This window comes from Methylobacterium sp. A49B (genome assembly GCF_053346215.1).
In genome coordinates this window covers 1-56,026 of the sequence record NZ_JBKFBO010000142.1, presented here as the reverse complement: position 1 = coordinate 56,026, position 56,026 = coordinate 1, and the positions used below count along the sequence as shown (strand labels likewise).

General features: G+C 68.7%; 48 protein-coding genes and 1 pseudogene (1 of these 49 cut by a window edge). 12 read left to right on the top strand and 37 right to left on the bottom strand.

Going from position 1 to position 56,026, the window contains the following annotated elements; translation table 11 throughout:
* The 26 genes from ACLBX9_RS29625 to ACLBX9_RS29500 all read right to left on the bottom strand — a co-directional run.
* Window positions 1–30, bottom strand: partial view of a cytochrome C oxidase subunit IV family protein gene (locus tag ACLBX9_RS29625; RefSeq protein WP_447721424.1) — the 5' portion only. The gene continues 267 nt to the left of window position 1, outside the view; only the first 30 of its 297 coding nucleotides appear in the window; its start codon is at window positions 28–30; its stop codon lies off the left edge, out of view.
* A complete protein-coding gene (locus tag ACLBX9_RS29620; RefSeq protein ID WP_447721423.1) occupies window positions 27–704 on the bottom strand; it encodes a cytochrome c oxidase subunit 3 in 678 nt (225 codons plus the stop codon). Before ACLBX9_RS29620 ends, ACLBX9_RS29625 begins: the two co-directional genes overlap by 4 nt.
* The gene (gene ctaD, locus ACLBX9_RS29615) at window positions 701–2,398 is read right to left on the bottom strand and encodes a cytochrome c oxidase subunit I (protein WP_447721422.1); all 1,698 of its coding nucleotides are present in this window, start codon (window positions 2,396–2,398) and stop codon (window positions 701–703) included. The genes ACLBX9_RS29620 and ctaD overlap by 4 nt, the downstream gene beginning before the upstream one ends.
* A 34-nt stretch (window positions 2,399–2,432) precedes the next feature.
* Window positions 2,433–3,512, bottom strand: coding sequence for a cytochrome c oxidase subunit II (coxB, locus tag ACLBX9_RS29610; RefSeq protein WP_447721421.1), 1,080 nt, complete (start codon window positions 3,510–3,512; stop codon window positions 2,433–2,435).
* A complete protein-coding gene (locus ACLBX9_RS29605) occupies window positions 3,512–4,024 on the bottom strand; it encodes a hypothetical protein (RefSeq protein WP_447721420.1) in 513 nt (170 codons plus the stop codon). The genes coxB and ACLBX9_RS29605 overlap by 1 nt, the downstream gene beginning before the upstream one ends.
* A complete protein-coding gene (locus tag ACLBX9_RS29600; protein ID WP_447721419.1) occupies window positions 4,017–4,982 on the bottom strand; it encodes a hypothetical protein in 966 nt (321 codons plus the stop codon). Before ACLBX9_RS29600 ends, ACLBX9_RS29605 begins: the two co-directional genes overlap by 8 nt.
* Window positions 4,979–5,506, bottom strand: coding sequence for a c-type cytochrome (locus tag ACLBX9_RS29595; RefSeq protein ID WP_010683901.1), 528 nt, complete (start codon window positions 5,504–5,506; stop codon window positions 4,979–4,981). Before ACLBX9_RS29595 ends, ACLBX9_RS29600 begins: the two co-directional genes overlap by 4 nt.
* Window positions 5,503–6,030, bottom strand: coding sequence for a DUF3341 domain-containing protein (locus tag ACLBX9_RS29590; protein ID WP_010683902.1), 528 nt, complete (start codon window positions 6,028–6,030; stop codon window positions 5,503–5,505). Before ACLBX9_RS29590 ends, ACLBX9_RS29595 begins: the two co-directional genes overlap by 4 nt.
* Complete coding sequence (gene nrfD / locus ACLBX9_RS29585) at window positions 6,027–7,385, bottom strand: NrfD/PsrC family molybdoenzyme membrane anchor subunit (protein ID WP_010683903.1); 1,359 nt, start codon at window positions 7,383–7,385, stop codon at window positions 6,027–6,029. Before nrfD (ACLBX9_RS29585) ends, ACLBX9_RS29590 begins: the two co-directional genes overlap by 4 nt.
* The gene (locus ACLBX9_RS29580; RefSeq protein ID WP_447721418.1) at window positions 7,382–10,189 is read right to left on the bottom strand and encodes a 4Fe-4S dicluster domain-containing protein; all 2,808 of its coding nucleotides are present in this window, start codon (window positions 10,187–10,189) and stop codon (window positions 7,382–7,384) included. The genes nrfD (ACLBX9_RS29585) and ACLBX9_RS29580 overlap by 4 nt, the downstream gene beginning before the upstream one ends.
* Entirely contained in the window at window positions 10,177–10,836 is a 660-nt protein-coding gene (locus tag ACLBX9_RS29575) for a cytochrome c3 family protein (protein WP_447721417.1), read from the bottom strand. The genes ACLBX9_RS29580 and ACLBX9_RS29575 overlap by 13 nt, the downstream gene beginning before the upstream one ends.
* Before the next feature lie 109 nt (window positions 10,837–10,945).
* Entirely contained in the window at window positions 10,946–11,851 is a 906-nt protein-coding gene (locus ACLBX9_RS29570; protein ID WP_447721416.1) for a beta-xylosidase, read from the bottom strand.
* Window positions 11,848–12,636 (bottom strand): TIGR04290 family methyltransferase, encoded by a 789-nt coding sequence (locus ACLBX9_RS29565; protein WP_447721415.1) that lies wholly within the window; start codon window positions 12,634–12,636, stop codon window positions 11,848–11,850. Before ACLBX9_RS29565 ends, ACLBX9_RS29570 begins: the two co-directional genes overlap by 4 nt.
* Entirely contained in the window at window positions 12,633–13,223 is a 591-nt protein-coding gene (locus ACLBX9_RS29560) for a histidine phosphatase family protein (RefSeq protein WP_447721414.1), read from the bottom strand. Before ACLBX9_RS29560 ends, ACLBX9_RS29565 begins: the two co-directional genes overlap by 4 nt.
* A gap of 257 nt (window positions 13,224–13,480) precedes the next feature.
* Window positions 13,481–14,563, bottom strand: coding sequence for an inositol-3-phosphate synthase (locus ACLBX9_RS29555; RefSeq protein WP_447721413.1), 1,083 nt, complete (start codon window positions 14,561–14,563; stop codon window positions 13,481–13,483).
* 27 nt (window positions 14,564–14,590) lie between these two features.
* On the bottom strand, window positions 14,591–15,598 hold the full coding sequence (locus ACLBX9_RS29550; protein WP_447721412.1) for a UDP-glucuronic acid decarboxylase family protein: 1,008 nt from the start codon (window positions 15,596–15,598) through the stop codon (window positions 14,591–14,593).
* Window positions 15,599–15,613: 15 nt separating this feature from the next.
* Window positions 15,614–16,723, bottom strand: a complete 1,110-nt coding sequence (locus tag ACLBX9_RS29545) for a CgeB family protein (protein WP_447721447.1) — start codon at window positions 16,721–16,723, stop codon at window positions 15,614–15,616.
* 11 nt (window positions 16,724–16,734) lie between these two features.
* Window positions 16,735–17,838: a CgeB family protein gene (locus tag ACLBX9_RS29540; protein ID WP_447721411.1), complete on the bottom strand. Its 1,104-nt coding sequence runs from the start codon at window positions 17,836–17,838 to the stop codon at window positions 16,735–16,737.
* Window positions 17,835–18,947, bottom strand: coding sequence for a CgeB family protein (locus tag ACLBX9_RS29535; RefSeq protein ID WP_447721410.1), 1,113 nt, complete (start codon window positions 18,945–18,947; stop codon window positions 17,835–17,837). Before ACLBX9_RS29535 ends, ACLBX9_RS29540 begins: the two co-directional genes overlap by 4 nt.
* Window positions 18,944–20,077, bottom strand: coding sequence for a glycosyltransferase family 4 protein (locus ACLBX9_RS29530; RefSeq protein WP_447721409.1), 1,134 nt, complete (start codon window positions 20,075–20,077; stop codon window positions 18,944–18,946). Before ACLBX9_RS29530 ends, ACLBX9_RS29535 begins: the two co-directional genes overlap by 4 nt.
* A complete protein-coding gene (locus tag ACLBX9_RS29525) occupies window positions 20,062–21,369 on the bottom strand; it encodes a TIGR04295 family B12-binding domain-containing radical SAM protein (RefSeq protein ID WP_447721408.1) in 1,308 nt (435 codons plus the stop codon). Before ACLBX9_RS29525 ends, ACLBX9_RS29530 begins: the two co-directional genes overlap by 16 nt.
* Window positions 21,366–22,427, bottom strand: coding sequence for an SDR family NAD(P)-dependent oxidoreductase (locus ACLBX9_RS29520; RefSeq protein ID WP_447721407.1), 1,062 nt, complete (start codon window positions 22,425–22,427; stop codon window positions 21,366–21,368). The genes ACLBX9_RS29525 and ACLBX9_RS29520 overlap by 4 nt, the downstream gene beginning before the upstream one ends.
* The gene (locus ACLBX9_RS29515; RefSeq protein ID WP_010686540.1) at window positions 22,424–23,539 is read right to left on the bottom strand and encodes an NAD-dependent epimerase/dehydratase family protein; all 1,116 of its coding nucleotides are present in this window, start codon (window positions 23,537–23,539) and stop codon (window positions 22,424–22,426) included. Before ACLBX9_RS29515 ends, ACLBX9_RS29520 begins: the two co-directional genes overlap by 4 nt.
* A 453-nt stretch (window positions 23,540–23,992) precedes the next feature.
* A complete protein-coding gene (gene nrfD, locus ACLBX9_RS29510) occupies window positions 23,993–25,054 on the bottom strand; it encodes an NrfD/PsrC family molybdoenzyme membrane anchor subunit (RefSeq protein ID WP_447721406.1) in 1,062 nt (353 codons plus the stop codon).
* Window positions 25,051–25,959 carry a 4Fe-4S dicluster domain-containing protein gene (locus tag ACLBX9_RS29505; protein WP_010686538.1) on the bottom strand — a complete coding sequence of 303 codons (909 nt, stop codon included), beginning with the start codon at window positions 25,957–25,959 and terminating at the stop codon, window positions 25,051–25,053. Before ACLBX9_RS29505 ends, nrfD (ACLBX9_RS29510) begins: the two co-directional genes overlap by 4 nt.
* Before the next feature lie 14 nt (window positions 25,960–25,973).
* Window positions 25,974–26,213: a hypothetical protein gene (locus ACLBX9_RS29500; protein WP_010686537.1), complete on the bottom strand. Its 240-nt coding sequence runs from the start codon at window positions 26,211–26,213 to the stop codon at window positions 25,974–25,976.
* 206 nt (window positions 26,214–26,419) lie between these two features.
* Here ACLBX9_RS29500 and fdh point away from each other — a divergent pair, with 206 nt between their 5' ends.
* From fdh to ACLBX9_RS29475, 5 genes are all read left to right on the top strand, one after another.
* Window positions 26,420–29,635 carry a formate dehydrogenase gene (gene fdh / locus ACLBX9_RS29495; RefSeq protein ID WP_447721405.1) on the top strand — a complete coding sequence of 1,072 codons (3,216 nt, stop codon included), beginning with the start codon at window positions 26,420–26,422 and terminating at the stop codon, window positions 29,633–29,635.
* A gap of 53 nt (window positions 29,636–29,688) precedes the next feature.
* On the top strand, window positions 29,689–29,943 hold the full coding sequence (locus tag ACLBX9_RS29490) for a hypothetical protein (RefSeq protein ID WP_447721404.1): 255 nt from the start codon (window positions 29,689–29,691) through the stop codon (window positions 29,941–29,943).
* Window positions 29,944–30,363: 420 nt separating this feature from the next.
* Window positions 30,364–32,316 (top strand): AI-2E family transporter, encoded by a 1,953-nt coding sequence (locus ACLBX9_RS29485; RefSeq protein ID WP_447721403.1) that lies wholly within the window; start codon window positions 30,364–30,366, stop codon window positions 32,314–32,316.
* Window positions 32,317–33,252: 936 nt separating this feature from the next.
* Window positions 33,253–35,211 (top strand): GAF domain-containing protein, encoded by a 1,959-nt coding sequence (locus ACLBX9_RS29480; RefSeq protein ID WP_447721402.1) that lies wholly within the window; start codon window positions 33,253–33,255, stop codon window positions 35,209–35,211.
* Window positions 35,208–35,606, top strand: a complete 399-nt coding sequence (locus tag ACLBX9_RS29475; protein WP_447721401.1) for a response regulator — start codon at window positions 35,208–35,210, stop codon at window positions 35,604–35,606. Before ACLBX9_RS29480 ends, ACLBX9_RS29475 begins: the two co-directional genes overlap by 4 nt.
* Before the next feature lie 386 nt (window positions 35,607–35,992).
* Here the strand turns inward: ACLBX9_RS29475 and ACLBX9_RS29470 are convergent.
* Window positions 35,993–36,175, bottom strand: a pseudogene (locus ACLBX9_RS29470) (integrase core domain-containing protein); the annotation flags it as partial.
* Between the two features lie 267 nt (window positions 36,176–36,442).
* Window positions 36,443–37,150, bottom strand: a complete 708-nt coding sequence (locus ACLBX9_RS29465; RefSeq protein WP_447721400.1) for a helix-turn-helix transcriptional regulator — start codon at window positions 37,148–37,150, stop codon at window positions 36,443–36,445.
* An 87-nt stretch (window positions 37,151–37,237) separates the two neighbouring features.
* On the opposite strand from ACLBX9_RS29465, the gene ACLBX9_RS29460 reads away from it, so the two are divergent.
* A complete protein-coding gene (locus ACLBX9_RS29460) occupies window positions 37,238–37,651 on the top strand; it encodes a VOC family protein (protein ID WP_447721399.1) in 414 nt (137 codons plus the stop codon).
* Between the two features lie 24 nt (window positions 37,652–37,675).
* Here the strand turns inward: ACLBX9_RS29460 and ACLBX9_RS29455 are convergent, their stop codons facing one another.
* Window positions 37,676–38,476, bottom strand: a complete 801-nt coding sequence (locus ACLBX9_RS29455) for a pentapeptide repeat-containing protein (RefSeq protein WP_447721398.1) — start codon at window positions 38,474–38,476, stop codon at window positions 37,676–37,678.
* Between the two features lie 187 nt (window positions 38,477–38,663).
* On the opposite strand from ACLBX9_RS29455, the gene ACLBX9_RS29450 reads away from it, so the two are divergent.
* The 3 genes from ACLBX9_RS29450 to ACLBX9_RS29440 all read left to right on the top strand — a co-directional run bounded on the left by ACLBX9_RS29450 (window position 38,664) and on the right by ACLBX9_RS29440 (window position 42,184).
* Window positions 38,664–39,338 (top strand): Crp/Fnr family transcriptional regulator, encoded by a 675-nt coding sequence (locus ACLBX9_RS29450; RefSeq protein WP_447721397.1) that lies wholly within the window; start codon window positions 38,664–38,666, stop codon window positions 39,336–39,338.
* A gap of 548 nt (window positions 39,339–39,886) precedes the next feature.
* A complete protein-coding gene (locus ACLBX9_RS29445) occupies window positions 39,887–41,416 on the top strand; it encodes a Dyp-type peroxidase (RefSeq protein ID WP_447721396.1) in 1,530 nt (509 codons plus the stop codon).
* A 294-nt stretch (window positions 41,417–41,710) separates the two neighbouring features.
* Complete coding sequence (locus tag ACLBX9_RS29440) at window positions 41,711–42,184, top strand: VOC family protein (protein WP_447721395.1); 474 nt, start codon at window positions 41,711–41,713, stop codon at window positions 42,182–42,184.
* Between the two features lie 228 nt (window positions 42,185–42,412).
* On the opposite strand, the gene ACLBX9_RS29435 is transcribed toward ACLBX9_RS29440, so the two are convergent.
* From ACLBX9_RS29435 to ACLBX9_RS29420, 4 genes are all read right to left on the bottom strand, one after another.
* A complete protein-coding gene (locus tag ACLBX9_RS29435; RefSeq protein ID WP_447721394.1) occupies window positions 42,413–43,531 on the bottom strand; it encodes a M20/M25/M40 family metallo-hydrolase in 1,119 nt (372 codons plus the stop codon).
* Between the two features lie 91 nt (window positions 43,532–43,622).
* Window positions 43,623–44,801 carry a serine hydrolase domain-containing protein gene (locus ACLBX9_RS29430; protein WP_447721393.1) on the bottom strand — a complete coding sequence of 393 codons (1,179 nt, stop codon included), beginning with the start codon at window positions 44,799–44,801 and terminating at the stop codon, window positions 43,623–43,625.
* A gap of 33 nt (window positions 44,802–44,834) precedes the next feature.
* Window positions 44,835–46,334 (bottom strand): M81 family metallopeptidase, encoded by a 1,500-nt coding sequence (locus tag ACLBX9_RS29425; protein ID WP_447721392.1) that lies wholly within the window; start codon window positions 46,332–46,334, stop codon window positions 44,835–44,837.
* 13 nt (window positions 46,335–46,347) lie between these two features.
* Window positions 46,348–47,919, bottom strand: coding sequence for an ABC transporter substrate-binding protein (locus ACLBX9_RS29420; protein ID WP_447721391.1), 1,572 nt, complete (start codon window positions 47,917–47,919; stop codon window positions 46,348–46,350).
* A gap of 382 nt (window positions 47,920–48,301) precedes the next feature.
* On the opposite strand from ACLBX9_RS29420, the gene ACLBX9_RS29415 reads away from it, so the two are divergent.
* Window positions 48,302–48,709 carry a group III truncated hemoglobin gene (locus ACLBX9_RS29415; protein ID WP_447721390.1) on the top strand — a complete coding sequence of 136 codons (408 nt, stop codon included), beginning with the start codon at window positions 48,302–48,304 and terminating at the stop codon, window positions 48,707–48,709.
* 17 nt (window positions 48,710–48,726) lie between these two features.
* Here ACLBX9_RS29415 and ACLBX9_RS29410 read toward each other — a convergent pair whose 3' ends face one another.
* Window positions 48,727–49,929, bottom strand: coding sequence for an MFS transporter (locus tag ACLBX9_RS29410; RefSeq protein WP_447721389.1), 1,203 nt, complete (start codon window positions 49,927–49,929; stop codon window positions 48,727–48,729).
* A 304-nt stretch (window positions 49,930–50,233) separates the two neighbouring features.
* Here ACLBX9_RS29410 and ACLBX9_RS29405 point away from each other — a divergent pair, with 304 nt between their 5' ends.
* Window positions 50,234–51,850, top strand: a complete 1,617-nt coding sequence (locus ACLBX9_RS29405) for an FAD-dependent oxidoreductase (RefSeq protein ID WP_447721388.1) — start codon at window positions 50,234–50,236, stop codon at window positions 51,848–51,850.
* Between the two features lie 243 nt (window positions 51,851–52,093).
* Here ACLBX9_RS29405 and ACLBX9_RS29400 read toward each other — a convergent pair whose 3' ends face one another.
* Both ACLBX9_RS29400 and ACLBX9_RS29395 read right to left on the bottom strand, forming a co-directional pair.
* Window positions 52,094–52,813: an SDR family oxidoreductase gene (locus tag ACLBX9_RS29400; protein ID WP_010686514.1), complete on the bottom strand. Its 720-nt coding sequence runs from the start codon at window positions 52,811–52,813 to the stop codon at window positions 52,094–52,096.
* A 55-nt stretch (window positions 52,814–52,868) separates the two neighbouring features.
* Window positions 52,869–53,525 carry an SDR family NAD(P)-dependent oxidoreductase gene (locus ACLBX9_RS29395; RefSeq protein WP_447721387.1) on the bottom strand — a complete coding sequence of 219 codons (657 nt, stop codon included), beginning with the start codon at window positions 53,523–53,525 and terminating at the stop codon, window positions 52,869–52,871.
* A gap of 93 nt (window positions 53,526–53,618) precedes the next feature.
* Here ACLBX9_RS29395 and ACLBX9_RS29390 point away from each other — a divergent pair, with 93 nt between their 5' ends.
* The gene (locus tag ACLBX9_RS29390; protein WP_447721386.1) at window positions 53,619–54,542 is read left to right on the top strand and encodes a LysR family transcriptional regulator; all 924 of its coding nucleotides are present in this window, start codon (window positions 53,619–53,621) and stop codon (window positions 54,540–54,542) included.
* 315 nt (window positions 54,543–54,857) lie between these two features.
* On the opposite strand, the gene ACLBX9_RS29385 is transcribed toward ACLBX9_RS29390, so the two are convergent.
* Window positions 54,858–55,940: a catalase family protein gene (locus ACLBX9_RS29385; RefSeq protein WP_447721385.1), complete on the bottom strand. Its 1,083-nt coding sequence runs from the start codon at window positions 55,938–55,940 to the stop codon at window positions 54,858–54,860.
* Window positions 55,941–56,026 lie beyond the last annotated feature (86 nt).

Here is a 56,026-nt window from a genome sequence, read left to right as displayed (position 1 = left end):
CACGGCGCCCGCGGAGACGGGGGCGCTCATCCGGCGCCCCCCACGAGGTAAAGGGCCGGATAGAGGAACAGCCAGACCATGTCGACGAACCCCCAGTAGAGCATCGTCACCTCGATCTGCGGGTTCCCGGGAACGCGATCCGGATGGCGCCAGCCGATCACGATCAGCCGCGCCACGAGGCCGATGCCGATGGCGAGGTGGATCCCGTGGATGCCGGTCGAGAGCCAGTAGAAGCCGAAGAACAGCTGGGCGGACGGCTCCGGCAGCTTGAAGCCCGCCCCCGGCACGAGGTGCCCGGCGATGTCCTCGCGGTACTCCAGGCCCTTCACCGCCAGGAAGGCGAGGCCGAGCAGCGCCGTCGCCACGAGGCACCAGAGGGTCATCCGGCTCAAGGCGGCGTGCTCGGAGGCCCGGGAGGCGGCCGCCGCGGTCAGGCCGCTCGTGAGCAGGAGCGCGGTGTTCACCGTGCCGTAGACGATGTTGGTCTCGCGGGCGGCCGCCGCGAAGGCCTCCGCATGCTCGGCCCGAACGGCTGCGTAGAACAGGAACAACGCCCCGAAGAACAGCACCTCGCTGGCGATGAAGATCCAGATGCCGAAGGTCGCGCCGAAGCGCTGGTCGGACAGCGCCTCCGCCTCAGGGAGTCTCAGGCCATCCCAGGGCTCCCGCAGCAGCACCTTGGGGGCGACGGAAGGGTCGCTCATGTAAGCGAGCCTTGCGAGGGGATGCGCGGCTGGTCGTGCAGCGGCTCCGCGCCCTCCGGGTGGTAGTTGTAGGGCTTGCCGAGCACGGCGGGATGGCCGAAGAAATTGTCCCGCGGCGGCGGCGAGGTCGTGCGCCATTCGAGGCCCGAGGCGTTCCAGGGGTCGTTCACCGCCCGCTCCCCGAAGACCAGCGACCACGTGAGATAGCCGAGCGGCATCAGGTAGGCCGCCGCCAGAACCGCCGCGCCCGAGGAGGAGAGCACGTTCCAGACCTGGAACTCCGGCGGATAGACGTGGTAGCGCCGCGGCATGCCGAGATAGCCCGCGATGAATTGCGGGAAGAAGGTCAGGTTGAAGCCGAAGAACATCAGCACCGCGGCGAACTTGGCCCAGGTCTCCGGGTACATGCGGCCGGTGAATTTCGGCCACCAGAAGTGCAGGCCGGCGAAGTAGGCCGATACGGTCGCGCCGACCATGATGTAGTGGAAATGCGCGACGACGAAGTAGGTGTCCTGCACGTGGACGTCGATCGGGATCGAAGCGAGGAACAGCCCGGTCAGGCCGCCCACGGTGAACAGGCCGATATAGCCCAGCACGTAGAGCATCGGCGATTCGAACCCGACCTGCCCGCGGTAGAGCGTGGCGGTCCAGTTGAACACCTTGATGGCCGAGGGCACGGCGACCACGAAGGACAGGAACGAGAAGATCAGGGCCGCGTAGGGCGACATCCCCGAGGTGAACATGTGGTGGCCCCAGGTGAAGAAGCCGATCACCGCGATCGCCACCAGGGCGTAGACCATGAAGTCGTAGCCGAAGATCCGCCGCCGCGCGAAGCAGGTGATCACCTCCGAGACGATGCCCATGCCGGGCAGGAGCATGATGTAGACGGCCGGGTGCGAGTAGAACCAGAACAGGTGCTGGAACAGGATCGGGTCGCCGCCCTTCGCCGGATCGAAGATCGGCAGACCGAGGGATCGCTCGGCCACAACGAGGAGGATCGTCAGCGCCAGGACGGGCGTCGCGAGCACGAAGATGATGCTCGTCGTGTACATGGCCCAGACGAAGAGCGGCAGGCGGAACCAAGTCATCCCGGGCGCCCGCAGCAGATGCGTGGTAGCGATGAAGTTCACCCCCGTGGCGATGGTCGAGAAGCCGGAGACGAAGACCCCGAGCACGCCGATGGTGACGGCGGTGTTGGAGAAGGTGGTGGAGTAGGGGACGTAGAAGGTCCAGCCGGTGTCGATGCCGCCGGCCAGCACCGCGGCCGTGGTGATCAGGCCGCCGAGGACGTTGAGGTACCAGCTTGCGAGGTTGAGCTTGGGGAAGGCGAGGTCCCGGGCGCCGATCATCAGCGGCAATAAAAAATTGCCGAAGGTGGTGGGGATCGACGGGATCAGGAAGAACCACACCATGATCACGCCGTGGAGCGTGAACAGCTTGTTGTAGGTGTCTGCGCCGACGAGGTCGGCCTGCGGGGTGAACAGCTCCAGCCGCACCAGGGTGGCGGCCGCGCCGCCGATGAAGAAGAAGGCCGTCACCGACAGGGCGTAGAGGATCGCGATGCGCTTGTGGTCGGTGGAGGTCAGCCACGATCCGAGCGTGCTGCCGGCCGCGAGGTAGCTCTCGGGCAGGCCGAGGGCGAGTTCGTCCGGGTCGGCGAGGCTCGCCGGGCTTTCGGCGACGCGCGTGCTCATGCGGGCACTCCGGGTCTGAGGGGCTCGGCGGGGATCACGGCTTCACCGCCGGTCCGGCGGGCGCCGGCGTGTCGGAGACGGGGGCGCCCGGCACCATGGCGGGGCTGCGCTCGGGCTGGGCGCCGGGCACCCGCGAGGACAGCGGCGGCAGGCCGGGCGTGCGGATCTCCCGCGGGCCCGCGCCGAGCGAGCGGATATAGGCGGTGAGCGCCTGGATCTCGCCGTCCGAGAGCAGGCCCTGGTAGCTCGGCATGACCGGCGCGTAGCCCGCCACGACGTCCCGCTTCGGCTGGAGGATCGAGTCGCGCACGTAGGCGGCGTCGACCGTGGCGAGCCTGCCGCCGTCGAGCTGCACCGCCTGCCCCCAGATCCCCGCGAGGCTCGGCGCATGCACGGAGGAGCCTGGCGCGTGGCAGCCGGAACAGCCCTTATCGGAGAAGAGCCGCTCACCCTGATGGGCGAGGTCGTCGCCCTCGGGCTGGGCCGAGAGCCAAGCCGCGTAATCCTGCGGCTCCATGACGATCACCCGGCCGAGCATGCGGGCGTGGTCGGTGCCGCAATACTCGGTGCACATCAGCTGGAACGTGCCGGTCTTGGTGGCCTGGAACCACGCCTCGGTGGTCTGATCGGGCACCGCGTCGCGCTTCAGACGGAAGGCCGGGATGTAGAAGGAATGGATCACGTCCTGCGAGGTCAGGACCAGGCGCACCGGCACGCCCACCGGCACGTGCAATTCGTTGATCTCCCGGGCGCCGTTGGAACTCTGCGTCTTCCACATCCACTGCTTGCCGACGACGTGGACTTCGAGCGCGTCCTTCGGCGGCGAGAAGGCCCCGATCTCGGCCGAGGCCGCCCACCAGAATATGAACACGAAGATGAACAGGGTGGCGGCGGTCCAGCCGATCTCGAACTCGCGGGAGACGACTTCGGGGAGCGGCCCCCGGTCAGCCTTCGACCCGCGGCGGAAGCGGATCGCGAAGGTGACCACGAGGCCGACCACGAGGAGCACGATGGCCGCCGAGACCAGGGTCAGGCCGATGAAGATCCGGTCGACCTTGGCGGCCTGGGTGGAGGCGGCGACCGGCATGAGCCAGGCGGGCATGAGCGAGCCCATCAGCGCGCTCCCTCGGAGGCGGCGCGCTGCTGTGTGCCGGGCTGCCCGTCCGGCGAGGGCAGGGCGCTCGACGCGCCGCCGCGACTTCCGAAGGGCGGCACCTGCTCGGGCTGGACGGGGGCGGCGAAGCCGGTATCCCCCTCGGCCGCGAGGCGGGCCATCGCGGCGTCAATCGGCATGCGGGCGATGCCCTTGTCGCGGTCGACCCAGGCGTAGCCGGTGAGCCGCCCCTTCTGGTCCCGGAGGAGGGCGTCGAGGTCGCTCGCCGGCGCCCGCTGCAGCTGCGGCTGCGCGAAGGTCCGGGGCGGGCGCATCAGCGGCAGGGTCACGGTCGCCGTGTAGTAGAAGCGCAGGCCCGCCAGCGTCGCGGCGACGAACACCACGATGAACAGGCCGGTGAGCAGCACCGGGCGCAGCGCCAGGGCGGGGGCCTCCGTGCCGGGCCGGGCATGGCCCACGGCGTCGTCGTGAACGCCGGTATGCAGCTGGCCGTCGGCCGCCTGTTCAGGCATGGCGCGGCCTCCCGGCGGCCCGGATCCGGGCGAGGCGGCGACCGAACGGCACCGACAGCCCGGCCAGCAGCGTGAGGCCCAGCGCCGCGCATGCGGCGGCCGGCCCCGCGCCGTCGTCGTAGGCCGGCAGGACGTACCACGCGAGGTGCAGGGCGAGCCCGATCAGCACGAGGAGGCCGATCACCCTCAACGAGGCGGCGCTCTGCCGGATCCGGGCGAACAGCAGGGCCGCGAAGGGCAGGAGCCCGCCGGCCGTGAGCGATGCCAGCAGCACCGCGATCCAGGTTCCCGTGCCGCGCTTCAGGTACCAGGCCGCCTTCTCGGGCAGGTCGCCGTACCACGCGACGATGTAGGACATCAGGCTCAGGTAGAGGACACCCAGGAGAGTCGCGAGGATCAGCCCGGCGAGGTCGGAGGCGCGCGCGTCGTCGAGGCCCGGCGGGCTCGCCATCGCGGCCCAGGCGAGCGCCGCCAGGATCTGGTGCAGGGCGATGTTGGCCGCGAAGGCGGAGGAGGTGAAGTGCGGCTCCACCGAGAGGATCCAGTCCACCGCCACGAGGCTGATGGTGAGCCCGTAGAAGCTGAGGCCGAGCGCCGCCGCCAGCGGACCGCAGCGGCCGGCGAGGCAGAGCAGGGCGAGGACCGACCAGCCGAGGAGGGTCAACGCTGCCCGTAGGTCGAACAGGGCCGGGTCGAGGTAAAGTTCGGCGATCCCGGGCTTCACCAAGCCGGGATCGGCCGCCCAGGGGTAGAGGGCCGGCAGGGCGAGCGCCACGCCCAGGAAGGCCAAGGCGGCGAGCGGCACCAGGGCGGCGGCCGGCCGCAGGGCCGGCGCCAGAGCCTCGCCCCAGCGGCCGCCGGTGACCCTGTGAATCAGCATCAGGATGAGGCTGCCCACCGGCACCGTGCTCCAGACGAGCCAGGCGACCAGCCAGCCGCGGGCGAGTGCCTCGATCATGGCAGGTGCTCCGCGAGGCCCGGCACCGCCGCGACGCGTGCGCCTTGCGAGAGCTGCAGCGCCCGGATGTAGGCGGCGATGGCCCATCGGTCCCGGGGCGTGACCCGGTTGGCATAGGGATACATGACGCCGTAACCCTCGGTGATTACGTCGACGAAGTACCGGGCCGGCGCCGCCCGCAGGCGGTCCTCGTGGTAGGAGGGCGGGGCTGGGAAACCGCGCTGCACGACCATGCCGTCGCCGTGGCCGGTATAGCCGTGGCAGGGGGTGCAGATCGCTTCGTAGCGCTCCTTGCCGCGGGCGAGCAGGGCCGCGTCGAGGCGGGGCGGCGTGGCGAGGCCCGCCGCGTAGGCGGCATCCCCCTGGGCGACGGTCCCGGCCGGGGGCGTCTGGGTCTCGGCGTTACCAGGGAAGAGCGGCGCCTTGCCGTAGACCTCGTAGCGGTTCTGCACCCGCATCGACTGATCGTCGCAGGCCGCGAGGCACAGGGCCGGAACGACCGCGAGGAGGAGCGCACGCCTCATCCGTGCATCTCCGACACCAGCAGCGCGCCAGCCTCCTCGAGCCGACGGCGCAGGGGTCCAGGCTCCGCCTTCGGGGCGACGAGGAGCAGGAAGCGGTCCTGGCTCGCCCGCTCGAACTGCGGCATATCGTGGACCGGGTGGTTGAGCCGCGGCAGGCCGCAGGCCCAGAGCAGCGCGGCGAAGCCCGCCACCGCCGCCGCCAGCACGCCGAACTCGAACGGCACCAGGGTGAAGACCGGCCAGGAATGGAGCGGCCGCCCGCCGGAATTCAGCGGGTAGGCGTAGACCGCGCTGTACCATTGCAATCCGTACATCGCGGCCGCGGCCCCGAAGCCCGCCAGCGCCATCACGAGTCGCACAGGGTTGCGCGGCGGCGGAAAGTCCTCCGACAGCTCCTCCAGCGGGAAGGGCGTGAAGGCGTCGAGCAGGCAGTGACCGTCAGCCCGGGCGAGCCGCAGCGCCCGCACCAGGGCGTCCGGGGTCTCGAACTCGGCGAGCAGGGGCGCACTGGTGGTGGCACTCATGCCGCCGCCTCCTCGTTGTGGCTGACCTGCCGGACCTCGTGCATCGACACGACGGGGAAGATCCGCACCAGCACCAGGAAGCCGAGCACGAACAGGCCGAGGGGCCCGAACAGGATCGCGAGGTCGTAGAGGCTCGTATGGTACGTCCGCCACAGGCTCATCGCGTGGCCGTGCGAGAGCGTGTTCCAGACGATCAGGATGCGCTCGAACCACATCCCGATGTTGATCACCACCGAAATCCCCGCGAGCATCCAGAGGTTGCGGCGCGCGAACGGGAACCACAGGGCCTGCGGCACGACGCAGTTGCAGGCGATCAGGGCGTAGTACAGGAAGCGATAGTCGCCTTCGAAGAAGTAGCGGACCACGTCCCGGTCGGCGCGCTCGCCGCCGTACCAGGCCATGAACCACTCGGTGGCGTACGACAGGGTCATGATCACGCTGGCGAACAGCATGACCTTGCCCATGACGTCGAAATGGGCCGGCGTGATCACCGCCTGGAGGTTCAGCCCCCAGCGGATGAAGATCGCGATCATCACCACCATGGCGAAGCCGGAATACATCGCGCCGACGACGAAGTAGGGCGGGAAGATGCTCTCCTGCCAGCCGGGCATCAGGCTCGCGGCGAAGTCGAGGCCGACGATCGAGTGGACCGAGCAGACCAGCGGCACGGCGAGCGCCGCCATGGTCTTGTGGTAGGTCTCGTAGACCTGCCAGTGCCGGGCGGAGTTGCGCCAGCCCAGCGCCAGGGCGCCGTAGATGATCTGGCCGGCCCGGGTGGTGGCCCGGTCGCGCATCGTGGCGAGATCGGGCAGGAGGCCGGTGAACCAGAACAGCGCCGAGAACAGGATGTAGCTGAGGATCGCCCAGAAATCCCACACCAGGGCCGAGCGCCATTGCGGCCAGAGGTCCATGGTGTTGGGGTAGGGCGCCAGCCAGTAGGCGTAGAGCGGCCGCCCGAGATGGATGATCGGGAAGATCCCCGCGATGCCGGCGGCGAACAGGGTCATCGCCTCGGCGAAGCGGTTGATCGAGGCGCGCCAGCGCTGGCGCGTGAGCAGCAGCATCGACGAGATCAGCGTGCCGGCATTGCCGATGCCGATCCACCAGACGTAGTTGGCGATCGAGAAGCCCCAGACCACGGTGGTGTTCACCCCCGACAGGCCGATCCCCACGGTAAGCACCGCGCCGATCGCCCCGAGCGTCACCAGCACGAAGGGAAGGGTGGCCAGCAGCGCGTAGAACCAGAGCCTGCCGGGGCCGCGCTTCTGGATCGGGTCGGCGATCGCCGCCGAGATCGCGCCGTGGCTGAGCTGCGCCGGGGCGATCCAGCGATGTCCTCGCGCGCCGCCGCTCACGTCCGCCCTCCGAGATCCGGGTTCGGGGCGTGGAGGTCGGCGAGGTAGGTGGTGCGGGGCCGCGTGTTCAGCTCCTCCATCAGGGCGTAGTGGCGGGGGTCCTGGCGCAGGCGGCGGATCGGGCTGTCGGGTTTCGCCAAGTCGCCGAAGGTAATTGCCCGGGTCGGGCAGGCGGACTGGCAGGCGGTGGCGACCGGGCCCATCGGACGGCCGTCGCGCTCAGAATCCTGCCGTTCGTTTGCGATCCGCTGGATGCAGTAGGTGCACTTCTCCATCACGCCGCGGGCCCGGACCGTGACGTTCGGGTTGTGCTGCGCCTTGATGCTCTCGGCGCCCATTGTCGCGTAGGGTTGGCCGTCCGCGTAACCGAAGAAGTTGAAGCGCCGGACCTTGTAGGGGCAGTTCGCCTCGCAGAAGCGCGTCCCGACGCAGCGGTTGTAGACTTGGAGGTTCAGCCCCTCGCCGTCATGGACCGACGCTGCCACCGGACAGACCGGCTCGCAGGGCGCGTGCTCGCAATGCATGCACGGCACCGGCTGGAACCCCGCATGAACCGCCTCGGGCGTGCCGGAATCGTAGAGATCGACCCGCAGCCAGTGCATCATCCGGCCCCGGGCGATCTCCTCAGGCCCGACGATAGGGACGTTGTTCTCGGACTGGCAGGCGACCACGCAGGCGTTGCAGCCGATGCAGGCATGGGTGTCGATCACCATCGCCCAGGCATGGCCGTCGGCGTCGCCTGTCCAGGGTTCGAGGAGGGTCGGCTGGTCGGCGCCGATGCCCTTGGGCTTTGCCTGCGGAAGGTCGGCCAGGGCGATCTGGCGGAAGAGTTTCCTGGTCTCGCCTTCGATCTGCGTGAAATTCTGGGTGCGCAGCACCTCGCCCGTCCGATCGAGCCTCTCGACGTCGACGCCCGCCAACAGGCGCGGCGCCGCCGCCGTGGCGAGGCGGTAGCCGTCCGCGCCGATCCCGCTGCCGATCGCCCCGGCACGGAGACGTCCGTAACCGAGGGTCAGAACGCCCGCCCCGTCTGCCACGCCGGATTCCACCGAAACCAGCGCCTCGATGGCGCGGCCATCCATCCCGAGCCGCACCACGTCCCCGGCCGCGAGGCTGCGCCGGGCGGCCTCACGTGCCGAGAGCGCCAGGGCGTTACCCCAGACCTGCTTCGAGACCGGCTTCGGGCATTCCTGCAGCCACGCATTGTTGGCGTAGCGGCCGTCATAGAGACAGGGATCCGGGCGCATTTCCACGGCGAGGCCGGTGACGGGCGGCCGCAACGGCAGGGCCGGCAGCCGCGCCTCGCCCGGATCCACCGGGGCGGCGGCGCTGTCGGGGATCACCCCGTCATGGAGTGCCTTGCGCCACCAGCCCTCGAAATCATCGCCGCCCCGGTCGTGCCACGTCGCCCGGACAATGTCGTAGCCGGCGGTGGCGGGCGCGCTCGCGAGGAGCGACAGGATCTCGTGAGCCGAGCGGCCGCCGTAGAGGGGCCGGACCAGAGGCTGGACGAGGCTCGCAGTGCCGTCCAGAGCCCGCAGATCCGACCAGCACTCCAACTCGTGCGCCAGCGGCAGGTGCCAGTGCGTGGCCCCCGCGGTCTCGTCGCCGTGGAGCCCGGCATGGACCGAGAAGCCGGCGCGGCCGATCTTGTCCGCGAAGGCGAGGTCGGCCGGCGCGGTCTGGACCGGGTTGCAGCCGAGGATCGCGAGGCAGGAGACCGCGCCGCGATCGAGATCCGCCGCCAGGGTCGCGAGATCGGCGAGCGCATGGTCGCCCGCGACGTCGTGGGGGGCGACATACGTGACCGGGGCCTTCAGCCGGCCGTTGATCCAGTGGCCGAGGGCGTGCAGCTCCGGCGGCAGGGCGTCGCCCACGAGGACCAGGGCGCGGCCCTCGGCACCGCGCAGGTCCGCCGCGGCGGCCGTGGCGAACCGGGCGGCCTCCGGCGGCAGGTCGGGGACGGGGAGGTTCGCGCCGAGGCTGCTCGCTAGGGTGGCCAGCAGGCCGGCGGCGTCGGCCGGGTGGAGGGCGCAGCGGGCATCGGCCTTGATGCCGGTCTGGGTCAGCGCGGTCTCGGCGACGTAGAGCCGGCCGAACCGTACCGGGTCCTGGCGCCGGTCGATGAACGCGCGGCCGAACCGGATCTGGTCCGGCCCGGGCCCGAGCGGGTCGGCGCCGACGCAGCAGATTATCTCGGCGCGGCCCGGATCCGGCAACGCCCGCAAGAGGCGGCCGAAGGCGAGGTCCGCGCCGCGGAGCGCGGCGGCATCGTCCAGGGGCTCGTGGACGTGCCAGACCGCCTCGGGCATCGCCTGAAGCAGGGCGGCGATCTGGCGGGCGAGCGTCGGCGAGGTGACCCGCCCGGTGAGCAGGCGCAGGCCCCGTCCCTTCTCCCGGCGCGCCTGCGCCAGGGGCGCGGCCAGCGCCCGCTCGACCATGTCCCAGGAGGCGATGCCGCTCACCCGCTCGGTCACCGTCCGCGAGCGGTCTGGATCGTAGAGGTCAAGGATCGCGGCCTCGGCGAAGACGTCGGTGGCCCCGAGGCTCGCCGGGTGCTGGAGATTGCCCTCGATCTTGATCGGGCGCCCGTCCACCGCGATGGCGTGGACGCCCCGCGCCCAGCCGCCCAGCGACAACGCGGTGGCGTAACGCGCCGGCACGCCGGGCAGCAGTTGCTCCGGCTGCACCACGAAGGGCACCAGCTCCTCGGAGGGTTTCGAGCAGGCGCCGAGGCCCGCGGCGATGCCCGCGGAGAGCAGGCCCAGCGCCTCGCGACGGGAGGGGGTGCTCAGCGGTGGCATATGGAGCACTCGCTGAGCCGCTGGGGGCTCTTGATGTGGTAGGCCTTCACGAGTTGCGCGCCGACCGTCTTCTGATCGGGCGGCGGGGTCCAGTGCGTGTCGAACACCGCCTCGCGGGGGCGCAGGTTCGGGGCCGGATCGCGGTGGCAGTCGAGGCACCAGCCCATGGTGAGCGGCGCCACCTGCCGGACCAGCTTCATGGTCTGGACTTCGCCGTGGCAGGTGGTGCAGCCGACGCCCTTGGCCACGTGCACCGAATGGTTGAAGTAGACGTAGTGGGGCAGGGCGTGGACCTTGCGCCATTCCAGCGGCCGCCCCTCCGCAAGGCTGGTGCGCACCGGCGCCAGCATCGGCGCGTTGGTCCAGACCTGCGAGTGGCAGCTCATGCAGGTCTCGGTGGGCGGGATGCCCGGGAAGGCGGCCTTCTCCACCGACGTGTGGCAGTAGCGGCAATCGATCCCGAGGCCGCCGACATGGTGCTCGTGGCTGAATGGGACCGGCTGCTCGCGGGTCACATCCTGCTGGGTGGCGTAGGGCGAGCGCCAGTACGCGTAGGCGAGGCCCATCGACAGGACCGGCACCACGGCCACCGAGGCCAGGACGACCCGGGCGACCGTGTCGGCGCCCGGACGAAAGATCTGCACCATGCCGTGCGTCCACCTCCGGGCGACGTCACCGGGGTCGGACACGCGGGCCCGGACTCCCAGACAGGCTTAGACGGCACGGGAAGGCCGGGCGCCTACCTATGTTGGCCGTTCAGCCCGCGGGGTACTGCCCGGGCGCGTAGCGCCGGACCATGGCGGTGCAGAACGCCGCGTATTCTCCCCGGACCAGCGGCGCGCTGGTGTGATGAGGCGAGATCCCCCGATGCTCCGGCGTGAAGCAGAAGGTGACAGTGACGTCGAAGTCCTTCAGCGCCTCCATCTGCCGGTCGAACCAGTCCAGCGCCCCGGGGCGGAAGCTGTCGGCCCAGGAGAGGCCGGTGCGTAGATGGCGCACGCCCAGCCGCTTCATCCACGAGACCGCCTCGTCGAGCCGGTGGTCCTCGAAGTGGAACCACTGGCACAGGCCAATCTCGGGGGTGTGGCGGGCAAAACTCTCCAGGGCGATCTTCGGCGTGCCGTCCTGGCGGAGCAGGCCCATGTGGAAGTGCCGGTAGTAGGAGGAGCCCTCGGCCTCCTTGTGGCGGGTGGTGGCCTCCCATTCCCGCGGCAGGTCGTAGAGGCTGTACCAGTGGATCCGCGGCGCCCGCCCCGAGAGCAGCTCCAGGGTCCGGCGCAGGCCCCAATCCTGGACCTCCTCGGCGCCGAAGGTCGAGACGCCGACCTCCGAGACCCAGACCGGCAGGTCGGTGACCGCGCGGATCTCGTCGACCTTGGCCGGCCAGTCATGGATCGACCACAGGTTCCAGTCGAGGGGGAAGCCGTGCACCGCGACAGCATCGACGGCGTCGAGGACGCCGCGGGCCTCCATGTTGCGAATGAAGAGCGGGTCGATCGGCGAGATTCCGCCGAGCACGCGGATGAGGTTCGGGTTCACGTCCCGGATCGCGTGGCCCGCCTCCTTGACCATCTCGGCGAAGAGCAGCCAGTCGGGATCGATCTCCGGGTCCCAGTGCGACTTGTTGTTGGGCTCGTTCCAGAGCATCACCGAGTCGATCATCGCGTTCCCCCGCGTCCTACGGAATCCGCCCGCGCAGGATATGCGGCCCCCACCCCGTAGGGTACCGGCGCGGTGCGGCAGAGGTAGACCTCCGCCTCGGGCTGGGCCTCGATCGAGAAGCCGCTCGCCCGCAGCATCGCCTCCATGCCGGCGCAGTTGGGGATCCACCAGTTGGTCCAGTCGTGCGCGTAAGAGCGCTCGACGAAGTGCATCCGCGGGTAACCGGGCCGCTCGAACTGGTCCATGTCCCAGAAATCGTAATCCGCGGCGACCGGCTCGACCGCCCGGCTGCCACGCAGCATCGACTGGAACACCAGGAGGTCGCCGGCCACGTGCTCGCGGATCAGGTCGAGGGCGAGCAGCGGGTGGCGCAGGTGGTAGAGCACGCCCATGAACAGCACGACGTCGAACCGCTCGCCCAGGGCGCCGACGTCGTAGACGGAGAGGTTGCGGAACTCGATGTCGTGGCCGAGGCTGGCGGCGGCGAAGCGGGCCTGAGCGAGGTAGCGGTCGTCGGAATCGAGGCCGAGCACCCGGGCGGCGCCGCGCTGCTTCATCGCGATGGCGTAGAAGCCGCCGTTACAGCCGATATCGAGGACGCTCTTACCGGTGAGGTCGGCGGGGATCGCCTCGGCGAAGCGCCGCCACTTCACGCCCGGGTAGTCGCCGAGGAAATGGTCCGGGGCGGTCCAGACCCCGTCGCCGAGGTCGATGTTGTGGAACCAGGGGCCGAGGGCGTCGGCCTGCCGGCGCAGATCTTCGGCCGTCACGGCGGTGGCCGTCATGGTGCGGTCCGTTCGTTGAGGGAGACGACGCGGCCGCCGCCCGGCCAGAGGGCGAGCTCGCTGCAGGAGGCGGGATCGACCACGATCCGGTCGTAGGCGTCGAGGCCGAGCCCCAGGACCGTCAGGAGCGCGGCGCGGATCACGTCGCCGTGGCTCACCAGGATCACGGGCGCGCCGTCCGCGGCGAGGCGGTCGAGGATCCGTCCGACGCGGCCCTGCGCCTCCGCCATGCCCTCGCCGCCCGGCGGACGGGCGGTAGTGCGCTGCGCGTTCCAGGTGGCCCAGTCGGGATCGGCCGCGAGTTCGGCGAAGCTGCGGCCGGTCCAGGCGCCGAAGTCGATCTCGTCGAGGCCGGGCTCCGTCCCGACATCCAGGCCGAGGGCGGCGGCGATCGGGGCCGCGGTCTCGGCGGTCCGTTCGCGCGGGCTCGCCAGCAGGGTGCCGGCGCCGCAGCCGGCGAGGCGGCGGGCGAGGGCCTGCGCCTCGGCGCGGCCAGCCTCGCTCAGGCAGACGCCCGGCATGCGCCCGCACAGGATCCGGCCCAGCCGATCGTGGCTGCCGTGGCGCACGAGGAAGACCTGCCTCATGCGAAGACGCGGCTCGGCGTGGGGACGGATCTCCCCCACGCATCCGCGCGTCTCCCTCCCCCCCTCTGCGGGGGAGGGTGGCCCGGCCGTAAGGCGGGGTCGGGAGAGGGGAACCCGGCTTCCGGATTTGGGGCGACCTTCATGAAGGCCTCCGCCTCTTTCTGCACCGTCGCTCCCCTCTCCCGACCCCCTTCGGGGGCCACCCTCCCCCGCAGAGGGGGGAGGGAGGGCGCATGCCGGATCTGAATCGCTCCTCATCACGCCGCCTCGCCCGCCACGAAGCGGCGGGTGCGCTCCCGCGCCTCCGCGTCGGTGAACTGCCGGGGCGGCGACTTCATGAAGTAGCTCGACGGGCCCTCCAGGGCGCCGCCGATACCCCGGTCGAGGGCGAGGCGGGCGCAGCGCACCGCGTCGATGACGATGCCGGCGGAGTTCGGCGAGTCCCAGACCTCCAGCTTCAGCTCGATGTTGAGCGGCACGCCGCCGAAGGCGGTGCCCTCCAGCCGGATATGCGCCCATTTCCGGTCGGTCAGCCAGGGCACGTGGTCGCTCGGGCCGACATGGACGTCGTCCGGCGCCAGCGGCGCATCGAGCTGGCTCGTCACCGCCCGGGTCTTGGACAGCTTTTTCGATTCCAGCCGCTCGCGTTCGAGCATGTTCAGGAAGTCGGCGTTGCCGCCGAAATTGAGCTGGTAGGTCCGGTCGAGCCGCACCCCGCGCTCGCGCATCAGGTTCGCCAGCACCCGGTGCACGATGGTGGCGCCGACCTGGCTCTTGATGTCGTCGCCCACGATCGGCAGCCCCTTCGCGGCGAAGCGCTCCGCCCATTCCGGATTCGACGCGATGAAGACCGGGATGCAGTTCACGAAGGCGCAGCCGGCCTGGAGCGCGGATTCGGCGTAGAACTCGGTGGCCGCCTGCGCGCCCACCGGCAGGTAGGAGACCAGCACCTGCGTGCCGCTGCGCCGCAATGCCTCCGCGACATCGGCCACCGGCTCGGGCGATTCCGCCACCACACCCTCCAGGTAGCGGCCGATCCCGTCGAGCGTCGGCCCCCGCCGGACCGTAACGCCGGTCGCCGGCACCGCGGCGAAGACCTGGGTGTTGTTGGGCGCCGCCAGGATCGCGTCGGCGAGGTCCCGCCCGACCTTGGCGGCGCTCACGTCGAAGGCCGAGACCACGGCGACGTCGCGCACCCGGTAGCCGCCGAGATCCGGCGACATCAGGCCCGGCACCGCGTCCCCGGGGGCGGCGTCGCGGTAATGGTGCAGCCCCTGCACGAAGGACGAGGCGCAGTTGCCGATCCCGACAAGGCCGACGCGGATGGGGGCGGCGGCCATCAGCGCCTCGGACGCCCGGAGCTTCGATCAGCCGGCGACAACGGCGCGCTCCTCGATGGACGGACGCGCCCGGAGCGGGGCGATCTCGCGGGAGAACCACGCGATCGTCGCCTCCAGCCCCTCCTCCAGGGGCACCCGCGGCGACCAGCCGAGCAGGGTCTCGGCGCGGGTGATGTCCGGCCGGCGGCGCTGGGGATCGTCCACCGGCAGCGGCCGGCGCACGATCCGGGACGGGGTCTCGGTCATCCGCACCACGAGGTCGACCAGCGCGCCGACCGTCAGCTCGCGGGGGTTGCCGAGGTTGACCGGGCCGGCGAGGGGCGTCTCCGCCGCCATCAGCCGGAGGAGCCCGTCCACCAGGTCGCTGACGTAGCAGAAGGAGCGGGTCTGCTCGCCGTTGCCGTAGACCGTGATGTCGTCGCCGGCCAGCGCTTGGCAGATCACGTTGGAGACGACCCGGCCGTCGTCGGCGCGCATCCGCGGGCCGTAGGTGTTGAAGATCCGCGCGACGCGGATGTCGAGGCCGTGCTGGCGCTCGAAATCGAAGGTCAGGGTCTCGGCGGAGCGCTTGCCCTCGTCGTAGCAGGCCCGCGGCCCGGTCGGGTTGACGTTGCCCCAATAGGATTCCTGCTGCGGGTGCCGCTCCGGATCGCCGTAGACTTCGCTGGTGGAGGCCTGGAGGAAGCGCGCCCCGGCGTCCCGGGCAATCTCGAGCAGCCGGCCGGTGCCCAGCACGCTGGTCATCATCGTGTGGACCGGGTCGGCCTGGTAGTGCGGCGGCGAGGCCGCGCAGGCGAGGTTGAACACCCAGTCGAACCGCGGCAGCGCCGGCAGCGGCTCCGTCACGTCCGCCTCGACGAAGTCGAACCGCGCCTCGTTGGCGAGATGGGCGAGATTCGCCCGCCGCCCGGTCAGCAGGCTGTCGACACAGGTGACGCGCGCCCCGTCGGCGAGGAGCGCGTCGATCAGATGCGAGCCGATGAACCCGGCGCCGCCGGCGACGAGGACTCGGATGCCGCTTCTGGTTCCCACCATCATTCTCCCGAGTGCCTAGTGACCAATGATCGCGAGATCGGGCGCGCCGGAGCGCGCGGATCCGGGCCGCGCGCCCGCTTCGCCGAGGAAGCGTTCGAGTTCCTCGGCGCGGGCGGCGGCGGTGTGCCGCGCGAGGATCGCCGCGCGGGCGGCCGCGCCGAGGGTCCGCCGATCCGCCTCGGCGCGCCCGCCCAGGATGGCCAGGACGCCGTCCGGGCCGTCGGGCAGCAGGATCTCGCGCTCCGGGACGAGCAGAGTGTCGAGACCGTCCCACCGGTCGGAGACCACCGGCGTGCCGCAGGCGCCCGCCTCGAACAGGCGCACGCTCGGGCTCCAGCCGGCCCGGACCATGTCGGCGCGGGTGACGTTCAGGGTGTAGCGGCTCGCCGCGTAGAAATCCGGGTGCCGGTCCGGCGGCAGGTGCTCGATCCGCTCGACGTTGGCGGGCCAGTCGATTCCGGCCGGGTACTGGGGACCCGCCACCGCGAAGCGGAGATCGGGCGCGCGGCGGGCGGGCTCGATCAGCAGGCGCTCCAGCGTGGGCTGCCGGTCCGGACTGTAGGTCCCGAGATACGAGAGGTCGTAGCGCGCCGGGCGGTCGAGGGCCGGGTAGGAATCCGGGTCGACCGAGCAGTAGAGGGCTCTCGCGACGAGCGCCCCGTAATCCCGCTCCAGGCGCCGCAGGGTCGGGCCGCCCGTGAAGGACAGGTAGAGGTCGTAATCCCGGATCTGCCCGGCCGCGAGGTAGTCGCAGGTGCCGGCCTCCAGGGCCGCCAGCGTCACCGGCGTGTCGATGTCGTAGAAGGCGGTGACGCCCCGCGCCCAGTCGAGCACGCGGTCGCCCGCGGCGATCCCCTCCGGCACGTAGGAGCCGACGATCACGGCATCGGCCCCGGCGATGGCGGCGCGGTGCGCGTCGAGCCCGTCGAGGTCGGCGTAGAGGGCGAGGTCGCAGAAACCGGGCTCGGGCAGGTCGCGGTGGGCGGCGTACCAGGGCACGTCGCGCTCCAGGAACTGGACGTCGTGGCCGCGATCCGCGAAGGCCTTGAGCAGCGCCCGATAGGTGGTCGCGTGGCCGTTCCCCCAGGAGGAGGTCAGGCTGAGCCCCAGGACGACGAGGCGCATCGGGGCCGCGCTCACGCGACGCTCCGCCGGGTCGCGTCCGCCTTGCGGGCCGCCGCGGCCCGCAGGATCGCGTCGACCTCGACCGCCCGGCGCGCGTAGGTGTGCTCGGCAGTGATGCGCCGGCGGGCGGCCTCGCCGATGGCGCGGGCCCGCTCCGGGGTCAGGGCGGCGACGTGGTCGGCGACGTCGCGCCCGTCCCGGGCGACCAGCACCTCAGTGCCTTCGTCGAGGAACAGGCCGAGGCCCTCCCAGGCGTCGGTGATCAGGCAGGCGCCGGCACCCGCCGCCTCGAACACCCGGGTGGCGGGGGAGAACCCGACCGCCGCCATGCTGTCGCGGGCGATGTTCAGGACGGCGAGGGGCGTCGTGTTGAAGGCGTTGTGCTCGCGCGTGTAGACGTGGCCGAGATGCCGGACGTTCAGCGGCAGGCCGCGGCTCTCCCAGCCGTTGCCGCCGATGAGGAAAGACCGCTCCGGCAGGCGCGCCGCCGCCGCGAGGAAAAACTTCTCGACGCGGGCCTCGCGGTCGGGCAGGCGGTTGCCCAGGAAGGCGAGATCCGCCGCGAAGCGCGGCTCCGGAGGCACCGGGAAATGGGTCTCCGGGTCGAGCGCGTTGTAGATCGGGATGCAGGCCCGGGCGCCGAAGCCCTCGTAGGCCGCGACCACCGGCGGGCCGCCGCCGTAGGTGAGCACGAGGTCGAGGTCCGGCAGGGCGCGGCGGAGCGCGTGGTCGGGATCGGCGCGCATCTCGGCGAGCGTCGCCGGGGCGTCGACGTCCCAGAAGATCCGCACCGCCTCCGGGCGGGAGGCCGCGATCACGCTCCGGAGCAGCTCGTCGTCGAACACCCCGACGCCGCTCGCCTTGACGACCACGTCGGCCTGCGCGGCCTCGGCGACGACCGCCCGGGCGGCCTCGATGGTCGCCGGGTAGACGTTCACCGCCGCGTAGGGCGGGGGCTCGATGTCCCGGTGCTGCTGCCGGTCGAAGGCGTCCGGCTCGTAGAAGGTGATCGTGTGGCCGTGCCGCGCCAGGGCGGCGAGCATCCCCCGGTAATAGGTGGCGGCGCCGTTCCAGTAGGACGACAGCAGGGAGGAGCCGTAGAAGGCGATCTTCATGCGGTAGCCTCCAGGGTGGCGGGCGCCCGCAGGCTCGCGGCGATGGACAGCAGTTCCTCGGCGCGGTGCGCGCAGGTGTGGCGCGCCCGAATCGTCGCGAGGCCGGCGGTGGCGAGCGCCTGCCGGTGGCTGGGATCCGACCGCAGGGCGCGCAGGTGGCTCTCCATCTCGGCGCCGGTGCGGGCGACGAGATAGTCCAGGCCCGGCCGGAACAGGCCCTCCGCGTCGTCCCAGGGCGCGCAGACCAGGGGGATGCCGCAGGCGAGTGCCTCGAACACCCGGATCGTCGGGATGCCGGGCAGGCGCTCCACGTAGAATCGCCGGGGCACGTGGACCGTGGCGAGGTGGCGGGCGAACAGGCCCGGCGCCGCGGCGTTCGCCGCCCAGCCATGGTAGTGGGCGCCGTAATGCCTCAGGGTCGCGAGCGCCGCCTCGGGGTAGCGCACGCCGTAGACGTCCAGCGGCAGGCCGGCTTCCGCGGCGGGGCGGAACAGGTAGGTCTCCAGTTCCGCGCTGCGCTCGTCGTCGCCCCAGTTGCCGATCCAGATCAGGCCGGCGCGGGCGCCCTCCCGAGCGGGCGGGTGAAACAGCCGCGTGTCGGCGGCCTCGTGCCAGACGAAGGCGCGGCGGCCCCAGCCCTTGGCCCGGTAGACCGCGGCCAGCGTCTCGCCGAAGGCCAGCACGCCGTCGTAGCCGGAGAGATCGAATCGCCCCATGTCCTCCGGGGCGCTCACTGCCCGGTGGTGGGTGTCGTGGAACAGGAGCGTGTAGCGCGCCCCGCGGCGCCGGGCGGCGCCGAGGGCCGCCACCAGGGCCGGCTCGTTCCACTCGTGGACCAGCACGAGGTCGCTGTCCGCCGCGCGCTCGATCACCGCGTCGACATCTGCGTAGCGCGTGGAGGCAAGCTCCGGATAGGCCGCCCGGTAGGCGTCGAGGCCGGCCTCGCCGTGGTCGCGCAGGAGGTTTTCGAGGCTCCAGGCGTTCTCGGGCTCGTAGGCGGTCACGGCGTGGCCGCGGGCCATCAAGTCCCGCAGCACCCCGCGCAGGAAATGCGCGTTGCCGTGGTTCCAGCACGAGGCCAGCGAGTGGGTGAAGTAGGCGATCCTCATGCGGCGGCTCCCCCGAGCCGGGCCGGCACCCCGGCGCCGAGGCCAAGCAGGACGCCGAGCACCCCCTCGATCATCGGCGCGACGCCGTAGCGGGCGGCGCGCACGGCGGCGGCTTGGCCGGCAGCCGCGCGCCGGACGGGATCGTCGAGGAGGCCCTGTACGGCACCGGCCGCCGCTTCGTCGTCGTCCGCGTCCACGAAGGCGGCGGCACCGTCCCACAATTCGCAAAAGCTCGGGAGGTCCGACAGCACCAGGGCGCAACCTGCCGCGGCGGCCTCCAGAACGGCGAGGCCGAAGGGCTCGTAGCGGGCGAGCGACACGAAGACCGGCCGGCCGGCGAGTTCCGCGGCGATGCCCGCATCGTCGAGCCGTCCGAGGAGCCGCAGGTGACGCGTCTCGACCCGGCCGCCGTTCGGCCCGTCGATGGAGCCGGCGGCGCGCAGCGGCACGGACAGGCGGGCCGCGAGGCGGTCGAGGGCGACGGCGTTCTTCGCCCGGTCCCAGAGACGGCCGGCCGTGAAGGCGACGGGGGCGGCAGCCCGGGGCGGCAGGCCGCTCGGGTCGCGCCCGTTGCGGACAACGACGGGCGGAGCTGCGAGGCCGCAGATCCGGGCGGTGGCGAGGGCGTGCGCCCGGGTGGGGGCGAGGAGGGCATCCGCGGCGCGGCAGCCCCGCACGGTGAGGTCGTGGCGCCACGCAAGGTCGGCCGGCAATGGCCCGGTCTCGACGGCGTCCCACCACGTCGCCACACAGGAATGGCACACGGCGGCCACCGGCACGGGAAACGACGCCAGCGCCAGGGCGGGGCTGTGAAGATGCACGCAGTCGGCCCCGCAGGTGCGGGCGAGGTCCGCCAGCGCCCGCGCGGCGTCGAGCACGGCGTCCGGCGTCCCGGCGGTCCAGTCGAGGGGCAGGCCGGTGGCGACGATGCGGGCGCCGGTGTCCCTCTCGGCCGCGGCGATCCGCCCGTCGGCGGGCGCGGGTCCCAGGACCGCTACGGTCACGGCTGAGCCCCGCCGCACGAGTCCGGCGGCGAGGTCGAGGCTGTACTGCCAGACGCCGCCCACCGCATCCGCGCTCATCAGGACGTGCGGCGCCGTCGCCGGGGAGGGACTCAGCAGCACCCGCATGCGGCCTCCAGCTCGGACAACGGGAGGGGACGCTCGTCCTGGATGTCGCTGAACTGCGTGAACTGCCCGAGGTAATGGGCGTGCGCCCGCTCCCAGGCCAGGTCGTCGGGCGCGCCCCAGAGGCGCCGGTAATCGGGGGAACTCGGATAGGGGTAGAGCGGCACCGGGTCGTTCGCCCAGACGCCGTGGCCGCGCAGCCGGTCGCGCCACGTCGCCACGAGGTCGGGGTCGTCGCCGGCCACGGCGATGAGGTTCGCCTGCACGAACGGCACCGAGCGACGGGCATGGATCAGGCGCTCGCCAAGGTCGTCGGTCGAGGCGTGGCAGTTTTTGTCGAGGGCGGTGCGGCCTTCCTCCGTCAGGCTCTCGATCCCGGCCTCGATGGAGACGCACCCGGCCGCCCCGAGGAGGTCGAGCATGTCGGGCTTCCAGAGATCGATCCGGGTCTGGATCCCGAAGCGCAGATCGCGGGCGACCAGCGCCTCCAGGAGCGGCTTCTGCGGCAGGAAGATCTCGTCGACGAAGTAGACGTAGGTGACGCCCTGCGCGATCAGCCCGTCGATTTCGTCTAGGACGATGGTGAGGTCCCGGCGCCGGTAGGCATCGCGGAAATCGATCTTGGCGCAGAACGAGCAGGTGTAGGGACAGCCTCGCGAGGCTTCGACCTCGGCGCCCGGGCCGTCGGGCGCGGCGTCGAAGCGGTGGTGGTGGTGCCGGTGCCGGGCGATCCAGCCCTCCGGCCAGCGCAGGGCCGGCAGGTCGGTGAAGCGGCCGGCATGGGGCGGGCCGGTCACGGCGACCGTTTCGCCATCGCGGAACGCGAGGGCCGGCACGGCCCGCAGGGTGTCCGGCCCCAGGCCGCCGAGGCCGGCGAGGCGGGCGACGACCTCCTCGCACTCGCCGCGCACGACGATATCGCAGCCGAGTTTGTCCAGGACCGGCCGCGGCGTCGCCGAGCCGTGGGGGCCGACCGCGACCGTTGTCCCGCCCCTTCCCGCCAGGGTGTCGAGGAAGGCGCGGGGGCTGCGCAGCTCCGGCGGGGCGCAGCGCCAGAACAGATAGGTGGGGGCGGTCGCCACAACGGTCATGGCGGGGGCGAAGGCCGCGACCCGGTCGGCGGCAGCCTCGGCGGTGAGACCCTCCAGGTGGGCGTCGACCACCAGCGTCTCATGGCCGGTGGCCGCGAGCAGGGCGGCGGAATAGCCGAGTTCCAGCGGCAGGTGCGGCTCGCGGCAGCCGAAATAGATGCTGTTGCGGTAATCCCAGGATGGGTTGACGAGCGCGACTCTCATGCGGCCGCTCCCGCAATCGGCGCCGGGCCCGGCTGCGCGCGCGCGGCGGTGAGCCAGCCGGCGAGGTCGGAGACCCCTTCGCGCCAGCCCGTGAAGGGCGCGAGCCCCAGCCGCGCGACAGCCCGGCGCGTGTCGGAGACGTAGTAGCGCTGGTCGCCCGGGCGCCAGTCCTGGAAGCTCCGCGCCACGGGACGCCCCAGCAGGGCGCCGGCATGGTCGAGGAGCTGCAGCAGGCTCACGGCGTTGCCGGGGCCGCCGCCGATGTTGAAGGCGTGGCCGGACGCGTCACCGATGCGGGCGAGCGCCGCCCGGTAGACCGCCACCACGTCGCGCACGTGCAGGATGTCGCGCACCTGCCGGCCGTCGCCGTAGAGCGTCACGGATTCCCCCGCGAGCGCACGGATCAGGAAATGGGCGACCCAGCCCTGATCCTCGTTGCCCATCTGGCGCGGCCCGTAGATGCAGCTCATCCGCATCACCGCCGCCGGGAGGCCGAAGCTGCGGGCGTAGTCGAGCACGTACTGGTCCGCCGCGCCCTTGGAGCAGCCGTAGGGCGTGTGGAAGTCGAGGGGCCGGGTCTCGCCGATGCCGCGGGCCCGCAAGGCGAGGTCGGCCGGCAGATGGGCGTCGCCGACTGCCTCGAGGGCAAGGTCCGGCAGGTTTCCGTAGACCTTGTTGGTCGAGGCGTAGAGCAGGGGGACCGGCCGCTTCAGGGCGCGCAGGGCCTCCAGCAGGTTCACGGTGCCGAGGAGGTTGATTTCCATGTCGGCCCGGGGGGCGACGAGGCTCGTCGTCACGGCGACCTGGGCGGCGAAGTGGAACACCGCCCCGGCCTCCGCCACCGCGCGGGCGAGTTCCTGCGCGTCGCGGATGTCGGCGACGACCGGGCTGATCCGGCCGCCGTGGCGCTGCCGCAGCCAATCCAGGTTGGCCGCCACGCCCGGGCGCGACAGGGCGTCGAAGACGATCACGGCGTGGCCGTCGGCCGCGAGGCTGTCGGACAAGTTGGCGCCGATGAAGCCGGCGCCGCCGGTGACGAGGATCGGCCGCCCGCTCACGCGACGAGACCGCGCGCTTCGAGCTCGCGCCGCGCCTCCGCGACGCGGTCAACGGCCTGCTGCTCGGCCACCCAGGTGGCCAGCTCGGCGAGCCCCTCGACGAAGTCGCGGCGCGGCGCGTAGCCGAGCTCCCGCTGGATCCGGCCGATGTCGGCGATGCAGTGGCGGATGTCACCGAGCCGCGCCTGGCCGGTCACCTCCGGCTCGATCCCCTCCCGGCCCATGGCGCGGGCGAGCAGCCGGGCGACCTCGCTGACCGTCCGGTCCTCGCCGCTGCCGACGTTGTAGACCTGACCGGCGGCTGCCGGATGTTCCAGGGCCAGCGCGAAGGCCCGGGCGACGTCCTCCACGTGGACGAAGTCGCGCCGCTGCGCCCCGTCCTCGAAGATCATCGGCGGCTGGCCGTTGTGCAGGCGGGCCGCGAAGATCGCCAGGACGCCGGTATAGGGGTTCGAGAGCGCCTGGCCGGGCCCGTAGGCGTTCCACAGGCGCAGCGCCACGCCCTCCATCCCGTAGGCGGGGGCCAGCGTCAGCGTCAGGCGCTCCTGCATGTACTTGGTCAGCGCGTACACGGAGGCGAGCGCCGGACGCTTGGTCTCCGGGGTCGGGATCGGCCGCATCGGCTCTCCCCGCGCGTCCAAGGGATCCCAGGGCTCGCCGGGCCGGCGCGGGCGGCGCACGACCTCTTCCGCGGTGGCGCCATCCGAGGTTCGGTACAGCCCTTCGCCGTAGACGCTCATCGAGGAGGCCACGACCACGCGCTTCACCGGCGCCTCGATCAGCTGCTGGAACAGCACCGCCGTGCCGCAATCGTTGACCGAGACGTAGCGCTCGACCGCGTACATGCTCTGCCCGACGCCGACCTCGGCGGCGAGGTGGACGACCCGGTCGATCCCGTGGAGCGCCCGGCTCATCGCCGCACCGTCGCGAACGTCGCCGGGCTGGAATTCGACGTCCGGCGGCAGCGCGGCAGCGTCACTCCTGTCGCCGCCATGGACCTGCTCGATCAGGCTGTCGAGCACCCGCACGTGGTAGCCGCGGCGCAGCAATTCCATGGAAAGATGGCGGCCAATAAAGCCAGCGCCACCAGTGATAAGCACGGATTCCGGCACGAGGTGTGATATTCCCCTGCGAGGACTTAAAGCTATGTAGATCAGGAATTGGATCCGTAAGAAACAACTCAGGTTAAATTCGGCTTCTGATTGGCAAAAACGTCTACTTTAATGCTAAGTTTACGGAAAGTATGGGCAAATCCTTTTCGCGGATAGCCAGTCCTCGCGAGACAATCCGCCTCATCTGGTCGGGTACGCGAGCCTCCCCAGCCAGGCGCGAGGCCGGCTCGCCTCGGGTGGCATCTGAGGAAAGGTCCTGCGTTATTCAGATTTCACGATGGCGTAAGCTGCAATAGAAAATATCTACGCAGATGTTTTGCTAACTTCGGAACGTATTTCGGTGATCTGATCGGGCGATCCTGATGTAGAATCGCGCCCACAGAGGTGCCGCACCGGCATCACAGGAGTCGTGTGAACGCGTGCGACATAGACAGCCCCGCACGGTCTATCGGCTCACCGCTCCGGCAAATTCTCGGGCTGGCTGAACCGAAAGCTCACGTCCGGATCTTTGGCCGAGCGGTCGCCCGCGGCCATGATCGAGACGCGCAGAGCCGCGGCGCCCGCGAGCGTCGCGGCGGCGGCCAGCGCCGTCACCGGGCGCGGCAGTCCCCGCCGGGTGAGCAGCGATGCGGCGAGGATCCCCAACGGGAGGGCAGTGCCGAGGAGCGTCGCCCCAATATGCTCCACCCGGCCGGCCTTCCCCTTCAGGGCACCCTCGACGCCCGTGCGCCGGTAGGTGGCGTGCGAGACGACCGCTCCGGCGAGTTCGGCGGCGAGCGCCGCCGCGGCCGTGCCTTCGAGCGCCCGGCGCCTGCTCGGATCCGGCTCGGTCAGCGCCAGGGCCGCGGAGGCCGAGGCCATCGACGAGGCGCCGAACCGCATGGCGAGGCTGCGCGGGGCCGCCGCCCAGAGGGGCGTCGAGGTCGCCGAGAGGAGCGAGGCCGTGTAGGTCGAGAGGCCGAGGCCGGTGAGCGCCGCCGGAACCTGGGCGGCGCGGGCGAGGCCGCTCAGGCCGCGCGCCCGCGGCCACAGGTCGGTCCCGAGCTGCGCCGCCGCGGTGACGCCGGCGGCGCCGGAGAATCCCATCAGGATCCACGTGCCGATCGACATGGGCGAGGTGTGCTTGGCCACCCGCAGCATGTTGTAGAAGCGCTTGGGCGTGTGCAGGTCGTAGATCAGCAGCGGCGCGCCGAGGACGGGCCCGAGGAGCGCGAGGTAGCGCCCCCGCCGGACCAGTGGCGCCGCCGCCGCGCCCTGGCGGAGATCGGCGACCGCCGCGATCACCGCGGCAGAGCCGGAAAAGCCGGCGAGGAAGATGTAGCCGCCCACCACCGGGTTCTCGAACGGCGAGGCCTTGAGCTGCGGCCGGCCGTAATAGGTCGGCCCGGTCCAGCCGGCCCGGTTCGGGCGGCCGTGGACCGAGGGCGGCTCGGTGGCATGGCGGGGGACGCGCGGCGCGTCCTCGGGACCGTCCTGCGTGGCGGCGGCGGCCTCCGGGCTGATCGTGGCGGTCACGGGCGCCTCCCCGGCTGCGGCGCGAACAGGAAAGCGCTCGCCAGGGCCAGGGCCGCAACCGTGGCGAGGCCCGTGGCGAGGCTCGGCGCCACCCGGTTGGCGGGCCGGGTCGGCGCGGCCGGCAGGTTGTAGATCTCCGGCCGGTCGATCAGCAGGAAGAAGGCGTTGAGATGCCCGAGGCCGCCGGTGGCGCCCGGCGCGTCCGGGGTGCCGTACAGGTAGGCGCTTTCCACCCCGAGGCCCTGCAGGTGCTCGACCCGCTCGGCCGCCCGGGCCTGGAGGTCGGAGAGTTCGCCGAACTGGATCGAGTTGGTCGGGCACGACTTGGCGCAGGCGGGCTCCAGGCCGCCCTTGAGGCGGTCGTAGCAGAGGGTGCACTTGTGCGCCTTGCCGTCCACCGTGCTGACGTCGACCACGCCGAACGGGCAGGCCGGCACGCAGTAGCCGCAGCCGTTGCAGATGTCCTGCTGGATCACGACGGTGTCGAACTCGGTCTTGAACAGGGCGCCCGTCGGGCACGCCTCCAGGCACGGCGCGTTGTGGCAGTGCTTGCACACGTCGCTCATCATCAGCCAGCCGGACTGGAACTTCTGGTCCTGGCCGTCCCGGAGACCGTGGGCTCCGGACTTCTCCACGAAGGCGACGTGCCGCCAGCTGTTGGCCGAGAGGGCGCCGGTGTTGTCGAAGCTCTGGCCGGTGAGTCCGAGATTGTCGGCCGGCAGGTTGTTCCACTCCTTGCAGGCGACCTCGCAGGCCTTGCAGCCGATGCAGACGGTCGTATCGGTGAAGAAGCCGTAGGACCGCCCCGGCTCGATCCGCACTCCGGCGGTGAGCTCGGACTCGTTCGGGATCACGTGATCCAGGGTGGAGGTGGCATGCTCGAGGGCGCGGGGATGCATGTTCATGCGGCGCGACCTCCTCAGCGGGCCGGTGATGGTGGGAGGAGGCTGACCGACCGGGCCACGAGGCCGATCAGGTTGCGGGCATGCTCGTAGGTCACGCGTACCCGCGCCTGCCGGGCCTGCAGCGGCCCGAGCTGCGCCGGCTCGGCCGCGGCGTTGCGGTCCAGCAGGAACAGGTGCGCGATCCCGTTATCGTCCGTGAGCTGGAACCGGCTCTCCTGGACGATGGTGACGACGCCCTCTTTAACATACGTCACAATTCGTCCCTCCGAGCGCGCGGTCGTCGCAGGCTGGAATAGCTCGCAATTGCCCCGATAACCCTAGGAAACATGCAAAGTTTCTGCGCCGTACGGATCGCGAGCTTGTTCTGACGGCATGATTGCTTGCCGGATCGATCTCAGCGGGAACCAAACACCCGGACGCCTGGCTTATCCCGGCGGAAGACCGAGCAACGGGTGGCACCATGGCGACGATCCGCAGGCGCTTGACGGAGAGGGTGGCGGGCTTCGTGCGGGACTGGTCGCTCCCGCGCCAGTTCGCCGGGCAGAGCGTGATGGCCGAGGCGGCGCGCAGCACCACCTCGGCGAACCTGCGCCCGCGCCTGGAGGAGGCCGACCGGATCGGCACCAGCGTCTGCCCGTTCTGCGCGGTCGGCTGCGGCCAGCTGATCTACGCCAAGAACGGCAGGCCGATCCACGTGGAGGGCGACCCGCGCAGCCCGATCAATCAGGGCACCCTGTGCCCCAAGGGCGCCGGCACGCTCGGCATGCTGCTCTCTCCGGAGCGGATCAGCGACGTGCTCTACCGTGCGCCCTACTCGGACCGCTGGGAGAAGAAACCGCTGGCTTGGGCGATGGAGCGCATCGCGCAACTCACCAAGCAGGTCCGCGACGAGACCTTCGCCGAGACCCTGCCGGACGGGCGGATCATCAACCACACGCTGGGCCTGGGGTCGCTGGGCGGCGCCACCATGGACAACGAGGAGAATTACCTCATCAAGAAGCTGTTCGGCGGCGGCCTCGGGATGATCAACATCGAGAACCAGGCGCGCATCTGACACTCGTCCTCGGTGCCCAGTCTGGGTACCACCTTCGGGCGCGGCGCCGCCACCATGGCGCTGTGGGACCTCGCCAATTCCGACTGCATCATCGAGATGGGCTCCAACATCGCGGAGAACCATCCCGTGGGATTCCGCTTCGTCGTGGAGGCCCAGCGCCGCGGCGCGACCGTGATCCACATCGACCCGCGCTACACCCGCACCAGCGCGCTGGCCGACATCTACGCGCCGATCCGCTCCGGCTCCGACATCGCGTTCCTCGGCGGGATGATCCGCCACATCCTGGAGAACGACCTCTGGTTCCGCGACTTCGCGATGGCCTACACGAACATCGCGCACATCATCGAGGAGGGCTACGGCGACCCTGACCAGAACGAGGGCCTGTTCTCCGGTTACGATCCGGTCGCCGGGACCTATTCGCAGGAGACGTGGCAATATGCCGGCAAGACCGTGCCGTCGCCGGTCGCCGAGCACCGGGTGCAGACGCAGGAGGGCTCGTCCGACGAGGGCGAGGCCTTCGAGAGCATGACCAAGTCGCCGCCGCCGCAGGACCCGACCCTGCAGCACCCGAACTGCGTCTATCAGATCATGAAGCGCCACTACGCGCGCTACACGCCCGAGATGGTCGAGCGGGTCACCGGCTGCCCGAAGGACCTGTTCGTCCGGATCACCGAGATTTTCGCGCGCAATTCAGGGCGCGAGAAGACGGGAGCCTTCACCTACGCGGTGGGCTGGACGCACCATTCCACGGGCGTCCAGATCATCCGGGCGGCGAGCATCATCCAGGGGCTGCTCGGCAATGTCGGGCGCCCGGGCGGCGGCATCATGGCGCTGCGCGGCCATGTCAGCATCCAGGGCTCGACCGACATCCCGACGCTCTACAACATGCTGCCGACCTACCTGCCGCAGCCGAACGTCTTCCACGACCACGCTACCCTCGACCGCTACCTGAAGACCGAGACACCGCCCACGGGCTGGTGGTCGAACATGCCGAAATACGTGATCAGCCTGCTCAAGGCCTGGTACGGCGACGCGGCCCGCGCCGACACCGAGTGGGGCTACCAGTTCCTGCCCAAGCTCACCGGCGACGCCTCCCAGGAGCCGATGACCATGGCGATGTCGGACCGGGTGGTGAAGGGCCAGTTCATCCTCGGCCAGAACCCGGCCGTGGGGGCGGTGAACTCCGAGCTGGTGGAGCGCGGCTTCGCCAACCTCGAGTGGATGGTCGTGCGCGACTTCGCCATGACCGAGACCGCCAATTTCTGGCAGCAGGGCCATCGGGTGCGGAAGGGCGAGGTCTGGCCCGAGGAGATCGGCACCGAGATGTTCTTCCTGCCCGCCGCCATGCCGGGGGAGAAGGACGGTTCGGTGACCAACACGAGCCGCCTCATGCAGTGGCACGACGTGGTCTGCGAGGCGCCGGGGGACAGCCGCTCGGATCTCTGGTTCATCGTCCATCTCGGCCGGCGCCTGAAAGAACTGTACCGGGATTCCACCGAGCCGAAGGATCGGGCGATCCAGGCGCTGACCTGGGACTACGAACTCAAGGGCGAGAAACAGGAGCCCGACGCCGAGTCGGTGCTGCGCGAGATCAACGGCTGGACGGTGGCGGACGGGCGCCAGGTCCCGGATTACCGCAAGCTCAAGGACGACGGTTCTACGGCCTGCGGCGGCTGGATGTATTGCGGCATCTTCCCGGAGGCAGGGAAGAACCTGTCCCGCTCGCGTCGGCCGGACGGGCCGGGGGAGTCCGGCGCCCATCTCGGCTGGGCCTGGACCTGGCCGCTCAACCGCCGGACCCTCTACAACCGCGCCTCCGCGGATCCGGCCGGAAAACCCTGGTCGGAGCGCAAGAAGATGATCTGGTGGGACGAGGCGCAAGCCAAGTGGACGGGCGAAGACGTGCCCGACTTCCTGGCCGACAAGCGGCCCGATTACCGCCCGGACTGGTCGAAGCACCCGCACGGCATGGACGCGCTCGGCGGGGACGACCCGTTTATCATGGAGGCGGACGGCAAGTGCGCCCTGTTTGTGCCTTCCGGACTGAAGGACGGTCCGCTGCCGACCCACTACGAGCCGATCGAGAGCCCCGTACGCAATCCGCTCTACCCGAAGCAGCAGCGCAACCCGACCGCGAAGGTCTGGGGCAGGCCCGGCAACGAACTGCACGCGACGGCCGACCCGCGCTTCCCCTACGTGTTCACGACCTTCCGCCTGACCGAGATGCATTGCGGCGGCATCGCCACCCGGGTCATGCCGCACACCGCGGAGTTGCAGCCGGAGGCCTTCGTGGAGGTCTCGCCGGAACTCGCCGACAGTCTCGGGATCGAACACCTCGGCTGGACCGTCATCTCGACCCTGCGGGGGGAGGTCGAGGTCAAAGCCATGGTGACGGAGCGGCTCAAGCCGTTCCGGATCGACGGACGGGTGGTCCACCAGATCGGGATGCCCTGGGTCTACGGGTGGCAGGGCTACGCCAGGGGCGACGTCGCCAACGTGCTGCTGGCGATCACGGGCGACGCCAACACCAGCATCCACACGACCAAGGCGCTCACCTGCAACATCCGGCCCGGCCGAAAGGCGCTTGCGGACGTGCTCCACCAGAGGGAGGTCGCAACGTGAGCACCGCCCCAGGATGAGATGCGGGGCACCGGGCACTGGCCGCCCTCGATACGGTGCTGGCGCGCAAGCCCAAACGCGACGACGGCGCGCTCACGGAGGCGACCATGGAGCTGACACAGTTCCGCGACGCAATCATCGTCGAGCGGCGCACCGGCGGCATCCGTAGCGCTGACGAGCGGCAGCATCTCGCGCATCTCAATTCAGTCCTGAGCGTCGTCCTCGGCGTGCATTTCCCGCTCGGTAAGACGCCCTGGGACGAGCTTCAAAAGGCCCGGGACTGGCTCTCCGATCTTGTCGCACCGGCATAAGCGTTCGCTTTTCTCCGCAATGCGCAGAGCGGCCTGCCATGGCCCAGTTGCCACGATGAAGGGCGGCAGTGTTGGGAATGATTCCTGCGTCTGCTGATGGCAGATCGCGCTACGCTTCATGTGTACGATCTCGGTCTATGATCATCCCCAAGCCGACCCACTGCTTGCGGCCAGCTCCGATCTTACTCGTAAGCACATCGGATTGCCGGCTTGAGTTCGTCAGGAGGCTATACGCTTCTCCGGAAAACTCACGGGAAGCCAGCCGGCTGCTTCCGACCAAATTCCGCTGATCGCGCCTCGCTCACAGGCGCCTTCGCCCCATCCGACGGGTCGACAGGCTGGGGGCTAAAACGCTTGCGAGGGCGTTACCCTGATTGTGTGCCGCATCGTGTCGGCGCAGCGACGAGGAGTACACGCCGCATGCCTGCCGACGAAGTCGCCACACGTCAACCGGCTCAGGTTCCACCGCCGCTCGTGCCCGGCCTGCGCGGCCTCCTGACGCTCGCGGTCGGCGTTGTGCTCGTCGCTGCCCTGTATTTCGGGCGCGAGGTGTTCATCCCCCTCGTGTTGGCCGTGCTGCTCAGCTTCGTCCTGGCTCCGGTCGTCAACCTGCTGCGGCGGCTGCGTCTCGGCCGCATCCCGTCGGTCATCCTCGCCGTCCTCCTCGCCCTCGGGGTCATCGGCGGCATCGGCACGATCATCGGCACGCAGGTGGCGGGGCTTGCAGGCAACCTGCCACGATACCAAGCCACAGTGCAGACGAAGGTCACTGGTCTGCAGCAGGGCTGGCTCGGCGAGGCCAACCGCATCCTCCAGAGATTCAACCACCAAGTCCACGACGCCACCCAGAAGGCCGACGCCGCCGGCACGACTGCCGAGACTGGGCCGGCCGGGGACACACCCAAGGCGCAACTCGTGCGCGTCGAGCAGCCCGAGCCCTCGCCCTTGGCGCTGGCCCAGAAGGTGCTCGGGCCCATCGTCTCGCCGCTGACCGACATCGGCATCGTCTTAGTGGTGGTCGTCTTCCTGCTCATGCAGCGCGAGGACCTGCGCAACCGCATGATCCGCCTGTTCGGATCGAGCGACCTGCACCGCACGACGGTGGCCATGGACGACGCCGCGGGCCGCCTCGGAACCTACTTCCTGGCCCAGCTCGGCATGAACGCGACGTTCGGAGTCCTTGTCGGGATCGGCCTCTGGTTCATCGGCGTGCCCAACCCGCTCCTGTGGGGCGTGTTCTCGGCGATCATGCGGTTCATCCCTTATATCGGCGCGATCGCCTCCGGCATCCTTCCGGTGGCACTGGCAGCCGCCGTCGATCCGGGCTGGTCGATGGTCATCGCCACCGCGGCCCTGTTCCTGATCGCCGAACCCGTCTTCGGGCAGGTGATCGAGCCGCTGCTCTACGGCCACTCCACCGGCCTCTCGCCCTTCGCGGTGATCGTCTCGACCCTGTTCTGGGGCTTCCTGTGGGGGCCGATCGGCCTGATCCTGGCCACCCCGTTCACCGTCTGCCTCGTCGTGCTCGGCCGCCACGTGGACAGCCTGGAGTTCTTTGACGTGCTGCTCGGCGATCGGCCGCCGCTGACGCCGGTCGAGAATTTCTACCAGCGCATGCTGGCCGGCGACCCGGACGAGGTGCGGGAGGTCGCCGAGGCGATGCTGAAGGAGCGCTCGCTCTCCTCGTACTACGACGAGGTGGCGCTCAAGGGCCTGCAACTCGCCGCCAACGACTTCGCGCGCGGCGTCGTCACGCCGGCGCAGCTGGAGAACATCCGGGCGTCGGCCCGCTCACTCGTGGAGGATTTCGAGGACCATGCCGACGCCGAGCCGGCGCGCGACGACAAGGCGGTCAATCCGAGCGAGACCCCGACGCTGGCGGAGCGGACCCACACCCGGACCGAGGCGGTGCCCGGACAGGCGCCGCCCCGCGAGGCACTCCCGGAGGCGTGGCGCGGCGAGGCGCCGGTGCTGTGCGTGGCCGGGCGCGGCCCCCTCGACGAGGCCTCCTCGGCGATGCTGGCGCAGCTGCTGCGCAAGCACGGACTCGGCGCGCGCGTGACCCCCTACCAAGCCGTCTCGCGCGAGGGCATCCGCGACTTGGACCTCAGCGGCGTGGCGATGGTATGCATCTCGTACCTCGACATCAGCGGGAACCCGGCGCATCTGCGCTATCTCTTGGAGCGCCTGAAGCGCCGAGCTCCGGGCGTTCCGGTGCTGGTGGGCCTCTGGCCGGTTGGCGAGAAGGTGCTCACCGACGCCGCACTCGGTCGCGCGGTCGGGGCAGACGTCTACGTTTCGTCACTGCGGGACGGGGTTGAGGCCTGTCTCCGTGCGGCTGCCGACCGAGCGGACGTGGATAAAGCCGCCTGAGTGGTCGCGCTTCGATGTCGCGCAGTTGCGATCAGCTCGTGCTTTGCCAAGCGTCATAGTGGACAGCCCCAGAACGGTCGCCCAAACCGCGGCCGGTCTCTCGGCGCCTTCGTATGCTCGGCATCAACATGCCGCCGCTGTTGATGGGCAGGCCAGATGAGAAAATTAATCGATAATACCGTGAACGCACTTGTTCGGAATCAAGCACCACGTTTGAATGTGTCGATCAAAGCAGATCAATAAATCATTTTTGGAGGGGGCGAATAGGAGCTGAATTTCTGACTTCTTGCAAGGGCTTTCAAGCGGCTTGTTATGACGTTTCCATTCATTGCCGCTCGGTAGCGGAATGGCGGCAATCCACTCTGAGCGGTAACTGCAGGACGACTGAGGGATGTCTGCTTCCGGCGAGCGCCGCTGGCGACCCGCCCGGCTGCTCTGGGTCGATAGCGGGCCGACCGCTTGCCGGCAGCACTTCTCCGAGGCAGATCGGCCGCTTTCGGCCATGCGTCGTCGGCGCCGATAGCCCTCAGGTCGTCTCAGATGAGTGGTTCCGCCGGTCCGCTTCTGAGCAGAAAGGCTTTGAAGCGGACGCTGGGGTGCCTGCTCCTAGAGCATCACGCTTGGAAGTTCGTCGACTCTGCAGAAGCGATCACCCTGGAGCCAATTCTTCGCAATTGGCTCACGCAGACGTCCGGCACTCGGTTTAGGAAAATCTGCGATCAGGTTACGCCCACATAACTCATTCAGAAGATATATTCCGAGATGAGGTCGTAATCACTTTCCCAAATGACTGATGATATTATCAAATGGGATCGATAGCGGATAGATGATGCTACTTGATTTGTTCAAACGTATGCAGTAACAGTATCTTCAGATCTGTCGCAATCCGACCGATGCGTCTGATGTTGGCTTGATATGAGGCAAAACTCAGAGGCCATGCAGTCCGTCATAGCGGATTTGCGCCGCGAGCTTGACGAGGCCAGACGGCAACAGACGGCGACGGCTGGGGTTCTGAAAGTTATCAGCAGCTCGGTTTTCGATTTGCAGACCGTCCTGGACACCTTAATCGAATCCGCCGTCAGGCTCTGCGACTCGGATTGCTCGAATATCTTTCAACGCGATGGCGACATTTACCGTCTCGTTTCCAGTTATGGCTTTTCTGATGAGTACATCGCGCTTGCTGAAACTCATCCATTGCTAGCAGGTGGAAATAGTACGGCCGGACGTGTTGCGTTCGAGCGACGCCCAGTGCAGGTGCTCGACGTTCTCACCATATCGAACTACGCCGCCAGTGAGTATCAACGTCTTGGCGGCTATCGCACGCTCTTTGGTGTGCCTTTGCTCCGGAATGGCGATCCAATCGGCGTGCTCATGCTAGGACGTTTCACGGTTCGCGCCTTCACTGACCGGCAGATCGAACTCGTACAGACATTTGCCGATCAGGCGGTGATCGCCATCGAGAATGCGCGGCTCTTCACGGAAGTCGAGGCTCGAACGCGCGAGTTGAGCGAGACCCTGGAGTTGCAGACCGCAACGTCCGAAGTCCTGAGGGTGATCAGCAGATCCGCGTTTGACCTGCAGAAGGTCTTTGACACGCTGGTTCAGTCAGCGGCGCGCCTGTGCGGTGCGGATCAGAGCTGCATCTTCGAGCGTGACGGCGACCTCTACCGGTGGCTGTCCGGCTTCGGGTTCTCCGACGCGGTCGTCACCCATGCCAAGGCGAACCCCTTCTCGCCGGGCCCGCACAGTGCCACGTCGAGGGTGGCCTGCAGCGGTGAGGTCGTTCACATACCGGACGTGCTGGCTGACCCGGAATATGCCGCCACCGAGCACCAACGCCTCGGGCAGTACCGCACGATGTTGGGCGTGCCATTGATGCGCGAGGGGGCGCCCATCGGCGTTTTCACCTTGGGCCGCACGCGCGTCGAGCCCTTTGACGCACGTGAGATCGAACTCGTCCGCGGCTTTTCCGATCAGGCGGTGATCGCGATCGGGAACGTTCGCCTGTTCGAACAGCTTCAAACCCGTACCCGAGAGCTCGCCCAGTCGCTCCACGAACTGAGATCCGCCCAGGACCGCCTGATCCACACGGAGAAGCTCGCGTCGCTCGGTCAGCTCACGGCCGGTATCGCGCACGAGATCAAGAACCCGCTCAACTTTGTGAACAACTTCGCCGCACTATCCGGCGAGCTCGTCGACGAATTACGAGAGGCGCTTCAGACCGCGCTGCTCGACGACCGGATCCGCGGCGAGGTCGACGAATTGGCCGACCTGCTGAAGGGCAACCTCATCAAGGTCGTCCAGCACGGCCAGCGAGCCGACTCAATCGTCAAAAACATGCTCCTGCACTCGCGCACCGGCTCGGGTGACCATCGGCTCGTCGAGGTCAACAGCCTCGTCGAGGAGAGCCTGAACCTCGCCTATCATGGCGCCCGCGCCGAGAGACCTGACCTCAAGCTCAGGCTGTCCCGCGACTTCGACCCGGCAGCCGGGGCCGCGGACTTGTACCCGCAGGAGATCACGCGCGTTCTCCTCAACCTGATCGGCAACGGGTTCTACGCCGCCTCTAAGCGCCAAGCTGAGCGCGCGGAGCCCGATTACGAGCCGACTCTGGCGGTCGCCACTCACGATCGCGGGGCGTTCGTGGAAATCCGGGTTCGCGACAATGGCACCGGCATCCCGGAGCACGTTCGCGTCAGGATGTTCGACCCTTTCTTCACCACCAAGCCGGCCGGTGAGGGCACCGGGCTGGGATTGTCTCTGAGCCATGACATAGTGGTCAAACAGCACGGTGGGACGATCGATGTCGCGACCGAAACCGGCAAGTTTTCGGAGTTCACGATTGTGCTGCCCCGCAAAAGTGCGACCTCTCACGGGACTGAAAGTCTGCCATGAGCGTGCTGATCCTCGTTGTGGACGACGAGCCTGACGTGACTGATCTGTTCCGGCAGCAGTTCAGGCGTGAGTTGCGATCGGGGCGCTTCGACATGGCGTTCGCCCATTCGGCGCCCGAGGCTCTGGCTCAGGTGTCGTCCTCGCACGCGACGAGCTTGATCCTGATACTCTCGGACATCAACATGCCGGGCATGACGGGACTTGAACTGTTGCCGCTGGTCAGAGCCGCCCGTCCGGACGTGCCGGTGATCATGATCACGGCCTATGGCGATGCGCAAACGCGCGAGAAAGCTTTCAGGGAAGGTGCGGCTGGCCTTCTGACCAAGCCCATCGATTTCGAGGCACTCCGTGCCGAGATCGACCAACGGCTCGCTGCGCTGACAAAGGAACCATGAGCGTCGGGGTCCTGTGGGACGAAGCTCTGTTTGATGCGAACCGCCTGAGAACGCGATACCAGACGAACGAAAACTTGGTCGTCGATGGAGTCCGCTGGCGCAGCCGGAGCCGCTCTTGCGGCGAGGAGGAGTTGACCCAACGACCGAGATGCGCGCGCCACTGCCGCATCGGCGGCGTAGCAAACGTCCGCTTTCAAGAGGCGCGCAGCTGCGCGGGACCGATTGGGTTGGGGGCAGCCTGACCGTTCAAGATGGATTTCCGCTGGTCTGCTCCGAGCTAGAGCTCGAACAAGCAGATGCCGGCTTCGCGTCCGCCTTGATCCATCGGCGGCTTCTGCAACATCTTGACCTGACCGGTATTTTGGACCGAGCCAATTGAGAGGCGACTGCATGGTCGCGGTCATGGGTAGCCGGAACGCCAGATCCGGGTCGCTGACGGGTGCGGGCGGCCGATAGCCCAGCGACGAATGCGGTCGGACGCGGTTGTAGGTGGTTTGTCACAGCCCGATCACGATCTGCGCCTCCTTGAGCGCGTAGAAGATCTCCTGGCGTAGGCACTCGTCACGAAGGCTGTCTGCACCGCGATCTGGCGCAGCTTAAGAACGATTTGCTCCGCGTGAGTCTTCTGACCTCGCCGCATGTCTGACTCCTTCGGTCCTGGCTGATCCTCTCAATCAGCCCGGTCCAAAGCCAGCCGGTCAGGCCAATCGAGGTTCCCGGCATCTGCACCGCCTGACCGGGAGCGGGGACAGCGCTGTCGCCCCACCCGGAGAGAAATCTTCCCGTTGCAGGATGTCCGCAAAGCCTCGCCCTGCGGCCGGGAACTGCCTCGCCGGTCATGTGGATCGTGCCGGGCTAGCCTCCGCGTGCCTGAGCTGTTCGAGATAGGCCCGTAGCAAGGAAGCCCGCCGCGGGCGGAAGCTACCGGTGCCGGCGCGAGCGTCGCCGATGCGATCCAGCCGGAACATGCGAAACGCCTCGCGCATCTGGCACCACGCCAGAACGACCGAACGCTGCTCGGTGTAGACGATGGCCAGGGGCAAGATCGTCCGCTCCGTGGCGGCTCCCTGTTCGTCCGTATAGCAGATGATGAGCTTCTCCTCCCGCCAGCAAGCTTCTCGGATCAGGATCGTGTCGGGGCTGGCGGCATGTCGGGCTTCGGGCCGGTAGACCTTGGAAACGGCGTGCAGCAATTGCTGCTCGCGCTCGTCGGGGAGCGTGGCCGCCACCTTGGCCAGCACCGAGGCCGAAGCCTTCGCCAGGTCCGGATCGCCCATGGCACTCACGGTGGCCATGCCGATCGCCAACGCCTCGATCTCCAGACGGTCGAAGGTCTGGGGCGGCAGCGCGACGTCCTCCGTCAGCCGATAGCCGTAGCCCCGCTCCCCCTTGATGCGCGCTCCCGCCGCGCGAAGACTGTCGATATCCCGATACAGGGAGCGCAGCGACACGCCGGTCTCCTCGGCGAGGCGTCGGGCCGTGAGCGGCGCCGGCAGCACGCGCATGGCATGCAGCAGACGAAAGAGGCGGTCGCTCCGCGCCATCGCGCAACTGCCGGGTTCTGTCAGTTGGTCGTTGGTACAGTCCGGTCATGGGGCTGGCAACGACCCCGAATGGAGCCGGAGAAGACCATGACCATCCAGGTGACGACGCACCTCAATTTCGATGGCGAGGCCCGGGAGGCTTTGGCCTTCTACGCCACCGTCTTCGGCGGCGAGCCCACGCTCGTCACCTACGGCGAACTGGCCGGCGTGACGGATCCGAAGCAGGCGCGAAGGATCGTCTGGGGGCAGGTCGCATCCGAGGCCGGTTTCCGCATCATGGCCTACGACATCCAGCCGGAGCGCCCGTGGCATCCCGGCGAGAACGCCTTCTACGTGTCCCTGCGCGGTTCGTCCCAGGACGAGGTTACGGCATACTGGAACGGTCTCAGCGCAGGCGCGATGGTCCTTCAGACTCTCGGACCCTCGGCGTGGTCGCCGCTCTACGGCATGCTCAAGGATCGCTTCGGGATCACATGGGTCGTCGACGTTGCTCCGGTCTGATGCGGATCGAGTCGGATGGGTCGCTCAGTGAACTGCCTGGGTGATCGCACGGTCGACATTCACCCGTTCGGCCCAGTCCTTGGCCTCGGCCTGACCCTTCAGGTCGATGAGCCGTGCACCGCTGACGTCGACGTTCTTGAAGTCGGCGCCCGCGATCGTAGCGCCGGTCAGGTCCGCCCCGGACAAATCTGAGCCCATCAACACGACGTCGGTGAGATCGGCATCCTTCAGGTCCGCATATTCGAGGCGAGACCGGCCGAGGTTGGCACCCTTCAGGTTCGCGCCCGAAAGGTTCACTGAGGTGAACACCGCCCGCATCAGACCCATGGACTGGTTCTTGATGTCCGCCCCCCCGTCGAGGTCGACCAGCGTCGCACCGCTCATGTTGGCGCCCTTGAAGTCACCGATGGGCATGGAGCGGCTGAGGTCGGCGCCGCTGAAGTTCGCGTCGCGGGCGGTGATGCCGAACATCTTCGCGCCCGCGAGCTTGGCGCCGGACAGGTCAGCCTTCAGGAACCACGCCTGTTCGAGGTTCGCGCCGCTGAGGTCGGCTCCGCGCAAGTTGGCCTTGTTCAGGCGCGCGGTCCGCAGGTTGACGCCCCGGAGGTTGAGCCCGGAGAGATCGAGGCCGGACAGCGCCTTGTCGTGCAGATCGATGGGCTTGCCGTCGGCGGCCTTGATCATCGCCTCGACGTCGGCGCGGCTCATCTCGGCCTTCGTCATAGCGGGCGAGGCCATGTCGGCCCCGAGCAGCAGGTCCTGTTCGGCCGCGGCGGGGCCGGCGGCGAGGGCGGCGAGCATGAAGCTCAGGGCGAGGCGGCGCATCGGTTCACTCCCGCTGGGCACCGCGCAGGGCGCGCGCCCTTATCGTGTTCGTTGTGGCCCGATGCTATGCCGAGCGGCCGCTTCCAGTCGGTGACCCAGGTCACACAAGTCCGGCGCGGCGGGAGAAAAACGCAGCACCAGCCGGACGATCAGCCCGTCGTCACAACCGGGGGGAACGACGCCAGCCATGACGGATGCCCAGAAGGTCGAACGTTGGATCGACCGGTTTCCGCTGCTCCAGGCTCTCAGCCCGGCGCACCTCCAGATCGCCCGGGGAACCGTGCATTTCCCGGTGCTGGACGCGGGCGCCATCGCCTACGAACTCGATGGCGAGTGCGCCAACTACCTGATGTGCTTGGAGGGGCGCACGCGAATCTTCCGCATGTCGGAGAACGGGCGCGAGGTCCTGATCTACAAAGTCGGCCCGGGCGGCACCTGTGCCCTGACCACGCAGTGCCTCCTGTCCGGTGGCACGTTCCCGGCACAGAGCGTAGCTGAGGAGCGGACCGAACTCGCGGCGCTACCGTTGAACACGTTCCAACACTTGATGGGCGAGAGCGCCGTCTTCCGCAGCTTCGTCATGGACGACTACACGCGGCTGATGTCCGGCCTGTTCACGCTCCTCGATGAGGTCGCGTTCGCGCCGTTGAAGCAGCGCCTGGCGCAACGGCTCCTGGCCGAGGCCGATCCGCGCGGTGTCGCCGCGGTGACCCATCAGAAGCTTGCCGACGACGTCGGCAGCGTGCGTGAGGTCGTCAGCCGCCTTCTGGGGCAATGGGCCGAGGCAGGTCTGATCGAGCTTCGTCGGGGTGCAATCGAGATCGTCGACCGTACCAGCTTGGCGGCCGTAGGTCGGCACTGACTTGGGGCGTTGGGGGTGTCTGCTTTCGTGGCCGAAGCGGATCGAGCTTTCTGACTGGGCTGGGTCGGTGACAGCAGGTCCGCTCTTCCGGCGAGGCTGCTTCGAAGCGGCTATTCCGCTTACGGCCGATCACAGGCGTAAAAGCTGCCGGCTCTACCCGGTCAGGTCCGGTGGAGATTTTTGTTCCGCTTGCGGGTGAGAACCTGAAATGGCGGGCACTCGGCAAAACGTGCGGTCCGCTCGTGACGACGTCTGCATGACGTCCGAATTGAGCGTGCGTGTCCGTGTCCCATCGTCTGTCGTTCGAATGACTGCATGTCGTGCCCGGGATCTCAATCGTACGCGAGGGAGTTCGAGACTTGTTCCTCAAAAATTATCAATAAAAATCCTCATTAATTTCAACTCCCGGCTTACTGAGAAATCTAACGTGCATTCGCATCCGATGAATACTTATTTCATGTCGTGATAAGTTCGATAATATTCGAGTCGGCAAATCTGATTCGAATAAATTCAAGTCGGATTTGATATCAAAGCTCAGAGAGGCTTTCATGTCGAACCTGTCTGCAATCCTTGATAAGCCAATCACTTGGAAATCTAGCTCGACAGATCCTAATCTAAGGCTTTTCCTCGAAGATCTTCCAGCGAATATCCTAAAAGGCCACGGACGAAATCATTCGGCACACATATTCTTCAATTTTTCGTACCTCGCGCAGAACAACATCGCGCACGTCATCAGAATCCTCGGGCGACATTGCACCAGCGCCGCTGACCAGCTGCGAAACAACAAACGCCTTCCACCACATCTCGACGGCGGCACGGTCCGATGTCTCTTTCTGAGTGCGGCCGCTTACTCCAAGCTCGGAAACCTGGCGAAGATGCCGGAAGGAGACGCTTTTGCGCAGGGCATGGCGGCGCGACACGAGACCCTTTCGGATCGTCCGCAGTCGGAATGGGAACCCGGCACTTGGAGCGCCCACCTGCCGGATGCGATGCTTCTCGTCGCCAACGAGCATCAGGCCGTCCTGAAGATCGAGGTTGCGGCCATCGAACTGTGGCTCAAGGCAAGCGGCTGTCATCTGACGGCCGTCGAGACCGGCCTGCAGCAGAGGCGACGGTTCCGCGACGAGGGCGGCGAGGAAGGGGTCGAGCATTTCGGCTATGTCGACGGTCGCAGCCAGCCGCTGTTCCTGCAGGAGGATATCGACCAGGAGCTACAGGGTGTTGCCAACGAGACCCCGAACCCGTTCGATCCCGGCGGCGCGGTATGGTCACCCGCTTTCAAGCCGTCCCAATTCATCGTGCCCGATGCGAACGGCCACCTCGCCGTCTCCGCCGGCAGCTTCTTCGTCTTCCGCAAGCTGGAGCAGGACGTCAAAGGCTTCAATGCCGCTGAAGATGCTCTCGGCGAAGCGATCTTTGGGTCCGGCGCGTCGAGCGAGCAACTGGACCGCGCCGGAGCGATGGTGGTGGGTCGGTTCGAGGACGGAACGCCGCTGACGGCCTTCGCTGACGGCCAGGCAGCCGCGGTCCCTAACGGCTTAGCCTACGCCGCCGATGCGGACGGCGCGAGGTGCCCCTTCCATGCGCACATTCGCAAGACGAACCCCCGGGGCGACGTTCGGCGGCAAACGGGAGGAACGAGCGACGAGGGCGATCGCGCTCCGATCATGGCCCGCCGCGGGATCACCTACGGACCGCAGAGACCGATGAGTCCGGACCACAAGGAATTCGCCGATAAGGGTCGGGAGCCGGTCCACGGCTCCGGCCTCCTGTTCATGGCATACATGGCCAACCTGGAAGCGCAATTCGAATTCACCCAGAAATCCTGGGCGAATAACCCGGTCTTCGCAGGCAACATCGGCCCGCATCAACACCCGCCGACCGGCATCGATCCGGTCATCGGCCAAGCGCCCTCGGAACCGGCTCCGACCCGCGAGCACACCTATCTCGACGGCCACACCGCGGGCTCCACGCCCAAGGTGCTGCGGTTCGAGCAATTCGTGCACATGAAGGGAGGCGCGTATTTCTTCGCACCTTCTCTGTCGTTCCTACGCAGTGTCGGCCTGCCCTCGGTCTGAGGCTGGCGCCAAGGCATGGGCGGTCCCTGAACGGGGCCGGCCAGTCTTCCGTGGGAGAAGCCATCAAAGTGGCCGCTCTTCGGTCTTGCGTGCTCAAGCTGGCCTCTAACGTGCGCGGCAACCCTGTTGGAGCCCCCGCCTCTGTCAGAACTTGTAAGTGAGGCGCCCCCTGACCGTTGTGGGAAGCATTTTTCTTTCCGCCTCCCCAAGGCAGATGCATCGAAGCGGACATAGCCGGGGTCCGACCACGACCGATGGCCGACAAATGACTCCTTTCTCGGTAGGGCATCCCGCATGACGGAACACACGAGCATCCACGTGCGGCGTGCCGATCATGTCGGCTTCGCGGTCGCCTGCCTCGACGAAGCCCTTCGATTCTGGGTCGACGGGCTCGGCGCGCGATTCGTGCGGACGGGGGAGATGGGAGGCGAGTTTCTCGGTCAGGTGACCGGAGCGCATGGGGCGACGGTGCGCATGGCAATCGTTTCGCTCGCGGATCAGACGATCGAACTTCTGGAGTATCAGGGTCCGGATCGACCGAGCGCGCCGGCCAAGCCGTTCGACCCTGGCTTCGCTCATCTGGCACTTATGGTCGATGACCTCGACGCGCTCCTGGTGCGGATCGCCGCCTACGGCTGGAAGGCGCAAGGCATTCCGCAGCCGCTCGCGAGCGGTGCGGGGGCTGGAACGCGGGTAATCTACGCTGTTGGCCCTGACGGCGCGACAATCGAGTTCATGCAGCCGCCAGCTTCCGTCCCAGATCTCTGATGCCGTCGGGCAAGAACCGCTTGCCATCCCGATCCGAAGTCGACAGAGGCCCGGCGAACGACCGCTATAGAGGAGCCTCGACGGCAGTTCGGGCGACCGCATCGGGTCGGTAGGCGGGCGTCCGCCTTTCCGGCGGACCGGCCCACTGCGGCCGGCGGCGGCCCCTCAAAGCCGATCATTCGCGCGAAGCTCGGCCGCTTGTTTCTCCAGCTCTGCAAGATTTGACGGCTATCCGGCGGCCATGGGCACCGCGGTGGCCAGTTGTTGAAAGATCGCGATCGATCGTTCAAGCTGCTCCAGGTCGATGAACTCTTCCGGCTTGTGCGCCTGCTCCATGGAACCCGGACCGAGGATCAACGTCGGCGCCACCATGGCGAACTGCGAGCCATCACTGCCGAACGCGCCGACATCGGGCGAGGCCGCTGTGACGGAAGCGGCCAACTGCACCAGGGGATGTTCGATGGCCAGTTCGGGCGGCGTACCCTCCTGACGTACGACGAGGTCCAGGCCCTGACGGCGCGCGGCCGTCTCGACGCGCTCGATGACCCACACCGGATCGATCGCCTTCGAGTACCGGAACTTCATCCGGCAGGTCGCCAGCGGCGCTGTGATGTTGGTCGCCGTGCCGTGGTTGTCGACGATGATGTTGAGATCGCACCAGGGCGGCGCGTAGCTCGGATCCTGGAGCCGTGGATCGGCGCGTAGGGCGAGGTAGATGTCCCGCATCTCGGACAGGAACGGGATCAGGGCGATGTTGGCATTCAGTCCGTCCGCGGTCGAGGAATGGGCCTGGATACCGCGGGCCGTTGCAGTGAACTGCACGTCGGAGCGATGCCCGCGCAGGGGACGCAGGCCCGTCGGTTCGGCGACGAGGATGCCGGCGGGTGGGTGTGCCTTGAGCATCCGGCTCTCGGCGACGATGCGCCGAGCGCCGGCCTTGGTCGTCTCCTCGTCGCACGTCAGCAGCAGCATCGCGGCGCGGTCGGCGGGCAGGCTGCGGATGGCGACGATGGCCGCGGCCATCGGCCCCTTCATGTCGCAACTCCCCAGACCGTAGAGCCGATTGTCCTGGACGGCAGGTTCGAACGGATCGCGCGCCCAGCCGACCGGCGGCACCGTGTCCATGTGCGCCGAGAAGGCGAGGCAGCCGCGGGCCTCGCCGCGCAGGGCGACGAGCGCGGTCTTCTCGACACCCTCCGAGTCGATAAAGTCCAACCGCTCGACCGCAAATTCCGGCAGCTCGCTGACAATCAAATTGGCGAGTCCGCGATTGCTGCGGCTGCTGCGGGTGTCGAGCGCGATCAACCGCGAGGCCAAAGCGACAACTTCTGAGAGCGGAGACGACATCGCGTGGTCCTGGACGGCGTGGACGCCGCGATCATAACGACGTCGCAGTCTCGCCAAAGAGCAGAGGTGAGACGCCGCAACGGCATCCTTCTCAGGCGACGTCGAGCGCGGCGTAGACCATGGCGCGGGCCAACGTGCGGTAATGCTGGCGCTGCGCGGCCGATGACGTCTGCATCATCAGCAGGGCGAAGAAGCCCGCCGCCGGATCGACCCAGAAGTAGGTGCCGCCGACGCCGCTCCAGAACCAGTCGCCGACGCTGCCCGGAACCGGCGCCTCGCCGGCCGCGAGCCGGACCGCCACTCCCAGCCCGAAGCCGTAGCCCGGCCCCGGCGGATAGTAGACGTCCTTCGCGATCGCCGTCCCGAGATGATCCGAGGTCATGAGCCGCACGCTCGCCGGGGCCAGGATCCGCACGCCGTCGAGGGCGCCGCCGGCCAGCAGCATGCGCAGGAAGCGGGCATAATCCGCGGTGCTCGACACAAGGCCGCCATTGCCCCGCTGGCTGCGCCGCGGCTCGGCCGGGTCGTGGAAGGCCGGCCGTTGCCCGGGCGCCTGTGGCAGCGGCTCAGCGACGCGCGAAGCCCAAGCAGTCGGGATCCGGAACCGGGTATCGGCGAGGCCAAGGGGCGTGAGGAGGGTCGCGTCGAGGACGCCTTGCAGATCCGCGCCGCCCGCCACCTCCAGGACGCGGCCGAGCACGTCGGTGGCGTGCGAGTAGTGCCAGACCGTCCCGGGCTCGTGCTCCAGCGGCAGGCGGGCGATCCGCGCCGCGAAGGCTTCGTTGTCGAGATCCTCGGCGAGCAGGCCGTCGGCCTCATAGGCCCGCCGCGTCGGTCCGTCGCCGAGATAGCCGTAGGCGATCCCAGCCGTGTGGCGGAGGAGATCCTGAACGGTCGGTGCGGTCTGAGGGGGCGCGACGCCGCCCTCCGGATCCAGCACGCCAAGGCGCCCGAAAGCGGGGATGAAGTCCGCGACCGGCTGGTCCAGGCGCAGGGCGCCGTGCTCGGCGAGGACCAAGGCAGCGACCGAGACGACGACCTTGGTCATCGAATAGATCCGCCAGAGCGCGTCTGGCTCGAGGGCGATGCCCGCAACGCTGTCCTGGAAGCCGACGGTGCGCCGCCAGATGTCGCCGCCGGTGTCGCCGACGAGCAGGTCGACCCCCGCGATCGCACCGCTCGCGACATCGGCGACCAAGCGGTCGCCGAGGCGATCGAGGCGGGGGAGGGAAAGGACCGGCGCGTTCGGCATGGCCACGATGTAGCGCATGGCCGCCGCGACGGCATCGCCGGGGACCCTGCGCTAGCCGACGTCGAAGGCGGGCTCGCCGTAGGGATAGAAGTCGCCGGGCTTCAGGTGCCGGTAGGGCAGGGCGTCGAGATGCACCGTCCCGACGAACGGCTCGGGCGGCTCGACCAGCAGGATCGTTCTCGCATAGCCGCCGTCGTCGAAACCCCGGCGGAAATGGACCCGGGACTTGATCGCCACCACGTCGAAATCCTCCGGCGTGAGGCCGAGGTCCCAGAGTTCCGTGGGCTCCATGATCTGGACAAGGAAGGGGCTGAGGACCAGCACGTTGCCCCGGCCGAAGGCGACGCTGAGCCACGTGCCGGCACCCCGGCCGGTCGTGCCCTCGACGACGGCCTGCACCGTCCCGGTGACGCGGACCGGGACACCCGCCGAGGGCTCCGCCTCACCGCCCATGGGGCCGCCGACCTCCGCGTCGAACGGATCGCCGGCCTTCACGCCCCCGGCCAATAGCCGGTCCAGGAGCGCGGGCGAGGCGACCGTGGCGATCAGCGTGCGCTCCAGCCCCTGGGCCAGCACCTCGGCGAGGAGCCAGGTCGCCCGGCCCGAGCGGTCGCTGTAATCGGCGAGCACGACCGGCGCCTCGCCCAACCGCACGGCCTCGGAGGCCTTGGCGACGCCGTCCCGCATCGGGTGGATCGCGACGCTCGACACCAGGGCCGCGCGGTGCCGCCACGTCCAGGCCGCCATGTCGCGGGCGACTCGGTCGGCGAGATCGGGATCGCCGTTCGTCAGGACCTGGACCGCCATGCCGGCATCCGGCACGTCCGACCAGGGGAAGCCGAAGAACACGTTGACGAAGACGTCGGGCTCCCGCGCCTCCCAGACCAGGGCGCGCTGCACCAGGTCGGACCAGGGAGAGGCACCGGTCCACATCACCACGGTCGGGGCGAGGATCGGGATGGAAATCGTCCGGTGCGCCGGCCGGAAGCTGCCGCGGATCGTCCGCACCAGCATCCGCGCCGCACGCTGTCCCTGGAGATGCATGTCGTAATGCGGGAAGTACTTCACCGCGAAGGCTAGGTCGGCGTGGTGCAGGAACTCCGCATCCTCGTTGCCGTGCGGGTCGAAGGTCGCCGCGATGGGCACGTCCGGCCCTACAATGGCCCGCACCCGCCGCGCGATCTCGGCCTCGGGGCGTGGCACTCCGCGCACCGCCATCGCCCCGTGCAGCGCGAGGTAAACCCCGTCGAACTGTGCCCCCGCCTCCACCTCCGCCAGCATCACCCCGAGGAAATGTTCGAACGCGTCCTGCGTCACCCAGCCTGAGCCGATCCCGGTGCGCGGCCAGAGCGGCGCGGTGAGGCCGACGAGGTCGACCCCCTCGTATTCCCGGGCGACCTGGACGAAACCGCCCATGTAGCCCTTCGGGTCGGTGGCGAGCAGCGCCTCGCCGCTTGCCGGGGAGCCCGGATAGACGAAGTCGTCGCGGGTCGTGTCGTTCGGCAGGAATGTCACGGTCTCGTGGGTGAACTGGAGCACGGCGATGCGCATCGGCTGCGTCTCCTCAGGCCGGCCGGACATCGTAGAATTGCGGGAAGCCGGTGCGCAGGCCGGTCAGCCCGCGATAGGCCGTCGCCTCGTAGTAGGCGCCGAGCGGCAGGTACGGCACGTCGATGAAGAACTGCCGCTGGATCTCGGTGCAGATCGCCTTCTGGGCGGCGGCATCGGGCGCGGCGAACCATTGCGCGCGCAGCTCCTCCAGCCGCGGGGCCCTGGGCCAGCCGAACCACGCCTGATCGCCGTTGCCGCGGATGCCGAGCTGGCCGGCGGGATCGAAGTTGTTGGTGCCGTTCAGGTAAGTGACGAAGGTGCTCCAGCCGCCCTTGTCTGGGGGCTGACGGCTCGCCCGGCGCTGCACCAGGGTGCCCCAGTCCATCGCGACGACGTCGACGTTCAGCCCGCTCTTCTGGAACGCCTCGGCGGCGACCAGCGCCAGCGGGTGGGTGGCGGGATAATCGGTCGGGTCGAGCATGACGACGCGCTCGCCCCGGTAGCCGGCTTCCGTGAGGGCGCGCTTCACCGCGCCGAAGTCGCGCGGGCCCACCAGCACCTCGGTGCCGTCACGCGTCGCCATCGGTGCGTCGGGGCTGAAGACGCCGACATGGTCCTTCCACAAGGCGCGCTCGTCGCCCGCGACCGCGCTCATGAACTCGGTCTGGTCGATGGCGCCGAGCAGGGCCCGGCGGATCGCCGGGTTGTCGAAGGGCGGGTGCAGGTGGTTGAACCGCAGGCAGCCGATGCCGCCGACCGGATCGAGCAGCTCCAGCCGGATCTGCGGCTTGGCCCGGAGCAGCCCCTGCAGGTCCGGCGTCGGGTTCTGCCACCAGTCGACCTCGCCGGCGGCCAGGGCGCTTGCAGCCGTGGAGGCGTCCGGCACGATCCGCCACTCGACCCGGTCGTAATGCGCGCGCTTCGGCCCGGCGGTGAAGCTCGCCACGCCATCCGGGTGGGGCAGGTAGCCGTCGAAGCGCTCGTAGACGGTGAGCGCCCCCGGGACCCGCTCGTCCGCCTTGAAGCGGAATGGCCCGGAGCCGACCATCTCGGTGACCTGCGTGTTGGGATCGGTCTTCGCCAGGCGCTCCGGCATGATGCATGGCATTGAGGTGCCGGTCTTCCCGAGCGCCGCGGGCAGCAGCGGAAAGGGCCGCTTCAGGCGGAACACCACGTCGCGGTCGGACGCGGCGGTGAGCTCGTCGGTGGCCTCCATCAGCGCCCGGGCGAAGGCGTCGCGGGCGGCGAACCGGCGGATGCTCGCCACCGCGTCGCGTGCCAGCACCGGCTCGCCGTCGTGGAAGCGCAGGCCCTCGCGCAGGGTGAGGCGCCAGTGACGGCCCTCCGCCTCGATCGTATGACCTTCCACCATCTGTGGCTGGAAGTCGTAGCGCGCGGTCTGGCCGTACAGGGTGTCAAAGACGAGGTAGCCGTGGTTGCGCGTGACAGTCGCGGTCGTCCAGATCGGATCGATGACCGCGACGTCGCTTTCCGGAATGAAGCGCAGGACCTTTGCGGGCTGCGCCACCGCGGGCCGCACGACAGAGGTGGCGGCCAGTGCGGCGAGAACCTCGCGGCGCCTCATGCGCGATCGCTCGTGCTTGGCACCATCAAGATCATGCGCCCTTCACGCCGGTGGCTTCGCAGAGTGCCCTCGGATCAGCGGTGAGGCAAGTTGGAGCGCCGGACGAAGCGGTGTCATGACTGCAGGGGGAAATAGGTCCGTTGAACCCGTCGCCTTCACCGCCCGAGGCGAAGGCAGCCCGATCCGCGCCGCGCGCCGCAGTCAGAAAGCCGATATCCAGCTTCGCGCCCTTCGCGGCCACTGAAGGCGCACTCCTTTGACGCCGAAAGCGGACACCAGCTGACGGTCAGCCGCCCGGGCTCTCCCCTCCCGCTCTGGTGAAAACGCGACGCGCATCCTGTCTCCCCTTGAAGCGACCAGCACCTCTCGGCATCTCATGATCATGCCTGACGCCATCCTCGACGAGGCTAGCCTCGTCCGCTTTCTCGACGCCTTCTACGCACGCGTGCGCGGCGATGCGCTGCTCGGCCCGGTCTTCGCGGGAGCAATCCCCGACCACAGTTGGGCTCAGCATATGGCGACTATTCAGGCATTTTGGTCCTCGATCTTGTTCAAGACAGGCCGCTACAAGGGCAATCCGTTCGGCAAGCATCTCGCGCTTGAACAGCTCCAACCGCCCCACTTCGCCCGCTGGCTCAGCCTGTTCGAGGAAACGGCTCGCGCCCACTTCCCAAGTGAGGTCGCAGCCATCCTGATTGATCGTGCTCACCGCATCGGGGATAGCCTGAAGTCCGGCTTGTTCTTCCAGCCACGCGTGTCGCGCACGGCGGATGGCGCGACCCGGGTTTAAGCACCGGCTCGGACCGATCAGATCGCGGCGAGCGCCGTGCGCGGTCGACGGCAGTGCAGCAGCCACAGGACGATCGCCACGTTGACGGCGTTCCAGGCCAGCCCGTTAAGGAACGCCGCATGGTAGGACCCGGTGGCATCGAAGATCACGCCGGTGAGCCAGCCGCCGAGTGCCATGCCGGCCAGCGTCGCCATCAGCACCGCACCGATCCGTGCCCCGGCTTCTTCGGCCGGTAGGTACTCCCGCACGATGATCGCGTAGGCTGGCACGATGCCGCCCTGGAACAGGCCGAACAGTGCCGAGATCACGTAGAGCGAAGTCAGGTCGTCGAAAGCAAGATAGAGCGCGAGTGCCGCCGCCTGCAGCAGCGCACCGGCCAGCAAGGTCGCGAGACCGCCGATCCGGTCGGCGACGAAGCCCGAGGCGATCCGGCTGACGATGCCGAAGCCGAGCATCAGCGACAGCATTTGCGCACCCTGGGCGACACCGTATCCAAGGTCGCTGCAGTAAGCCACGATGTGGACCTGCGGCATTGCCATCGCCACGCAGCACGCGATGCAGGCCACGACGAGGAGGCCCTGGATTGCCGAGGGCGACAGCGCTAGCCCGGCTTGACGACCGACCGCGCGCGTCGATGGTGCCCGGCCGCGCATCAGCAGCGCGAGTGGCAGCATTGCTGCGAGGCAGAACAGGCCGATGCCGGCTTGCGTCGCGCGCCAGCCATAAGCGTGGACTCCGTGCTCCACCACCGGCGGCCAGAGTGTGCCCGCGAGGTAGTTACCGGACGCGCACAGCGCTACGGCAAGCCCACGTCGACGCCGGAACCAGCGCGACACGTCGGCCATCAGCGGACCGAACGCGACCGAACTGCCGAGCGCTCCGACGAGCACGCCGTGCACGAGGGCGAATTGCCAGAGGCTCGTCGCGAGCGCGCTGAGCCCATAGCCAAGGGCGAGGCAGAGGGTGCCGAGGATCAGAGGCGGCACGATCCCGATGCGGTCCGCGAGGCGCCCCATCAGGAGACCGCCGACCGCGAAGCCGAGCATGGTCAGGGTATAGGGCATCGTGGCCGCCGCCCGATCGATCCCGAACTCGGCCTGGACCGCCGGGAGCACGACGACGACCGACCACATGCCAACACCGCCGACCGTGCCAAGCGCCATTGCCACGGTGAGACGACGCCAAGCGAGGCTTGAGTCAGTTGTCACAACCTCAGCCATTTTGAAGCGCATGCATCACCCGTCAGTGGCGCGTGTCACTTAAAGACACTTTTGTTGCTGGCTGCGAGCTCGAGCGTAGCAACGATACTTCGGCGAACCGGCCGCTTTGCGCCCAACTCTGCCGTTTCAAGATCTTCGCGGCCTTCTCCGGAGCGAACCTTGGCCAAGGCCGGGCTGCAAGTCCACGTAAGTCACTGCAGGCTAGCAGCTTCGATCAAACAATCGCCCCCGCCGAGGGCCTTGCCAGTAGTGGCCGAGCCATCGATGCTGCGCTGCAGCGGATGGCCTGCGACGGGAGCGACCCTTGGAAACGATCGGCCATGACCTGCGCGAGATGCAGCGCATCCCCCTCGCCGCATCGCATGTCGCCGCCTTGCGGGCGATCGGGGCCGAGAAGCATTACCCCGCGGGCGCCTTTCTCGTCCGTGCCGGTGATCCAGCCGATCGCTTCGTGTATGTCGAGGCCGGCGAGATCGAAGTCGTGAATCCCTTCACGGACGAGCGCCATCTCCCATCCACCCTCGGTCCCACCCAGTTCATGGGCGAGATCTCGTTCCTGAACGGCGGCGTCTGGTCGATGCCCATGCGGGCCAGCTCAGATACGGTCGTGACCGAGGTGCCGCGCCCCGAGATGCTGCGACTGATGTCCGAGATTCCGGAGATGTCGGACATCATCATCACAGTCCTCGCCGCACGGCGGCGACGGCAGCTCGACTCGTACGACGGCACGCTCGTGCTTATCGGCGAGGACGATGACCGGAGCGTGCGGCGGATCGCCGAGTTCGCGAGCCGCAACCGGCTTCCCTACAGGACCTATCCGCTGGGCAGCCCGGAGGCGGCGAGCGTCGCCACGGCTTGCTCGATCGCGAATAATCGACCGGCGGTCATCTTCGGCCGGGACGTGGTCGTGACCGAGCCGACGCCCGCCAAGATCGCGCGGCTGCTCGGCCTCGACTACAACCTCGTCGACGACGAGGCCTTCGACGTCCTCATCGTGGGCGGCGGTCCGGCCGGGGTGGCGGCGGGCGTCTATGCGGGTGCGGAGGGTCTGCGCGCATTGGTCATCGAGGATGTAGCGATCGGCGGTCAGGCCGGCACATCGAGCCGGATCGAGAACTACATGGGCTTCCCGACCGGGATCTCGGGCGCCGACCTCGTCTGGCGCGGCGAAATCCAGGCGATGAAGTTCGGCACACGTTTCGCGATGCCGCGACGCGTGGCGAAGTTGGAACGGCTTGAGGACGGATCGTTTTGTGCGACGTTCGACAATGGCCGGCGCGTCCGGGGACAGGCCGTCGTCGTCGCGACCGGCGTCCAGTATCGAAGATTGCCGATCGACCGTCTCGAAGCGTTCGAGGGCGCCGGCATCTATTATGCTGCGACGGAGATCGAGGCCCGCTACTGCCGGAATGCCGAGACGATCGTGATCGGCGGCGGCAACTCGGCGGGCCAGGCCGCGATGTATCTCAGCCGCTCAGCGCGACACGTTCGTCTCTTGGTGCGCGGGCAATCGCTCGCCACCTCCATGTCGAGCTACCTGTCGAGCCGGCTGGAGGCAGACCCGGCGATCACCATTGAGCACGGGGCCGAGGTCACCGACCTGCACGGTGACGACCATCTCGACGCGGTGACGATCCGCACCGTCGCCGACGGATCGACGCGCAGGATTTCGACCTGTGCCGTGTTCGTCATGGTGGGCGCCGCCCCCAATACCGGCTGGCTATCGGGGCTCGTAGAACTCGATGGCCACGGCTTTGTCCTGACCGGAGACGCGATCGGCGCGCGTTCGCCCTATGCGACGTCGCATCCGGGAATCTTCGCGGTCGGCGACGTCCGCGCCAGGTCCGTCAAGCGGGTCGCAGCCTCGGTCGGCGAGGGATCGGTCGTCATCTCCAAGGTGTGGGAGCACATTCGGACGTAGAGCTCGCCGCCCGGCTCGCATACAATCGGAGCACCGCATCGACGAACGTCTGTTGCTGTGAAGATCGCAGGCTATCCTCACGACCACTTTGGGTAGATTTCCGCCGGTCGGCTTTGGGCGAGTGACGACGGATAAACGGACATCGTCGTCAGCGAAAATAAACTATGCTGCTGGCGGTAACTTGGCATCCGCCCGTCGACCTTGCCGCCGACGTTCGGGTGGCGTCGAGGACAGGGGCTTCGATCACGCGATGGTGCCGCCGCCGTCGACGCGGACGTTCGACCCCGTCGCGAAGGGTGTGGTGGCGAGGAACATCACCGCGTTGGCGATGTCCTCGGACTGGCCCACGCGCCGCGCCGGCAGCCTCTCGGCCGCCCCGGCATACATGGCCGCCCGGTCCTTCTCCGGCATGCGTGACCAGAGCGGCGTCTCGATCAGGCCCGGCGAGACGGTGTTCACCCGGGCGGGCGCGAGTTCGAGCGCCAGCCCGCGGGCCAGGCTTTCCAGCGCCGCGTTGATCGCGCCTTGGAGCGGGGCGGCGGCTTGGGGCCGCTCGCTCATGAAGCCCGAGATGAAGGTCAGGGTGCCACCCTCCCTGATCCGCATGGACCGGGCGATCCGGTAGGCTCCCCAGAACTTGCTCTCCATGGCCGCCTTCGCGGCATCGAGGTCCAACTGTCGGACGGGACCCCGCGCCGTCTCGGCCGCCGAGACCGCGATGTGGTCCCAGGGAGCCTGATCGGCGAAGAAGCGCTCGATGCCCGTGGCGTCGCCGGTGTCCAGCACGGCGGCGCTGGCGCCGGTCCCAAGCGTGCCGATGGCGACGTCGAGTTTCTCCTTGGAGCGGGAGGCGACCGTGACCTCGGCGCCGGCCGCGAGGGCCGCCGCCGCGATAGCCAGACCGATCCCGGAACTTCCGCCGACGACAAGGAAGCGTTGGCCTTTCAGCGTCTGCGTCGTCATCGGCGTTCTCCCGTTCTTGGATCGGCTATCGTGTCGTCGGTCACCCTGAAATGGCTCAGCCCTTCGGGGTGTACATAGCCTCGACCTCCCAGGAGCCCTTCGGCTGGCTGTGGAGCTGCCAGAAGTGCTCGGCCACCGCGTTGGCGTCCGCGGCGGTGGTGACGAAGCCCGCGACCGTCACGGTGGCGACGTGCACGCCCTTCTCCTTGAACGGCTCGAAGATGCCCTGCGCCAGAGCGCGGATGCCCGCCTTGCCGATGCTGAGCGAGAGGTACTGAGGGTGCGGCTGCAGCCCGAAGCCGCCGCCCGTGAACAGGACGGAGCCCGATCCGCGCTGGAGCATCTTCGGGGCTGCGGCCTGGGCGGCGACGGCAGCACCGCCGATGTTGACGGCGAGGTCGGTGTTGAAGCTGTCGCGCGGCTGGTCGGCCAGGGTCTGGTTTCGCATCGAGGCGGCGTTGAAGTGCAGCACGTCAATGCCGCCGAAGTCGCGCTCGACGCCCTCGATGAGCTTCGCGACGCTGGCCGGATCGCCCGCATCGACGGTGCGGACCTCGACCTTGTGACCCTTGGCCTTGAGCTGCTCGGCGAGGTCCCTGACCTTGCCCTCGTTGCGGGCGCTCAGGACGACTTGGAAGCCCTCGCGGGCGAAGCGCTCCGCGGTCGCGAGGCCCATGCCCGGGCCGGAGCCGATGCTGAGGAAGGTGCTCATCGTTTTTGTCTCCTCGACGTTTCGATGTGCCCGATGTACGCCTTGCACATGACTGGATTAATCCGGCGCCTTTGCATTTCACTCGTGCAGTTTATGCAGGAATTACTGGACCAAGTCAGCCTGGACGAGCTTACCGCCTTCGTGGCGGTCGCCGAGGCGGGCAGCTTCGCCAAAGCCGCGGAGGCGCTCGGCCGTGACGCCTCAGTGCTGTCGCGGCGCGTGAGCCAAGTCGAGCAGCGCCTCGGGGTTCGGTTGCTTTCACGCACGACGCGGCGCGTGGCGCTCACGGAGGTCGGCGCGACTTACTGCCGGCGCGTCCAGGCGCTGCTTGAGGAACTGGCGAGCGCGAGCAGGGAGGCCAGCGACCATGCCGCCAGCCCGCAGGGGCTCGTACGGGTCTCCCTGCCGCTGACCTTCGGGCGGCAGTGGGTCTCGCCGCTGCTGCCCGGCTTCCTCGCACGGCACCCGCTGATCCGGCTGGACCTTCGCTTCACCGACCGCTTCGTCGACCTCGTCGCCGAAGGCATCGACGTCTCGATCCGGGTCGCGGCGGGCAAGCCGCGCAATAGCAGCCTGACAAGCCGCAAGATCGCGACTTACCGGAACCTGCTGGTGGCCTCGCCGGGCTACTTGGCCGAGCGAGGTTCCCCGGCGACGCCCGCCGACCTCGCCGGCCATGCCTGCTTGGGTTTCACCGGCTACGCCGCCTGGCCCGACTGGCCGCTGACGAAGGGTGGTCGGCGGCACACGGTGCGTCCGGATTGCACCCTGGTGGCGGACCACTCGGAGGTGCTGCTCGCAGCGGCGGTTGAGGGGGCCGGCATCACCTTCACGGCCGACTGGCTGGCGGGGCCGGCCCTGCGGGATGGCAGTCTAATCGAGGTGCTGCCGGGCAGGGGCGGACGCGAGGACGGCGGCGTCTACGCGGTGATGCCACCCGGACGCTTGGTGCCCGCGAAGACGCGCCTATTCGTCGATGAAGTCGCCTCAGCCATCAAGGCGGGGTGGGTGCGCTGAGCTGCCCTAACTGTGCACCCTGCACGTCCGCTTCTGAGAGAAGCACCAACCCCAATCTACGACGGGGTTGGGTCGGACGCGGAACGACCGTTCAGGGTGGCTTCCTGCCGACCCGCTTTCGGGCGTCATCGCGTCGATGCAGACATCACCGCAGCGTCCGCTCTGGAGTTATGCTGACGGTTCCAGTTTCGCGAGGGCGTGACGATCTCTCGGAGTTGGAGCGGCTTCCGCAACCGCTCCACCCCTCGCGCTCCGCCGGGATCAAGGCGCCCCACCCCACCCCCGGCGGGAAGCGGTGCGACGCGGCGCGGTCACTCAGGCGGGGATGCGGTCGATGGTGCTCGTATCCTCTTCCGCCAGGCAGTTCTCACGATGGCGGAACGCGCTGAGCGCCTGGTAGACCTGCAAACGGGCCCGCATGATCGAGCCGAGGGGGCGGTGGGCGGCGAGACTGTGCGCCGGGCGGAAGGTCATCACCTCGTCGAAGTAGCGGACCCGCTCGGGGGAATAGGCGTCCTGCCGTGGCAGGCGGACCGTCGCCACCGTGCGGTACGGGCTGACCGAGACCGGCCAGTCGACCGAGGCGTCTTCGATGGGTTGCTTCTCGGCATCCGCCCAGAGTTGCGCCTTCAACTCGAACACCACCTCATTTTCCCGGAAGAACGCGATCGAGGCGTGCCGGAAGCCGTCCTCGTCCTGGTGCGGGTCGAGCCGCCACTCGGAGAGCGCACGCTGGGCCTCGGTCATCGGTATTGCACCGAGCTTGGCCACGTAGTCGCCGAAGCGCACGGGCGCTTGGCTGAAGTAGCTGTCGGCGAGTGGGTGGCTGTAGGGGTGACCGAAAAAATCGGCCATGGCGCTCTCGGCGCCGAAGGCGTGCAGAACCCGGTTGAGGTTGCGCGCGGTCGATGAGACGGCGCTCTTCACCCCCTCCGGCATCCCGGTCGACTTGCCGATGACGGTCCCGTCGCGCAAAAATCCCGCTGCTGTTCCGGACGGGAAGGTCGTGCCGGTGGCGAGTACAAAGTCCTGGGTATTGATGCCGTGGCCGGACAGTTTCTCGCCCGGCACGTCGAACACCTTGATCGACATGCCACGGTGAGTGGACACCCGGTCACCGAGGGTCTCGCCCGGACCCTGGGCGAACCGTACGGCCACCTTGTGCGTGCCGGGCGTCGCGAATAGGCCCTGAGCGAGTTCCGGCGGCAGGTCGGGGGCGACTGCCAGTTCGCCCGTCACGCAGGCGGAGCTCTTGGCGTGACTGGCGCGGACCGCGTGGTGCTCGCGCTTCTCGACCGTCTGCGCCTGCAGAGTCATGCCCTGGATGATGCCGTCGATAGTCTCCTGCTCGTTCGGCGCTGGCCTCTCGATGTCGGGCGCGTAGCGCAGGTAGGTCATGCTGATCTCTCCAGGCGTGCTGAATAGCGTCGTACCGAGGCATCTCCCAGGGGACGGGCGAGTTCCGGGTCACCCACGAGCATCAC

What these genes read in the sequence shown, in the direction of transcription:
- ACLBX9_RS29400 (WP_010686514.1), bottom strand. Translation starts at nt 52,813, where the DNA reads ATGACGACGCAGACGCTGAAAGGCCAACGCTTCCTTGTCGTCGGCGGA.
- ACLBX9_RS29440 (WP_447721395.1), top strand. Translation starts at nt 41,711, where the DNA reads ATGACGGAACACACGAGCATCCACGTGCGGCGTGCCGATCATGTCGGC.
- ACLBX9_RS29620 (WP_447721423.1), bottom strand. Translation starts at nt 704, where the DNA reads ATGAGCGACCCTTCCGTCGCCCCCAAGGTGCTGCTGCGGGAGCCCTGG.
- ACLBX9_RS29605 (WP_447721420.1), bottom strand. Translation starts at nt 4,024, where the DNA reads ATGCCTGAACAGGCGGCCGACGGCCAGCTGCATACCGGCGTTCACGAC.
- ACLBX9_RS29430 (WP_447721393.1), bottom strand. Translation starts at nt 44,801, where the DNA reads ATGCGCTACATCGTGGCCATGCCGAACGCGCCGGTCCTTTCCCTCCCC.
- ACLBX9_RS29545 (WP_447721447.1), bottom strand. Translation starts at nt 16,723, where the DNA reads ATGCGCCTCGTCGTCCTGGGGCTCAGCCTGACCTCCTCCTGGGGGAAC.
- ACLBX9_RS29460 (WP_447721399.1), top strand. Translation starts at nt 37,238, where the DNA reads ATGACCATCCAGGTGACGACGCACCTCAATTTCGATGGCGAGGCCCGG.
- ctaD (WP_447721422.1), bottom strand. Translation starts at nt 2,398, where the DNA reads ATGAGCACGCGCGTCGCCGAAAGCCCGGCGAGCCTCGCCGACCCGGAC.
- ACLBX9_RS29485 (WP_447721403.1), top strand. Translation starts at nt 30,364, where the DNA reads ATGCCTGCCGACGAAGTCGCCACACGTCAACCGGCTCAGGTTCCACCG.
- ACLBX9_RS29435 (WP_447721394.1), bottom strand. Translation starts at nt 43,531, where the DNA reads ATGTCGTCTCCGCTCTCAGAAGTTGTCGCTTTGGCCTCGCGGTTGATC.
- ACLBX9_RS29390 (WP_447721386.1), top strand. Translation starts at nt 53,619, where the DNA reads ATGCAGGAATTACTGGACCAAGTCAGCCTGGACGAGCTTACCGCCTTC.
- ACLBX9_RS29395 (WP_447721387.1), bottom strand. Translation starts at nt 53,525, where the DNA reads ATGAGCACCTTCCTCAGCATCGGCTCCGGCCCGGGCATGGGCCTCGCG.
- ACLBX9_RS29570 (WP_447721416.1), bottom strand. Translation starts at nt 11,851, where the DNA reads ATGATCGACTCGGTGATGCTCTGGAACGAGCCCAACAACAAGTCGCAC.
- ACLBX9_RS29600 (WP_447721419.1), bottom strand. Translation starts at nt 4,982, where the DNA reads ATGATCGAGGCACTCGCCCGCGGCTGGCTGGTCGCCTGGCTCGTCTGG.
- ACLBX9_RS29420 (WP_447721391.1), bottom strand. Translation starts at nt 47,919, where the DNA reads ATGAGGCGCCGCGAGGTTCTCGCCGCACTGGCCGCCACCTCTGTCGTG.
- ACLBX9_RS29385 (WP_447721385.1), bottom strand. Translation starts at nt 55,940, where the DNA reads ATGACCTACCTGCGCTACGCGCCCGACATCGAGAGGCCAGCGCCGAAC.
- coxB (WP_447721421.1), bottom strand. Translation starts at nt 3,512, where the DNA reads ATGGGCTCGCTCATGCCCGCCTGGCTCATGCCGGTCGCCGCCTCCACC.
- ACLBX9_RS29535 (WP_447721410.1), bottom strand. Translation starts at nt 18,947, where the DNA reads ATGAGGATCGCCTACTTCACCCACTCGCTGGCCTCGTGCTGGAACCAC.
- ACLBX9_RS29560 (WP_447721414.1), bottom strand. Translation starts at nt 13,223, where the DNA reads ATGAGGCAGGTCTTCCTCGTGCGCCACGGCAGCCACGATCGGCTGGGC.
- ACLBX9_RS29450 (WP_447721397.1), top strand. Translation starts at nt 38,664, where the DNA reads ATGACGGATGCCCAGAAGGTCGAACGTTGGATCGACCGGTTTCCGCTG.
- ACLBX9_RS29550 (WP_447721412.1), bottom strand. Translation starts at nt 15,598, where the DNA reads ATGGTGGGAACCAGAAGCGGCATCCGAGTCCTCGTCGCCGGCGGCGCC.
- ACLBX9_RS29565 (WP_447721415.1), bottom strand. Translation starts at nt 12,636, where the DNA reads ATGACGGCCACCGCCGTGACGGCCGAAGATCTGCGCCGGCAGGCCGAC.
- ACLBX9_RS29415 (WP_447721390.1), top strand. Translation starts at nt 48,302, where the DNA reads ATGCCTGACGCCATCCTCGACGAGGCTAGCCTCGTCCGCTTTCTCGAC.
- ACLBX9_RS29595 (WP_010683901.1), bottom strand. Translation starts at nt 5,506, where the DNA reads ATGAGGCGTGCGCTCCTCCTCGCGGTCGTTCCGGCCCTGTGCCTCGCG.
- ACLBX9_RS29525 (WP_447721408.1), bottom strand. Translation starts at nt 21,369, where the DNA reads ATGAGAGTCGCGCTCGTCAACCCATCCTGGGATTACCGCAACAGCATC.
- ACLBX9_RS29425 (WP_447721392.1), bottom strand. Translation starts at nt 46,334, where the DNA reads ATGCGCATCGCCGTGCTCCAGTTCACCCACGAGACCGTGACATTCCTG.
- ACLBX9_RS29410 (WP_447721389.1), bottom strand. Translation starts at nt 49,929, where the DNA reads ATGGCTGAGGTTGTGACAACTGACTCAAGCCTCGCTTGGCGTCGTCTC.
- ACLBX9_RS29555 (WP_447721413.1), bottom strand. Translation starts at nt 14,563, where the DNA reads ATGGCCGCCGCCCCCATCCGCGTCGGCCTTGTCGGGATCGGCAACTGC.
- ACLBX9_RS29530 (WP_447721409.1), bottom strand. Translation starts at nt 20,077, where the DNA reads ATGCGGGTGCTGCTGAGTCCCTCCCCGGCGACGGCGCCGCACGTCCTG.
- ACLBX9_RS29480 (WP_447721402.1), top strand. Translation starts at nt 33,253, where the DNA reads ATGCAGTCCGTCATAGCGGATTTGCGCCGCGAGCTTGACGAGGCCAGA.
- ACLBX9_RS29580 (WP_447721418.1), bottom strand. Translation starts at nt 10,189, where the DNA reads ATGCCACCGCTGAGCACCCCCTCCCGTCGCGAGGCGCTGGGCCTGCTC.
- ACLBX9_RS29505 (WP_010686538.1), bottom strand. Translation starts at nt 25,959, where the DNA reads ATGAACATGCATCCCCGCGCCCTCGAGCATGCCACCTCCACCCTGGAT.
- ACLBX9_RS29445 (WP_447721396.1), top strand. Translation starts at nt 39,887, where the DNA reads ATGTCGAACCTGTCTGCAATCCTTGATAAGCCAATCACTTGGAAATCT.
- ACLBX9_RS29465 (WP_447721400.1), bottom strand. Translation starts at nt 37,150, where the DNA reads ATGGCGCGGAGCGACCGCCTCTTTCGTCTGCTGCATGCCATGCGCGTG.
- ACLBX9_RS29540 (WP_447721411.1), bottom strand. Translation starts at nt 17,838, where the DNA reads ATGAAGATCGCCTTCTACGGCTCCTCCCTGCTGTCGTCCTACTGGAAC.
- ACLBX9_RS29455 (WP_447721398.1), bottom strand. Translation starts at nt 38,476, where the DNA reads ATGCGCCGCCTCGCCCTGAGCTTCATGCTCGCCGCCCTCGCCGCCGGC.
- ACLBX9_RS29590 (WP_010683902.1), bottom strand. Translation starts at nt 6,030, where the DNA reads ATGAGTGCCACCACCAGTGCGCCCCTGCTCGCCGAGTTCGAGACCCCG.
- ACLBX9_RS29575 (WP_447721417.1), bottom strand. Translation starts at nt 10,836, where the DNA reads ATGGTGCAGATCTTTCGTCCGGGCGCCGACACGGTCGCCCGGGTCGTC.
- ACLBX9_RS29475 (WP_447721401.1), top strand. Translation starts at nt 35,208, where the DNA reads ATGAGCGTGCTGATCCTCGTTGTGGACGACGAGCCTGACGTGACTGAT.